Raw genomic sequence first — 57,671 nt, forward strand, 5'->3', positions numbered from 1 at the left:
AAACTTCAGCAGCTTTCTGCCTATAGCTGGCTGCGTGAAATTGTTGAGCATCATATGCTCAAAGTGGATTATCAGACACCAGCATTTTTAGCATAAACAGACGTCAATAGCTCGCGGGTGAATAGTTACATCACCGGCATCTTTGTCTGTGGCCCCATTGGTTAAAGACGGGCGAAATGAAAAGCCGTAAAGATAGGTGTCAGTTTCAAATACCAAGTAGCCTTGATTTTCCAACTCTTGCTTGCTGCCCAGCTTGTTATCGTAATTGGGAGGCAAAAATACGTATTTGCCGCCTTTGCCTTTGTCGGCTCCTTTATAACCAACATCAGTGATTGGCACTTCCCACTGGTTTACTACTGAGCCAAAGTAGTTCACTTTGTCGGTAGCCGCTGGTACTTCAATCACAATAGGGCCGTTTTTAGACGTTGTGGTTGCCCATGCGTAAGCTGTCGTGTCATTTGCCGTTAAAAAACCTTTTTCAGATCCGAAAGGTTCGTTTACGTAAACTACATCATGAAAGTCGCCTCCTAGATCGCGGCGAGTGGCTTTTAGGAAGTCAATTTGCGTTACGGCAGGCATAAAGTGAATAGCAGTCTGCGCAGCTCTTTGCACCATCATTTGGTATTCGATATTTTCTATCTGGGAGGCGCGGGCTAAAATATCATCGGTATCATCAAATGTCTGTGTGTAGGCAGGCAAAGTAGAAAGTGCTAATAAAGATGCGAGTAATAGTCTTTTCATGGTAAAAATCTCTTCGTTAATAGCGAAACAATATTGAGTGAATATTCTGTGATTAAGGTTAGTATACGAGGTCAACTAAATCTCATCTAATGACTTATTCTCATTATTAATTATTCACTTTGCGGGTAAAGCAAAGCGATACAAAACGCACTTATTGTTGTATCAGAGAGTGAAGGGAAACATTGGAAAGCGATGCTAAACTCTGCGAAACCAGAAGATAACAAGGGTAAGATAAGCAACCTGTGTCTGTATTGACTGGCGTAGGTACTGGCAAAAAATCAATGATGTGTATTGACGGCTAGAATGCTTAATTTGTTTATTGTCACTAAAATGATCTAAGTGAGTTGTTGGTTTTAGCTCAAAAATGCTAGAGTCTCATACACTTGAGTCCCTGTAGCTCAGTTGGATAGAGCAAGCGCCTCCTAAGCGCTAGGTCGGACGTTCGAATCGTCTCAGGGACGCCATTTTTTCAAGAAGGTAATACCAGGCTCCAGACTAAGCTTGAAATACCGGTGTTGGGCTTGGGTTAATTGAGCAGCGTGAGACGGCTTAATGAATCATTGCGGCATAAAAAAACCAAGCTGTTAGCTTGGTTTTTTTATTTTAACCAGGTACTGAGGCTATGCTTTGATCCCTGAGCCTATGATACTGGCGCCTTTGGCTTTGCCTTTGGCATCATAAGTCAATGAGTTTGCTGCTTTTGCTTGATTAAGCACAGCGGTAAGGTGGCGTGACGTACGCAAACTCATTTCAATGATTTCACCATTGATGTTGTTTTTCTCTTGGCACTGGGCGAACAATTGTCTAATTTCTGCCACTGTATTCGCTATTTCCGGATCTTGAGGCTGACTCAATGATGCCACATCTGGGTGAGCTTGCATGTTAGCGTCTGCGTCTGCTATTTGCTGTAACACAGATTGTTTCTCAGCCAAAACCTGATTAAGGGTGTCAGGGTGACGCCCAATTAACGCATCATGCTCTGATTGTAATAACTCAGAGAAATGTTTAACCGTCTCTAACTGTTGTAATAACAGTTGTAACAGTGAGCCTGTTTGACTTGTATTCATGTCACCTCAAACGGGTAAAGCTTAAATGGCCTTACCAAATTCGCCTTCAAATGCACTCATTTTTTGAGCCAGTTTATCTGCATCTATGGCATATTCGCCATTTAAAATCGCTTTTTTAAGTGTTTCAACGCGTTCTTTGTTGAATGTGCCTTCGGCACTGACTTGTTTCTGCATACCTTTAAGCGCCTGTGCTTGTGGGGTCAGTGAGACAGAGTCTTTCGCCGCCGTTGCTTTGGCGGGTGCTTGTTCAGCACCTTTTACCACGGCTTCCTGCTGCTTTTGCTTTTGCTCGACATGAAGGTTGGTGCGATTACCAACATTGTTCATATTTATAGCCATAGGTTTAACCTTTTTTACTTAAGCTCTGGGATCTTAATCATCATATCGGCAGAGAATTAAATAACTTTAGACGTTTTTATAAATTAACTTCCATTTCACCCACCGCCGTCACTTTTCCGGTGACCATACGTTGAGTTTGGATATTCTTTGCTCGAATAGTATCACCGATAGCCGCGCTACTTGTAGCAATTCCAGAAGTTTTTATCTCTAAGCCGCCCACTTTAGCTTTGATAACCACGCGATCACCTTTGCAGATATAGCATAAATCACGTTTTTTTATGACTCTGCCTTTGGGTATTCTACGCTTTGTTTTCGACCCGTATAGCTGGCTTGGATCAATAAATGGGCTGCCGCGTAGCTGATGGCTTTCTTTATACGCTATGCTTAGATTTTGCGAGGTGAGTAAGGCACCTTTATTAAGTTGTTGTCTGGCAACCACCACAGGCTGCGTGACGGCTACCTTTACCTGCACGTAAGTGTGCCAGCCTTTAATGCCTTGGCAGGTTACTTTGACAACGGAGTTTTTTTTAATTTTTCCATTGACGATTTCAGATTTGAGTGGCTGTTGGCAGGTTTCAAAGTTCAGCCTGGGGTCTAATTTGGCTGCCTTGATTGACACTTTTCCAAGATCTGGCGCAGTGATATGTTCGTCGATGGTATTTTCGGCGAGGGTTTGGATCTGCTTATGCACAATGTTTTCTGCAAAAATGGGCATTGCTGCAATACTTAAAAATAAAAATGCGATTGGCTTAAACATCTGCGTCCTTGTGCCGATAATCAGGGTAACGGTTTGGTGTTACTTCAAAAATCATTATATTAGATCGTTTTTTTGACATTAGACATGTCAATTGAGTGGTAGACTTTATACCAAATAATTGACTCATAATAATGAGTTTAAGCAAATAAAGTGCCATTGGAACAATATTAACGGAGACAGTTATGGCAGGATTACTAGACTCAGTAAACCAGCGTACCCAACTAGTAGGCCAAAACAGATTAGAATTATTACTTTTTAAACTGGTAGGTCGCCAGCGTTATGGCATTAACGTATTTAAAGTCAAGGAAGTACTACAGTGTCCGCCATTGACATCCCTGCCTAAGTTACACCCTGTCATAAGAGGGGTCGCGCATATTCGAGGTAAAACGGTGTCAGTGATTGACCTCAGCCTCGCGACTGGTGGTCGACCAATAGAAGACGTGACCAAGTGCTTTATCATCATTTCTGAGTATAACCGCTCGGTGCAAGGTTTCTTGGTTAACTCTGTTGAGCGCATCATTAACATGAACTGGGAAGCCATCATGCCGCCGCCACAAGGTGCCGGCAAGTTTAGTTATTTGACTGCGGTGACAGAGGTAGACAATGAACTGGTTGAGATTTTAGACGTAGAAAAAATCCTCGATGAAATATCACCGGTTAACACTGAAGTCAGTGAAGATGTGAAAAGTGTTGATACCAGTTCTAAAGTAGTTGGTCGCAAAGTATTGGTGGCTGATGACTCTAGCGTGGCGCGTAATCAGGTTAAAAAAGCGGTGACATCGCTCGGTGTGGAGTGTTTACTTGCAAAAGATGGTCGTGAAGCTCTTGAAATACTTAATGAAATGGCAAAAGATGGCCCGATAACTGAGCAGATTGCATTGGTCATTTCTGACATTGAAATGCCAGAAATGGACGGCTATACCTTAACGGCAGAGATACGCGGTACAGCTGAGCTTAAGGATCTGCATATTATATTACATACTTCGTTGAGTGGTGTATTTAACCAAGCTATGGTTAATAAAGTAGGCGCCAATAATTTTATCGCTAAATTCAACCCAGATGAGCTGGCTACGGCTGTTCAAGACGCGGTGAATTAATAGAAGGGAACTAATTTGACTGCAAAAATGTTGTCGGATGAAGTATATAAGCAATTTGCAGACTTCCTTGAAGTGCAATGTGGCATAGTACTTGGGCCAAACAAGCAATACCTGGTTAAAAGCCGTTTATCACCTTTGTTAACCGAATTTAAAGGTGAAAGTTTAGCTGAGTTAATCAAACGCTCGATGGGCATGCGCGAGCGGGATTTGCGTGCCGCGGTGATTGATGCGATGACCACCAATGAGACGCTATGGTTTAGGGATACTTACCCGTTCCAGTTACTGATTGATAAGCTGTATCCTGATGTATTAGCGGGCGGTAAAAAGCAGATAAAGCTTTGGTCTGCAGCTTGTTCTTCAGGTCAAGAACCATACTCCATTGCTATGTCCACCCTTGAGCATCAAACGCGTAAACCGGGTGTGATGCCACAAGGTGTGCAAATTACGGGTACGGACATATCAACGGCGATGCTGGATCATTGTAAACAGGGTGTTTATGACTCATTGGCTTTGGCCCGAGGTTTGTCTCCCGAGCGTAAGCGTCAATTTTTTGAAACCCTGAATGATGGCTCAGGGAGAATGAAAATTAACGATAAAGTCAAAAAAATGACCAGCTTTCGCTCTTTTAACTTATTAGACAGTTATACCTTGTTGGGTAAATTCGACATTATTTTCTGTCGCAATGTGCTTATCTACTTTTCACCTGAAGTGAAATCAAAGATTCTCAATCAATTTGCTAATTGCTTAAACCCTGGTGGTTATCTAATGCTAGGTGCCTCAGAGTCTTTAACTGGTTTAACCGATCGCTTTGACATGATCCGTTGTAACCCTGGCATTGTTTATAAGTTAAAGGCTCCGGTCGCGAAACGTTAATCGATATTTGTCATTGAAAAAGCGGCAATTTGCCGCTTTTTTTATGGCATTTTTTTGCCTGCCGTCAATTCTTCGTTGTTATTTGTCATAAGTGTTTGCGTTAGCTCTGTCCTTGGTGTTGATTAAGCTTCTGTTTTTATTGGTCTTTTAATTATTTTTTAATTCACTTTCCATTTTGGCACACAGATTGCTTTTATCTTAGATAGAACTTTGAGGAGGCATTATGGCCATAACATTTGAAAAAGCACTGGGTGTTCACCAGCACACCTTAGGAGTGCGAGCGAAGCGCTCGGAGATGCTAGCAAGTAACATCGCCAATGCTGATACCCCGCACTACAAAGCACGGGATATAAATTTTTCAGATGCGTTAGCAGCGGCCAAGTCGGGTAAAAGTTTCTCATTAGAGAAAACAAACCAGAAGCACTTCTCAATGCAAACAGACTTACAGCCAGGTGTGAAATACCGCAATGCCAATCAGCCAGATACCGGGGATGGTAACACGGTAGATGTGCAGGTAGAGCGGAATTTGTTTATGCAAAATTCGATGGAATACCAAGCCAGCATGACCTTTTTAAACAGTAAGATTGCAGGCTTGCGCAAAGCTATCAAAGGGCAATAACTATGAGCTTATTTAACGTATTAGATGTATCCGCTTCTGGCATGAGTGCCCAAAGTGTTCGTTTAAACACCACTGCAAGTAACCTGGCAAATGCGAACAGCGTTAGCAGCAGTGCTGATACCACTTATCGAGCCAGAAACCCAGTGTTTAGCGCTGAGTTAAATAAAGCACAAAGCCAGCAGCAGTCAGACGTCAAAGTAAAAGTGCTGGGCGTTGTCGAAAGTGAAGCGCCTTTGACCCGAGAATATATGCCTAACCATCCTATGGCGGACGACAGCGGCTTTATATTCCGCTCCAACGTTAACGTAGTAGAGGAAATGGCTAACATGATGAGCGCGTCTCGCTCTTATCAAACCAATGTGCAAATCGCAGATGCAGCTAAGCAAATGCTGAGTAAAACGTTGCAAATTGGCCGTAATTAATAGGAGTTCGCCATGACAACTGTATCTAATGTCAGCGCTAATGGGTTGTACTGGGAAGAAAAGGATGTTGCTGAAAAAGCGGAAGAGCTCAATAAAAAGGAGCTTGGTCAAGAAGACTTCTTTGCTTTGCTGTCACAGCAGCTGGCATATCAAGATCCTTTTAAACCCGTAGATAACGCGCAGATGGTTGCGCAAATGGCTTCATTTACCACCGCAGAAGGTATCGCGGAAATGAGTCAGCAGTTTGAAAATATGAACTCAATCATGAGCTCGACGCAAGCGCTACAAGCTTCAAGCTTAGTGGGGCGCAATGTGTTAATCCCTTCTGAGCAAGCTTACCTAGCTGAAGGTAAAGCGGTCGAAGGGGTTGTAGTATCGGGCTCAGATATGCAAAACACCACCATTCGAATTGAAGACGACAAAGGCAACTTAGTAAAAGTACTCGATTTGGGTAACCAACCTGCCGGTAACGTTAAGTTTAGTTGGGATGGCACAGATGAAAGCGGCAATGTCATGCCGCCTGGCAACTATAACATTAAAGCCAATGCTACCGTCGATGGTCAAAGTACCGACCTAGCCACCGCTAACTACGCTCATGTTGAAAGTGTGAGCTTAGCGGGTGGTAGCAACGGTGTGGTATTGAACTTGCAAGGTGTAGGCAGCGTGCGCTTAAGTGACGTATTAGAAGTCGCTCAAGAGTCCCCGAATGTGACACCACCTTTACCGGGTGAGCCTGATGAAGGTGAACCAGAAGAAGGTAACCCAGGCGAGGGCGGTGAAAGTGTAGAAGAATTAGCAGCAAGACTGAAAGTGCAACTCGGGCTTTAGATAAAAGCCGAGTAACCTAAATGAATTTATAAAGGAGAGTAGTATGTCTTTTAATATTGCTTTGAGTGGCATTAACGCTGCGCAAAAAGACCTTGATGTTACCGCAAATAACATAGCTAACGTCAACACGTTTGGTTTTAAGGAATCTCGTGCTGAGTTTGCTGACGTTTACGCGACGTCGATTTTCTCAAACGCAAAAACGGCAAACGGTAACGGTGTGAAAACCGCGCAAGTAGCGCAGCAATTCCACCAAGGTAGTTTGCAGTTCACCCAAAATGCGTTAGATCTTGCGATTACCGGCGAAGGCTTCTTCGTTACCGCTGAAGATACCACTACGCTCACCCGCAGCTATACCCGAGCGGGAGCGTTCAACCTTAACCAAGATAATTACGTGGTTAACGCGAGCGGTCAATACTTGCAAGCGTACCCAGTGGATGAAAACGGTGTGCCGTCTTCAGTGAGTATGGCAGCAACGCGCCCACTGCAAATCAGCACCAGTGTAGGTACGCCAACTCAAACGTCGGAAGTAGACATGACGATGAACCTTCCTGCGGGCGGCTCTGAGCATGATATTGGGGATTTTGATCCTACTAACCCTGATACTTACACTTCATCGACTTCGGTAACAATATATGACTCGCTTGGTGAGCCTCATGTGGCGCAAACTTATTACGTTAAAGCGCCGGCTCCTGCAGTTAACGAGTGGGACGTTTTAACCTATGTAGATGGTCAACCGACTAACATTAATGGTGGTACCGCCAATACACCAAACGCGGGTAACCCAAATACCACAATCCCTAACTCTGCGAAAATGACATTTGGTACTGATGGCTTATTGGCGCCGGTAACACCGCCAGCGACTAACCCATCGCCGTCGCCCGTTGAGACAATTACTTTAGGGGCTGCGGGTGTTATCACTAATGGCGCCGATCCAAACCAAACGGTGCGTTTTAACTTTAATGACCCTACGCAATTTGGCGCGCCATTTGAAGTGTCTGCGCTGTCTCAGAATGGTTCGACTGTCGGTAAATTGACAGGTATTGATATCGCCGCTGATGGCCTAGTAAAAGCCACGTTCAGTAACGGCTCTACGGTTTACATGGGTAAAGTTGCGATTGCCAAGTTTAATAATACGCAAGGTTTGGCACAAATTGGTGATACTTCTTGGCAAGCCACGCAGACATCGGGTGAGGCTATTGCTGGTGAAGGTAACTCGGGCACTTTTGGTAAGATAAACTCCTCATCCATAGAGCAATCGAACGTTAACTTGTCTGCAGAGCTGGTGGACTTAATCAGTGCGCAGCGTAATTTCCAGGCTAACTCACGGGCGCTTGAAGTAAACAGTACCTTGCAACAAACGATATTGCAGATACGATAGTAGTAAAATAGGCCGCTTAGCGGCCTTTTTTAATTCATTAAAATCATACCCTTACTACCTTTCTAAATTTTTCTTTTTTCAATTCTATATCTTGGCATCTTGATTGCATTGTTCAGAGTATGACTTCTCAGTCAGATAATTGACAAAGGTGTAGGATGGACAACTTACTGTATATCGCCATGTCAGGGGCGAAAGAAAACTTAAATGGGATTGCGGTGCGAAGTAATAACCTCGCTAATGCTAATACCATGGGTTTTAAAGCTGACCTTGAGCAAGCGCGTTCTATGCAAGCGTTTGGCCCGGGGTTACCTACGCGGGTGTTTTCAATGACAGAAAATGCTTCGCAAAACTTTGACGAAGGCTCAATTCATACCACGGGCAACAACCTTGACCTGGCGATTGAAGGCGATGGTTGGCTAGCGGTTCAAAACGCCGATGGTGAAGAGGTGTTTACCCGTAACGGCAAACTTAAAATTGACGTCAACGGTCAACTCAGTGATATGCAGGGCAATGCTGTTCTGGGCATAAATGGCACGCCTATTATCTTTCCATTACCGATTGAGAAACTCGAAATAAGCCGTGACGGTATGATTGAAATTCGTCCAGAAGGTGCGCCACCTGATGCAATGGAAGAATTGGCCATGATCAAAATGGTTAACCCAGAGGTACAAGACTTGGCCCGCGGTCAAGATGGATTCTTTCGCCGCGCTGATGGTCAGCCTGAAGCTGCCGCCATTGATGTGCAACTCGTACAAGGTGCCTTAGAAAGCTCCAACGTAAATGCTGCCAATGAAATGACACACATGATGTCTTTACAGCGTCAATTTGAAATGCAAATCAAAATGATGAAGACAGCAGAAGAAATAGACAAAGCTTCAGATAGCTTGTTGCGCATAGTTTAATTTAAGGAGACGCTTATGCATCCCGCTTTATGGATCAGTAAAACCGGTTTGGACGCGCAACAAGTTAACGTTGCGACCATTTCAAATAACTTAGCTAATGCCAGTACTGTCGGCTTTAAGAAAAGCCGCGCGGTATTTGAAGATTTATTGTACCAAACCATAAATCAACCGGGTGGTCGCTCTTCTCAAGATACCAAGTTACCAAATGGTTTAATGGTTGGGGCGGGTGCCAAAGTGGTAGCCACGCAAAAGAACTTTGACCAAGGCAATATTTTAACCACGGACAACTCTTTGGATATCATGATTGATGGCCGTGGCTTTTTCGAGATATTAATGCCAGATGGCACAACATCATACAGTCGCACCGGGCAATTTAGTTTGAACGATGAAGGCACCATAGTGACATCTGGTGCTGGTTACCCATTGCAACCTGAAATTCAAGTACCAGAAGACGCACAATCTTTAACCATTTCTCAAGATGGTGAGGTCTCGGTGCAACTGCCTGGAGAAGCTGAGCCTCAAGTATTAGGCCAGCTAAACCTATCGGATTTTGTTAACCCATCGGGTCTAGAGCCTATTGGCCAAAACTTATACCTCGAGACGGGAGCCAGTGGCGCGCCGTTGCAAGGGGTACCAGGAGCTGATGGTATTGGTACTTTGGTTCAAGGCGCGTTAGAAACCTCTAACGTTAACGTGACCGAAGAACTGGTTAACCTGATTGAGAGCCAACGAGTTTATGAAATGAACTCCAAAGTCATTAAGTCAGTAGACGAAATGCTGTCATTTGTTAGCCAGCAGTTGTAATTGGTTGAATGAAGCAACAAGGATAATGATTATGAAACGTTTTATGCTAGCAGGCTTGGTGATGTCTATCTCAGCATGTTCAACATTACCAAATGATCCTATCGAAGATGATCCAAGGTTTGCTCCGGTGATCCCTGAAGAGGTAGAAGCGGAAGTGGTGCAAACGGGCTCTTTATTTCAAGATAAATATGCCAACAACCTTTACTCGGACATTAAGGCTCACCGTATTGGCGACATCATTACTGTGTACCTCGAAGAGTCAACCTCTGCCAAGAAGAAAGCCAAAACAGGTTTGGATAAGAGTAACGACTTTGAACTTGACCAAATTACGGTTCCAAGTGGCGTAGCCACCATCGGCGGTAATCCTATTCAGTTAGGTTATAACCAAGAGAGTTCATTCAGTGGCAATGGCTCAGCCGATCAAAGTAACAGCTTACAAGGCAGTATCTCCGTCAACGTAGTGAAAGTGCTAAGCAATGGTAACTTAGTGGTGCGGGGTGAGAAATGGCTCATGTTAAATAATGGTGACGAGTTCGTGCGCTTAAGTGGCGTGGTTCGCTCTGAAGATGTCAGTAGCGATAACACGGTTTCTTCTATGCGCGTCGCTAACGCTCGGATCCAGTACGGTGGTACCGGTGATTTTGCTAATACTCAGCGCCAAGGCTGGCTCAGTAAATTCTTTAATGGCCCTTACTGGCCGCTATAAGTAAAAGGACATCATGATGAAATACTTCACTCAAGCTATCGTGATAGGGGCTTTACTGGTTAGCGCCGCTGCGCAAGCTATTCGAATCAAAGACGTGGCGTCGGTAGAAGGTGTACGCTCAAACCAAATTATCGGCTATGGCCTGGTGGTAGGTTTACCAGGCACAGGCGAGAAAAGCAGCGCCTTTTCTGAACAATCTTTTGCCACCATGCTGCGAAACTTTGGCATTAATGTACCACAAGGGGTGAAGCTAAAAATTAAGAACGTCGCCCCTGTTGCGATTACTGCAGAAATTCCCGCGTTCAGTAAGCCAGGTCAGAAAATTGACGTTACTGTGGCAGCCATAGGCGAAGCCAAGAGCTTGCGCGGTGGAGAACTGTTGCAAACCTTTATGAAAGGGGTGGATGGTAATGTCTATGCCTTGGCCCAAGGCAGCTTAGTTGTGGGTGGTTTAGGCGCTGAAGGAGCCGACGGCTCAAAGGTTGTCATCAATACGCCTACCGTCGGGCGCATCGCTAATGGTGCAATTATCGAGCGCGCCATTGCTTCGCCTTTTGGCAACAATGACTACTTAACGTTCAACCTAAACAGACCCGATTTTACTTCCGCCAAACGCATGGCCGACACCATCAACGAGTTAGTTGGCCCAAATACTGCAAGACCGTTAGATGCAACGTCGGTACGAGTACACGCACCGCGAGATATTTCGCAACGAGTTTCATACCTTTCGACGTTGGAGAACTTGGAGTTTGAGCCCGCGTCTGAAAGTGGCAAGGTTATTGTTAACTCGCGTACCGGCACCATAGTGGTGGGCAAAGAAGTGCGTTTGTTGCCTACGGCTATTACCCATGGCGGAATTACGGTGACGATTGCAGAGCAACAAGAAGTCTCGCAACCTAATGCGTTTGCTGGTGGCGAAACGGTGGTGACCGATAATAGCACCATCAATGTAACCCAAGAAGACAGCAGAATGTTTAAGTTTGATCCTGGCGTGAGCCTTGATCAATTGGTCAGAGCGGTCAATGAAGTAGGCCTTGCACCTGGCGACTTAATGGCGATTTTAGAAGCCTTAAAGCAAGCCGGTGCACTACAAGGTGAACTGATCATTATTTAGTGGTGATGTTATGAACAAGCTAAGTGAAGCGCCGATTGCAGGCAATGGCTTTTACGATATACAAGGGTTAAATAACTTGCGTGAAGCGGCGCAAAAAGATGAGAAAGGGGCGTTAGGTGAAGTGGCGAAACAGTTTGAAGCCATGTTCACCGGCATGCTGATAAAAAGCATGCGTCAAGCTAACGAAGCTTTTGAAACTGATAGCCCGTTTAACAATAACAAAACCAAGTTTTATCGTGATATGCAAGACCAACAAATGGCACTAGAGCTTAGTTCGACCGGTTCAATGGGATTAGCGGAAGTATTAACGCGTCAGCTTGATCCCAGTTACGGCCATATCAAGCGAGACTCAGATAATCCGCTGATCATGCCTGTGGGTCGAAGCGGACAAAGTGCAGATTTACAGCACGTTGCCAGTTTGTTGGCTAGTCGCCAGCAACAGCTTAATGGAGCCAACGTTAGCGTAGAAAGTAAACCAGAAACGCAAGCAGACACCCCGGCCGCCGTTCCAGGCACGAGCGAAGCGTTGATGGCTGAGTTATCGCAAGCAGATTTAGCGAAAATGAAAGCCAGCAGAGAAGCTGATTTTAGCAACCCCACAGGATTTGTGCAGACGCTGATGCCATTTGCGAAAGAAGCAGCGAAGGAGTTGGGCGTGAATCCGAGTGTATTAGTGGCTCAAGCAGCCCTTGAAACAGGTTGGGGTAAAAAAGTGATTAATCGTATGGGTGAGTCTAGTTTTAACTTGTTTAATATCAAGGCTGACCGCCGCTGGGAAGGGCAACACGCAAGCATTGATACCCTTGAATATTATGATGGTGTAGCGGTAAAAGAGCGCGCGCGCTTCCGGGTTTATAATAACTTTGAGCAAAGCTTTAATGATTACGTGAACTTTTTGCAAACCAATCCTAGGTACAAAAAGGCGCTGCAATCGACCGACGATGCTGGAACTTACATGCGAGAATTACAACGCGCAGGCTATGCTACAGATCCAAGCTATGCGAACAAAGTGATGAGCGTACTCAAACGCGTAGAAGCCAGCCAAGGGAGCGACATTTAATTGTCGCGGCAACAGAGGCAAGCTACAGGTTGCCTCTGGATCCTACCTTTTTTCATTTCAGAATTTAAAAACTCAATAAATACAAGACGGTAAATTTTAAATAGCCGCGTCAATTAATAGTTGGCATATAAGATGCATTAATTTGAATCAGGAAGACCTCTAAGCGAAATTTTCAAGCGAAGACAGAGGTTTAATAGTATCGGGTTGAGGTTGATATGGCCGACTTATTACAAATAGGTACATCAGGCATTAATGCGTTTCAGCGCATGCTAGCTACAACGGGTAATAATATTTCTAATATTAATACCCCTGGGTACACGCGCCAGCGTAATTTAGCGGTGTCTGATCAGTTTAATGCAGGGGTTGCAGGCGTTTTAGATCGCCGCGTATTAGATACTTTTGCGCAAGGCGAAATGCGCCGAGATACCAGCATCAACTCCTATGCCCAAGCATTAAGCTTCGAGCTACAACGTACCGATGCCATCCTTAGTGATAAGGCCAGCAACTTAGGTACCGCGTTTGACAGTGCCTTCCAATCGGTTCATACCGCCAATGATGACCCTACGTCTTTAGATACTCGTCAGTTAATGCTAGGTGAGATGAACTCCCTCATCAGCACTTACAATATGCTGAGTAAAAACCTGGCTGAGCAAGAAAAAATCGTTAATAACGAAATCGCCACGGAAGTATCAGAAACCAACGCGCTCATCAAGAACGTGGCTGAGCTCAATAAAGAAGTGATGAAAGCCAATAACTTACCAGGTGGTGCCTCTGGTGCCTTGCTTGATAAGCGTGATGAAGCGATTCGTTTGCTGGCTGAGAAAGTCGATATCAATGTGATTGACGGCGAAAGCGGCGGCAAACAAGTGATGTTACGTAACGGCGATCCTCTGGTGACTGGGGTGGAATATTCTCAGCTTAGCGTCACTAAAGGTAACCCGGACAGCGAAAAAAATGATCTTCAACTGACCATAGCTGACGTGACGGTCAAAATTAATGGTAATACCACGGGCGGCAAGCTCGGCGCGCTTTATGACTTTCGTGATGACAACATCAATGAAGTGCGTAATACCATGGGGCAATTGGCTATTGGCATTACCGATGCATTTAATACTCAAAACCGTTTAGGTATGAACCTCGATGGCAACTTAGGTGGTGATATCTTTCAATTGCCGACGGCCACTGCCAGCGTTTATGAAAATAACTCCAACCCTGCATTAGGTGTGACGAGTAGTTTTATTCCTGGTTTGGGCAGCTCAGTCACGGCTGCCGATTATGAAATCATCATGACGGGCCCTAACACATTTGACATTTTTGCTATTGAAAATAGTCAACGTACACAAATTCCTCCGGCCGATATTACCGGTACTTTTCCAAATATTGAGATAGAGTCCCACGGCATTAGCATGACTTTTGACACGGGTATGGCCAGTGGCGATAAGTTTTTATTGCAACCAACACGCAACGCTGCGGATTTGGTTGATGTCAGCATGCTCAGACCAGAAGAGTTAGCCTTAGCGTCTCCCATTCGCGTAGACGCTGATTCAGCCAATACCAGTGGCAGTAACATTACGCTTGAAAGCGTTACTGATACCACGACTTATGCCTTTACTCCGCCGTCTGGCCTGAGCGCGGCTGCGCCGCAAGAAGTCCGCATCAATACATCTGGTGGTAACACGGTTTATGAAATCTATGATGGCGGCGGTACCTTATTGGGTAGCGTGACTAGTCCACCAGGAACAGGTGAAGACTTATTAGCGAATGCGGTGCCTGCGATTGTAGACCCTGGTTATGAAATCAGTATTTCTGGTAACCCAAATCACGGCGAAACTTTTTCGATTGGGTTTAACGATAACGGCTTTGCTGATAACAGCAATGGTTTGGCCATGGCTGACCTACAGAACCAAAGTTTAATGCGGAAAAATGTGGTGGCGTCAGGGGACAACCTGATGACGTTTCATGAAGCATTTTCTCGGATGCAGTCTTCGGTTGGTGAAAAAACCGGTAATGCCATTGTGAGCGCCCAAGCCGCCCAAGCCAAGCTGGACTCAAGTACCAACTGGCATGAAAGCGTATCTGGCGTCAACTTAGACGAAGAAGCGTCAAATTTGCTTAAGTTCCAACAGTCATACAGTGCGGCAGCGCAAATTGTCAACGTGGCTCGTCAAACCTTCGACACCTTATTGGGCTCAGTGAGGTAATTAATTATGCGTATATCCACTAATCAGATCTTTATTTCCAGTACTGCCAATATGTCAAGCAGTACCAGTGCCATTGTGAAAACCCAAAACCAATTAACCAGTGGCCAGAAATACCAGCTTGCGTCGGAAGATCCGACCGGTTTCGCGAAAACTAACCGTCTTACCGAAGTAATAGAAGCGAACCAGCAGTACCTTAAAAACTCAACCTTGGTAACAGGCGCGCTCAGCGTCGAAGAGTCGACACTAGATAAAATACAAGTTGCCATCGATCGTGTCAGAACTTTGGCTGTATCAGTAAACAATGGCTCTTTGTCCCATCAAGAAAGATTATCCGTAGCCACGGAAGTAGAGGGGATCCAACAAGAGATCTTTGATTTGATGAACAGTAAGAACGCCAGTGGAGATTATATCTTCTCTGGCAGTAAGTCATCAGTGCAATCTTTTGTTAAAGATCCGGTTACCGGCCGTTATGAATTCCAAGGTGATGGCAACACCAACGGTATTCAGATTTCAACCAGCGTGTTTGTGCAACAAGGGGACTCAGGTTTAACGTTATTTGAACAGATCCCTGCACGACTAACGGCAACTGGCAACGTGATTGCCGGCCCAGCAGTTAATTTAAACGTCAGTATTACCAGTCAAGAGCAGTTTGATGCTTACCATAAAGCGAATTATGACTTTGCCAACCCTGGCAACAGCCAACTACGCGTAGTGACGACGGCCGGTACACCTGACACCTTTGAAATTCAAGATTCTGCCGGTTTGCCGCTAGTACCACCGGTAACTGGCAATTTTGTGCCGGGTGAGCCGATTAACTTTGCCGGTATGGAAATTACCTTAGACGGTGGTCCCGGCAATACGGCAACCATTGACCTAGATCCGCCAAAAAATGAAAACGTGTTAAACCATTTAGAAGATTTTAAAACAGCGCTTCGCGATCCGAACATCACTCAAGAGCAGTTACAACCTGTGCTTAAGGATGTATCTATCGGCTTAAAAAACACCGCCGATTCTGCCTTAAGTACCATGGGTGAAATCGGTGCGCGCATCAATACCATTCGTCGAGTGGAATCCTCAAACAGTTCTTTTGATGTTTTAAATCAAGAGGCTAGAGCTCGTTTGTCAGAAACAGATTACGCCGAAGCGTCGGCAAAACTGGCACAACAGGAGATGGCTATGCAAGTTGCTTACTCCACCTTTAGTAAAGTCACCAACCTTTCTTTATTTGATTATGTTGGTTAATGAAAACTTTGGCACGCATGTTGCTTTATTAATTATGTACATCAATACGGAGATATAAAAATGGCACTTTATGTAAATACCAACGTTGCCTCCCTGAACTCGCAACGTAACTTAACCCAAGCGACCAACGAGCTAAGTACGTCTTTTACTCGTTTATCATCTGGTTTACGCGTAAACAGTGCGGCGGACGACGCTGCGGGTTTACAAATTGGTACACGTTTACAAACACAGGTAAACGGTTTGAACCAGGGTGCGCGTAATGCCAACGATGGCATTTCATTGGCGCAAACGGCTGAAGGTGCGCTTGATGAAACCACTAACATGCTACAACGTATGCGTGTGCTTTCACTGCAATCGGCTAACGGTTCAAACACTACCGCTGACCGTGTTGCTTTGGATAAAGAATACACAGAACTAAAAGTAGAAATTGACCGTGTCGCCACGGATACCACTTTTGGTGGGGTAAACCTATTAGATGGTACTTATTCTGCTGCCTTCCAAGTAGGTGCTGATGCTAACCAAACGATTCAAATTGAAATTGCAGTTTCAATGGGTTCAACCGGCTTGGGCTTAAGTACAACGATTACCACTGCATCAGGCGCACAAGCGGCCATTGATGAGTTAGATACTGCTTTGGCAACCGTGAATGACGTGCGGGCGGATTTAGGTGCGAAGCAAAACCGTTTCTCATCTACCATTCGTAACTTGACCAATATTTCAGAGAACGTATCTGCGTCTAAATCGCGTATTATGGATGCCGACTTTGCTGAAGAGTCTGCCAATATGGCGCGTAACACCGTAATGCAACAGGCTGCAAGTACCATGCTTTCACAAGCAAACCAGCAACCTCAGATTGCACTATCACTACTTAATGGGTGAGGAGCGATCCTCAGCCCCATTTTGGGGCTTTTCCCTTTTTTTGTTTTATCCTACCTGCTATTTGTTCTGGCTTTGACCCTCATTCTAGGTCGCTTTCTAAAAAATATGGGAAAAAATATTTTTTTATCTTTATGATTTTATTGACATAAAAAAATAAATCCGTTTTTTTTTGAAAAAAACTTAAAAATCTACTCAAGCAAATTTCTCTTGCGCCGATACAGTTTATGAGCACGGAAACACAGTGCAAACAAACACAAAAGGGGCTGTGGCATCTAATTCAAAATGCTGACCCTGGATATCATAGCTTTTAAAGGAGAAATACCATGGCTTTATACGTAAATACTAACGTTCAGTCTCTAAACTCACAACGTAACCTAACAAACGCAACTGACGGTCTATCAAAATCGTTTCAACGTTTATCTTCTGGTCTTCGTGTAAACAGTGCAGCAGATGATGCGGCGGGCCTACAGATTGGTTCACGTTTACAAGCTCAGGTTAACGGTTTGAACCAGGGCGCACGTAACGCCAACGATGGTATCTCTCTTGCGCAAACAGCTGAAGGTGCGTTAGACGAAACCACCAACATGTTACAACGTATGCGTGTACTAGCACTGCAATCAGCGAACGGCTCTAACACCACCGCTGACCGTACGGCACTAGATAAAGAGTACACTGAACTTAAAACAGAGATCGACCGTGTTGCTACCGATACTACCTTTGGTGGCGTAACACTACTTGATGGCTCTTACACCGCTTCTTTCCAAGTGGGTGCGGATGCGAACCAGGTTATTGATATCTCGATTGCAACCTCTATGGGCTCAACAGGCTTAGGTGTAACAGGTACCATTACTACTGCCTCAGATGCGCAAACTGCTATTGCAGACGTTGACGCAGCATTGGCAACATTGAACGATACTCGGGCAGACTTAGGTGCGAAACAAAACCGTTTCTCGTCTACAATCCGTAACTTGACTAACATTTCTGAAAACGTATCAGCGTCTAAATCTCGTATCATGGATGCCGATTTCGCAGAAGAGTCAGCGGCAATGGCACGTAATACGGTAATGCAACAGGCAGCAAGCTCAATGTTAGCTCAGGCTAACCAACAACCACAAATTGCGCTATCGTTAATAGGCTAATTTAGCATAAGCTTAGCGTAAACAAGCGCCTACCTATGTTAGGCGCTTCGCTATTTTCGGAGGTCGGTAATGAAAGCTAGTGAAATAACATCCAGCAATTTTATGCCAGACACTTTTCAACAAACGATTACCACTGTTGAAGCCAATAAATCTCAACCTGTGTCTCAAGCTGACAAGGTGGAATTGAGTGCGGCGGCGTTGGCTGATAGCATGAATGTTAGCCCGGACGCGTTAAAAGCGATACAACGAGCGCAGCGCAGTGATACACAAGAAAAGTCGAAAGAGCAGAGCTTAGAAGACGCAGTCAGTTTGGTTCAAGAGTATTTAGACAAAAATCAGCGTGGAGTGAACTTTTCGCTGGATGACTCAACCGAAAAGACCGTGATTAAAGTCATGGATACCAAAAACCAAGAATTGGTTAAACAGTTTCCAAGTGAAGAGCTGCTAAGGATTGCAAATAAGATCAAGGAATTAGAACAAGAATTATCAAATAAAGTTGGCATATTTCTTGATAGTGAAGTGTGACAATTAACATTGTGGAGGTAGCGTATGTCTACGCCTATCGCTGGGGTTGGCTCCGGCCTTGATTTAGAAAGCATCATTTCGACCTTCGTAAAGGCTGAACGTACGACTCGTGAGTCATCAATCAATAATCGTGAGTTAGATTACACCGCTGAGTTATCGGGTGTAGGCACGATGAAAGCGGCGCTTTCAAAATTTCAGAACGTGTTATCACAATTATCTGACCCTGACACCTTCTACCAAAACAAGTCATCTTACAGCTACAAAGGCATAACAGGGGATGAGAGTAATATCTTATCTGCTTCTACTGCGGGAGTCGTAACGGGTGGTACTTTTGAAATTGAAGTATCTCAACTTGCACAAGGTTCGCGTTTAGATTCGGCTGCAGGAGCGTTTACTTCTGCAACGGATACTGTCGGCGCTGGTAAGCTCACGTTTGGCGCTGGTTCGAATACATTTGAAGTAGATGTTGAAGCAACAGATACCCTTGAAGATATCCAAGAGAAGATTAACAACGCTTCAGGTAATTTTGGCGTTAAAGCGAATATCATCAACTCAGACAGTGGCCCAGTATTGACTTATACCTCAGAGGTTACTGGCTCTGCCAATACGCTGACAGTCAGTTCTGATAATGCGAGTCTCGACGCTATTTCTGGCAATATGTCTACGGCAAAATCGGCACAAGACGCTATTATTTCTATAGATGGTCAAAGTGTTTCATCCAGTACTAATAAGTTCTCTAATGCCATTAATGGTATTCAATTGGATGTCAATAGTTTGACAGAAGCCGGTGAGCCACTCACGTTAACGGTGGGCGTAGATACCGATGGCGTCAAAGATTTGATCAACCAATTTGTTGATGGTTATAACGAATTATCCTCAACGTTAAACTCATTATCGAACCCGGTAAACGGTGCGTTAGCATTTGACTCCAGTGTGCGAAACTATGAAAACCAGCTTCGTTCTATTGTTGGTTCAGATGTATCAGGCACATCAGGCGCTATTTCAATGCTTTATGACATGGGCATCACCATGAATGCTGACGGTGAATTAGAGGTCAGCAACATAAGCAAAAATGGCCAGCCCAGCGGTGAAGACAGGTTAAATGCTGCGATCAGCAATAATCTTGATGATCTTGGCAAGATATTTGCAGGTACAGATGGGATTGCTAAGCAGTTAAATGATTTTACTGATACATATTTAGCCTCTGATGGTGTGGTGACTGAACGAGAAGCTTCGTTAAGAGAATCGTTGAAGAAGGTTGAGACAGACAGAGAGTCGTTAGATCGCTACATGGAAAACTATGAAGCGACGTTAAGGGAAAAGTATACCGCCTTAGACGTAACGATAGCTCAATATAATGCCACTTCTTCTTACATCGCAAGCGTGCTAAAACCAGTAGAGAAGAGTGACTAATTTGGAGTAAGTGATGCGAGCGAATTTAAGAAAATATCAAACCGTTAGTAATGAGTCGTCGTTGGTTGCTGCTGACCCTCATCGCGTTATTTTGATGTTGATGCAAGGATTGATTGATACGCTTGCGGTTGCCAAAGGTTGTTTTGAGCGTAAAGATTTCGAAGGCAAAGCCAAAGCATTTAACAAAGCCATTGGTATTATAGGTGGCCTGCAAGACGGCATTGATAGGAAGGTTAACCCTGAGATAGGTGATAACTTTTATGAGTTATACGATTACATGTTGCGCCGCTTGGGGGAAGCCTCTAAGGAAGAAACCATTGCCAGTATTGATGAGGTGGTTAACCTAATAACACCCATTAAAGAAGCGTGGGAAACCATTTCTCAAGAAGACAAAATGAAAGCGCAAGCAATGCGCGCACAAATGCAAGCAAACCCATCATAATGCATACTATTCAATCGCAGATTGACGCACTTAGCCAAACGGTCCGCCAGCGCTCAGCCGCTGGTGAGATTGATGGTCTGGATGAGCTATTAGCTCAGCGCTTAGAATTGATAAAAACACTTTGGAATCAATCTCAAGGAACTATTCATGAAGCGCAAGTACAACAATATCTCAGTCAGCTTGTCAGTCAGGATGATGTTGAAATAGCTCAACTAGAGACAGAAAAGAAACGAATTCGTAAACTCCAACAGGATTACAAGAAAGGTCATAAAGCGGTAGGCCAGTACGCCAACATTAAAAAATTCAGGTGACTAAATGAGCCAAAAGAAGCCCATCTCTGCAGAGCAACGCTCTGCGGTTGAACATGTAATTGCACAACTTCCATACCAACATATTGATTACCAATCAATTTTTGCTCAGAACATTAAAGCCTTCCAAGACTACATTCCCGATATTGCTGATTCCTTTATTCATTATAAACCAGAAACATTCGAGTTGGTGGCAACTCAAGGCAGTGTCGATTTGGTTGACAAAAACACTGAAAAACTGGTTTTTGGTGGTGATGCATTTCGCAGTAGCTTGTTAGATTTTGAACTTTATAAGCTGAGTCCAGATGTGAGTGACATGCGCTTTAATAAGCAAGATAATCGCGTCGGCTTCCTACATTATGAGTTTTTAAACAAATTTGTTGAGCTACAAGATGCGCAAGAAGAAGCTGGGGTTACGTCGACGTTTTTTCCTGATTCGTTAGGGCTAATGATCTGCTTTGGTTTAGGAACGGGTTTCTACCTTGAAAACTTGGTGGCTAATCATCAAGTTAATCGTTTGTATATCTATGAGCCTAATCATGACTTCTTCTTTGCTTCGTTACACCTTATAGATTGGAAGGGCATTTTAGAAACGCTAGACCAACAGGGTAGCTCTCTACACCTTTGTTTAGGTGGCAATGAAACAACATTCTTCTCTGATCTTACCTCAGAGATGTGGACCAAAGGCGGCTACGATATCGCACGCAGTTTCTTGTATCAGCATTATGTAACAGAAGAAATTACCAAGGCATGTGATATTTTTAAGCAACGATCGTACGAGCTCGCATATGGCTTTGGCTTTTTTGATGACTCACTTATGGCAACGGCTCACCATTTTCATAACCTGCAGTCAGTGCCTGCGATTGAAATCAAAGAGCACCTTCCAGCGAACCAAGATATCCCCGTGTTTATCTGCGGCAATGGTCCTTCACTAGATAAAAACATGGGCCTAATAAAGGCAAACCAAGACAATGCCATCATCATCAGCTGCGGCACTACAATTGATAGCCTTCTTAGAAATGGTATTTGGCCCGATTTTCATGTTGAGCAAGAAAGAACTCGCCCCGTGCGAGATAGGCTGCTTTCGGTTGATGAGGAGTTGCTACACCGACTCCCTTTATTGTCTATGAATACGGTCAGTCCAGATGTGTTTTCATTGTTTGAGCGAAAGTTAATGGGGTTAAAGGTTAACGAGCCCCCGACAACGCTATCTCGCGAGATTGGCGGAATCGGTAAAAAAATGAAGGGCATGGTCTATTGTAACCCTACCGTGGCGAATAGTGCTTTGACCATTGCAGAGTCGTTGGGTTTTCAAAATTTTTATTTAATTGGCACGGATTTAGGATTTCCTCAAGGGCAACATCACAGTGTCGACAGTATTTATTACAAAGATGGTGAAGACAAAAACCTGTACGATCACCAGGGGCAAGATAATATTGAAATGCCCGGGAATTTCGGCGGCACCGTAAGAACGAGTTACACCTTTGGTTTTTCTGTGCGCTCACTGGCTGCTTTTATTCGAGATACGCCACACATCAATTGCTTTAACCTTAGTGATGGGGCGCAAATAGCTGGAGCAACACCGCTAGAGCCTCATTTGTTAGCTTTATCTAGTGAAAAGCTCAATAAGAAAAAAATTGTTGATGAAACATTTGATTACTATCAACTCGACGTCTCGAACTTTGCCAAAGAATTTGAACATAAAGTGACTCAGTTAGAGTTTGAGCATTATATAGATGCCATCATTGAAATGACCAAGGTGCCACTACAAAACCGCCAAGACGCCATTACTAATCTTTATGCCCAGTATGTTTTTGCCGAAAGTGGTGGCGAACAAAAAAGCACTTTTTTACGGGAAATGGTTCGTGGCAGCTTACTTTATACCCATACCGTCTTGAGTCGATTATTACAAAGTCGGGAAGATGTAGAAGCTGCGCTGCAAGTACATCAACAAGGTTTAGCAATATTGAGGGATTATTTATCAGGCATGAAAGTGAAGTTTAATGCTGAGTTACTTGATCCTGATAAATCCACCATGGCAAAAGAATGGATAGATAAAACCGTGTTTACTGGAGAGCTAAAATGACGCAGAAATCAAACGCTGTCGTTGTGGGGGCGGGTGTCGTTGGACTTACCGCTGCGTTTCTGCTGCAGCAGAAAGGCTTTGAAGTGACTTTACTTGATTCTGCAGATCAACCCGGCGGGTTAATGCGAAGCAAATACAGCCCTTTTGGCGATTTTGATTATGGCACGCACGTAGGTGTTGCAACGGGTGAGGCTTTACTGGACGACTTTCTCTATCAACATGAACAGCTTGATCTCGTGAAGTTCAATATTGGTAAATCAGGTAATTTTTACAATCATCAGCTGAGCGAAATCAGTCCATTTCTTAATCTGAATCACTTGGACAAAGACGATTATCAAGGTTTGGCTCTTTCATTATTGCAGCCTCAAATTGGGGCGCATATTCATAACTTAGAAGATAAGTTTATCAGTCTGTATGGCGAAGCCGTTTTTCATCGAGTGATTGAGCCTGTGGTAAACAAGTACTTTGGCTTACCGGCAAAAAAAATCAGTGCGAGTGCTTATGCTTTTTTTGACATGAATAGGCTGGTTAGCTTTGATGCGGAAACCACTCAAAGACTTAAGCAAGTGCCAGAATATGACAATTGTCTTGGTTTCCATGGGGCGACCTCAGGTGCTGATAAGTATTATCCCTCCTCTGGAGGGATTGGCGCTTGGTACCAAGCCTTATTGGATAAAACTATAGCCTGCGGTGTGAAATATTTAGGCAACTGTCAGGTTAGTGCCGTCAATACGTTGAAGTCTAAAATTGTAGGCGTGCAAACGAACTTAGGTGATTTTACTTGCCAGCAGTTTATTTGGGCGGTTCCGAGCCCACTATTAGGTCATCTTCTTCACTCTAAACCGAGAGTCGCGAAACCTGTTTATCGCGCAACGGCAATCTATGATTTTACGTTCGATCAACCGCTAAAATCAGACTGCTACTATATCAACGTACATCAACCAGACAAATTGAGTGGCCGTATTACTTTGTACCAAAACCTTGACGTTAAAGCGCAACGGGAAGGGCACTTCCAAGTAACAGTTGAGGTATTACAAGAGGCTGGCTTTGATTTTGAATCACGCATTGATGACATCAAGCTCGAACTAGAGTCGATCGGGTTAATTGATGCCAAGCATCAATGCTTATATGAGAGTGTTCAACCATTGAACCAAGGTTTTCCTATTATCAGCACAGAAACAGAGCAGTCAGTGGTGAGCTTAAATAAGGCGTTATTGCATACATTTGACAACCTCGCCTTGTTAGGACGAGGAAATTGCCAAGGATTTTTTATGAGCAGTTTGTTACTGCAAGCGTTTGAGCAATGCAATGAAATGGAGCCAGTATGACGACGTATTTTGACGCTTATGGAGAGAGAGCTGCAACACTCGAAAACCACACCCAAATTGCTGGTCGCTACGCTATCCAGCATCAAGCAGAAAAACACATCGTGCAGGACCTTATCAACAAGCTGTCAATCAGCAGTAAGGATACATTGCTCGAAGTAGGTTGTGGCACGGGAAATCTACTCATACCACTTAGCTTTTTCACTAAAAAGTGTGTGGGAATCGATCATCCTGGCTGTATCAAAAAACTCTCTGAAAGAACAAAATCTGACAACCTTGAACTTTTAGCGGGAGACTTTCTTAGTCTCAAACTCCCCCGAGAACATAAATTTGACGTGATAGTGATTTATAGTGTTTTACATTGTTTACGTAATAGCTCGGATGTGATGGCGTTTATCGATAAAGCGGTCGCACTATTGGCTCCTGGTGGTCGCCTGATCCTGGGTGACTTACCGAATAATGATTTGAAGCAACGATTTGTGAATAGTCAAGAAGGGCAACGTTTTAGCGTTGAATGGCGCGAAGCCATTGCTGATATGCCTGAAGAGCCGGCTTTTGAACCTGTCTCTGAGGCTGTCAGTTTTGATGACGAAAGTGTACTTTCATTACTGCTTCAGATAAGACAAAAAGGACTAGAGGCGCACCTACTACCTCAGCCATCTCATCTGCCTTTTGGGCATACCCGTGAAGATATAGTCGTAAGGAAATATTGCTAGTGGTAGGGCTATGGCGTAAACAGCCAGGCTTAATTGCTGGCCAACAAACCTTAGATACCGAGTTAGTATTTCCTAGTGGCCGACAGGCGTTGATTAAAGCACTGATGAATTTAGGTTTATCAAGACCTTCTAGGGTGGCGATCCCAGAGTTTAGTTCTGCATGTGTGATAGCTTCTGTTGGCAGAGTAGCGACCCCCATTCCTATGACAGAGGTACTCAGCCATCAACTTAAGGTTGACGCAATTCTTGCTTATGAGCAGTGGGGCTGGCCGTTTTCTGAACAGGTATTACAACAACTGGATGGGTTGAAAACGCCTATTATTTTTGATGCCGTAGACTCTGCAGACGCATTACAACGTTTAGTACCTTTAAGTAAAGGGCTGCCTGTCGTCGTCAGTCTGTCTAAATGCCTTGGCTTTGCAATAGGTGGAGTGTTACACCAGTTCGGTCATTGGCAGAGGCGCCATGACAGCGAGATAACATTAGCGCAGCCAAGTCTTAATTCAGTCATCGAATTAGATATTTATAAAAGCTACGGTAACGATATTCATTGCATTCAACCGCTTTTAGGTGGTGACGTGCTAGCTTCGTTAGAGCAAGAGAGTGAATTGAGAAGGGCTAATCTAGCCAACGTAGCGCGAGATGGCTTAACGGTAAACTGGCCAACGTGGATGCTAGATATAATATCTGCCAAACAGGGGGCCCCTGGCATTGCTCCTCTGATGAGGGGTAAAAGTCATGAAGCGAAACTGGAAGCTGTAAAAAACTGCGAAAAGTTAGGTATTAGTGCTCAAATCTATAACTTTAATTGGTCCGGTAATCCACTTAGACCTGCTTACGAACCTTGTTTAGCTTTCCCGTTGCACAGCGAGTTGCCATGGTCTGAGTCTGTCTCGGCATTATTGAAGCAATGGTGCGCTTCGGACAACGATTAAACACGGAATGTGATCACTAAAGGAATCAACTCATGTTCGATAATATCGGCTAAAAACAACGTGTCTCTTCGCTGCTGGGCGAGCAGCATTGGTTCAATTAAAGGGGTTATTTGGTTGAGCTGCTGCGGTGACAGCTTGGTGCAATATTCACTCAGCATATCAAGACTATTTGTGAATGACTGATTGGCTTGCGCCTCATGGCCAATGCGGAAGAAATGCGCCACTGAAATTAATTGTGAGGTAAGAGGTTTATTTGTCATGGTCATTTCTCAATAGTTTAGCACCTTGAATTCTCGCGCCGGAACTACTTGCGCTATGGAAGTTAACTTGCGGGTTTTTATCAATATATTGCTCTAGGTATCTCAGGTAGCCCCGCAGGTTTGGCAGCGTAGTGATTTTTTCTCCGGCCCAATTGAAAACCCAATGTGTGCCGGGCGAGCCAGGTTGAGGTACCACGAAATTTGAAGGCCAAAATGCATGTGTTTTTCCTGTTGGGTAGCCAAAATCCGCGCCCAACAAAATAATCTCAGAGATATTGAGTTTTACCGCTAGATCAACTGCAGGGTGAATGACACTGCCACCCGAAAACAAACGGGTTTTGGGGTATTGATGGCAAATATCATCATACAAGGGGCCATCTGAGTAAGCACAGTAACGAGGGCCTTGCCAATTATTTAGCAATTCTGGAGACATTCTTGGGAAGTAAACCAGTGCAGTATCTTGATACTTTTCTAGCTTAATTCCTTCGAAGCAGATATCGGGTTTGGGGTCGATAGAAATGACTATATCTGGCACAACGCCTAAATAATCTAAAAACTTTAAACTGGCGTCTAAGCAAATAATAATCCCATTGGCTGAAGACTCTGCGGTACCGAGTAATCGTTCTTGTTCTTGCAATGATGGGCCTGTCGCTATGATATATGCGCGGCTCTTGTTTTCAATGTATTGAGGAAGTAATGCTTCTATAGATAGATCTTTCACTATGAAAGGCTTATTCACCTCAATATCGGACTGAACTTGTTGGCTTTGATCGTGATGACTGGATACGAATGTGTGATCTAATAACAGTTGAAGCTTATCTCTCAATATCACCGCGCTGTCATCAACTAAGGTTAATTCCGCTGGAGAGACAAGGAAATACTCAGGAATAGCAGTATTATTAGTCGCGAGGGAAAGCTGGACTCTTTCATCTTTGAGCCAGTTGACATCAAACATGTGTTTGAGAGCGACCCTAAAAACGGCTAAGTTCATGATCACAATATTAAGCTGTTTTAATTTCGGTCTGGACAGTAACTCATTAGCAAGGTCTCCCATCGCAGGGCCAAAAATGGTAATGCTTTTACACTCTAGAGGTAGCTGCTGCGCTTGCAGTTTGGCTTCAGATTGTCGGTCATAACAACTAGTGAGTTGAATATCTTCGAATACCAAACTCGTTTGTGGCTGCTCAATGAGTGTGTAAGGCAAGCTGTTGGCATGGATTAACCTGGAAGCAACATTTGACCACCTCAGGTTAATTAACCTAATAGGGTCTTCAATCATCATTTTTCTTCCCCTTTACTGATCGTTAACGTTAACGTTTGATTTAGTTCGATAGATGAAGCGAAGCTTGCTTTAAATTTACCAATACTTTGTGCTTTTACATCCGGTTTTTCATTACTGCCAGGGTAACACCTTGCACCTAGATAATATTGAGTGATCCCCATACTTTGCATTTTCTTCATGGCGAGAATTTGTGCACCATGTGCGATAGGGTATTGAAACAGCTCTCGCTCATATGCCGCGATAGCATATGCACCGGTATGAGCACTGTAAGTAAACTGCGCGCAGCCAATTAACTGTTTGTCTGAATAAATAAAGATGACAAATGACTCACCATTATTGGTAAAGCGTTGTTGGGCTTCCCAAGTGGTATTATCTCGGGTTACTCTGCCTGCCACATGACGATGAAAGTCTTGAAACTGTTTTAGTTGCTTATCCGATAGTTGGTCGTGAATTTCAAAGTGCCACAATTTGAGCGCCTTTTTTATATCACTCTTACAGCCCTTACTTCTCTTTTTGAGGTATTCATCGATGTTTTGGCTCAGGTCAGTAAAGCATTCGTGACTCACCTTTATGTTAGCACCCGCTTGTAGCCATAGCTTTGACCACTCCTGATTCAGTGACCAACCATCTATACCTTGACATACAAGCTCCTTCAATTTAAAGCGTTCAGCAACTGACACAAGGAAATGCAAACACGATTTTAAGATATTAGTTGTGGTTTTTTTACTGGCACCAGTGGCGATAATCGGTGCAGAAATTGGGCTGGAATTGGTTGTGACTACAGTCGCTTCGCCACTTTGGGCCAGGTTTAATCGCCAAATTGCTGTTGGTTGTTGATCCTGATAAATAATGAAATTAAGTAGGTAAGCTTGGGGAAAATTATTGAGGTTAACACTGTGGTGATACAAACCAATAAACCATTGATACTCTGGTTGTTTGATGGGCGTGTGAACACTGAATGCTTGCCAATCTTGCTGCTCACAAATGGCAACAGATAACGCTGGAAACGAAGTCAGTGTTTGAGCAAATAACGAGAGGATAGTTGACTCTATGGCTGAGTTTGCTTTATTCACCATGATTATTCACTAAACTCCAATTAAGAGGCGTGCCTACTTTTATGTCTTGAGACGCCGTTTTACTCAACAACCCTTTGTAATGATTAGCTGGTAGGCCTAAGCCAGGCCTGATTCTTCTGACGTTGTGTGTCGTAAAGGCCTCGCCTTTGGCGATGTTTTTGACGGCATAAATAGAGCGCCTAAACTGCAAGTTTTGTTGCTCCGCTGGTTTAGTTTCATAGTTAACTTGGCCAATTGCTTGGAATACGAGTTTCGCTTGTGTGCAAAGTTGCTCTAATTCATCAGGCTCCAATGAAAATGCAGCATCTGGGCCTCCATCTGAGCGACGGAAAGTAAAGTGTTTTTCGATGACTGCGGCGCCTAATGCCGTGGCCGCCATTGCGGCTTGGTTCCCTAGAGTATGGTCAGAGAGTCCTGTCACACAGTTGAACCGTTGCTGTAAGTCAACAAGTGTTGCAACATTAGCTTGTTCTATTGGCGTGGGGTAGCCGCTGATACAATGTAACAGGCAATATTGCTTAAACTTTAATTTTTGCATCAAAGCGTGTATTTTTTCAATTTCCTCTAAACTCGCTAGACCGGTCGAAATGATTAAAGGTTTGCCCGTTTTCGCGGCATATTCGATAAGAGAAAAGTCTAAGGCTTCAAATGAAGCAATTTTATAAGCCGGAGCATCGAGAGTTTCCAAAAAGTCGATAGCTGACTCATCAAATGGTGAGCTAAAAAGCGTTATCCCTACCTTTTTTGCTTTCTCAAATAAGGCTTGATGCCACTCCCAAGGGGTATGAGCTTGTTGATAGAGCTCATACAGAGAATAACCATGCCACAGGCCACCACTGATTTTGAACTCAGGCCTCTCACATTCAATGGTCATGGTATCAGCAGTGTAAGTTTGAATTTTGACGGCATTGGCGCCATGCTTTTTGGCCAACTCTATCAACCTGAATGCATTGTTTATATCGCCATTATGGTTGGCTGATATTTCGGCAATGATATACGGTTGACTGCCGTTCATTATCTGGTGTTTATTTATGATCAAGCTCGGCTGCACAAAAAGTCCTTAAGCATGGTGGATGCAACAAATAAGAAAAACTTGTTTAGGATATAACCAAGTTCTGCCAATACTCGCAAACGACGAGAAGAAACTGTGAAACTCCTATGTTTTTCGCTTCCTAACAGTTGATTTAACTGTTTAATTACTCTTAGATTATACTTTATACCGAGTGAAATCTAGGCGCTGATGCGCCAATTAAGCAGCTGTGTAAGTGGGAGCTTGTTTGCCTCACGCAACGGCTAGCTTTGATTACATTATGTCTTATGTATGCTTGTTAAGGTTTTTTGTGACTAATTGATAACCTCATTGCTTACTCGCTTAAGCTTCATAAAGCACTTTTTAAACTCTGGTGTGAAACTTGCTTTAGTTCATAACCGCTCGAATGAGTGACCTGGAGTGTCATTTTTTTGTCAACTGACTATATCTGTAAGGTTTTAATGTGGAAGTATTAACGCGACTGTGTGAAGAAATCATCAAGCTCAATCCGACGCAAAAGTCATTTTTGAAACATAGCCAAGAAAACTTAAGCCCTCAAGAATGGAAGATGTTTTGCGCTTATGTCGAGTTTTGCTTATCTCGAAATATCAGTTTGCCATATCTAGCATCATGTTATGACTTAATCGTGAAAGATACTTTTACCGAGCAAATTTTCTTCAAGCGTCATGGCAAATATCGATTTCAAAAGTATGCGCAAGTTGCCGAGTCTGTTTATCACAACCCTGAATACATGGAAAAATACATGTATGGTTTAGCACTGAGTACATTTTTATGGCCCAACCATCTATCAATGCACCGATTTTTTCTGGAATGCATCCCTGCAAATACAAAAGGTCATTATCTTGAAGTGGGTCCTGGTCATGGCTTTTATTTCACCCAAGCTGCTCAAGTCAGCAGTTATCAATCCTTTACGGGGGTTGATATTAGCGCAACGAGTGTGGCAATGACGCAAGCTATTTTAGCGAGTGGCTGTTTAGGAAAGATAAGTAATACAGAAATTCTGCATAACGATTTCTTACAATGGCAACCAGAAAGAAAATACGAATGCGTGGTTATGGCGGAGGTTTTAGAGCATGTGGAACAACCTGAGCAATTCCTTGAAAAGATATATCAAGTGACCAACATCAGTGGTAAGAGTTTTATTACTACCTGTATCAACGCTCCTGCGATTGATCATATTTATTTGTATGAAGACCTTATGCAATTACAACAACAAGTGAAGCAAGTTGGGTTTAACATAGAGCGAGAATTAGTTGTGCCTTATTCAGGGCTGAGTTTAGAGCAAAGTATGAAGCAAAAGTTACCGGTGAATGTCGCTATGTTGTTGGCAAAATAATGAACAAATTTGGTTTGAGTTTTCATCATTTAGGGTTAGCCACAAAACACGAGAAAATGGCTATTTTATTTCTCGAGGGGAGTGGATATCAGGTGTCAGAGTCTATTTTTGACCCTTTGCAAAATGTGAATTTAATCATGGCGTCGCACAGTGAACAACCCAGTGTTGAAATTGTTTATGCGGGTGAAAAAACCGGCCCACTCACTGATATTTTGCAAACCCAAGAAAGTTTAATTTATCACACCTGTTTTGAGACTCTTGATTATCAAGCATCTTTGGCTCAGATGAAACAAGCGGGACTAAGGGTGTTGATGGTATCTGAACCGAAGCCTGCGGTTTTGTTCGATGGTCAATTAGTTTCATTCCATATGGTTAGGGGGGTTGGGCTGGTGGAGCTACTGCATCATGTTTAAGCCAATATTACCTTTACCTGACATGCAGGCAGCGCTTAAACAATTAACACCGACGCGAGAGTTAAACGTTACCATTTTAAGAAATATTACCGTGGAAGCAGTTCAGGTGCCACTGAGCTATTTTGCGGCATCTCTTGATTACAAGCTTAACCTCAAGTTTGGTGGGTTAGACCAAATATATCAAGACCTTGCTTCCAACGAGGTGTTATTTTCTGGGCCAACTGATTTGCTTTGGGTGTTTAACCATTGGTTAGCGCTTGCTGACAAGCTCGTAAACAGTTTCACTTCTCTTACTGAAGAGGAAAAAGCGCGTGAAGCGGAGTTTATCTTGTCTCAAGTTGCCCTCGTCTTTGATTTGATCAGTAACATATCCTCAATAAAAATGGCCTTTTGGAATGATTTTGAAATACCAAATGCGATGGCATTTGGCATTTTTGATGAAGATATGTGCTCTGGTCAACAAGCTTACCTCCGTGCATTAAATCAGCGCATTCAAAAGTTAGCGCAAGCGCACCCTAAGGTTCATATTTTACAGTCTGATAAAGTGTTAAAAGCGATTGGAGAGCAACAATTTTTTGATTGGCGTTATTGGTATAGAGCCCGAGCCCCTATGAGCAGACAAGCTTTAAGCCAGTTTTCGCAATATCTTATGAATAAGTATCAAGCCGCTCAAAATCAGAGTAAAAAGTGTTTGGTACTTGATTGTGATAATACCCTGTGGGGCGGCGTAGTGGGAGAGGATGGGGTATCGGGTCTTCGGCTCGGTTTACAATACCCTGGAAATGAATATCGCGCCTTTCAATGTATGATAAAGTCACTGTCGGATAGAGGTGTCATCATTGCTCTTTGCTCTAAAAATAATCAAGAGGATGTTTGGCAGGTATTTGAAGAGCATCCTGATATGGTTCTGAGAAAAGAGCACATAGCAGCGGCCAGGATTAATTGGCAGGACAAAGCCAGCAACTTGCGTGAAATCGCCAACGAGTTAAATATTGGACTTGATTCGATGGTGTTTGTGGATGACAGTGAATTTGAAGTCGGCTTAGTACAGCAACAGTTACCACAAGTAACTGCTTTTCGATTAGACCCTACAAAAGCTTCGTTATTTGCATCTGAACTAGCATGTTTTTCTGGCTTTGATCGTGCAAATCTAACATCAGAAGATCTCAGCCGTACTCAAATGTATCAGGCGCAGAAGCAACGCCAAGAGCTACAAGAAAAAGTCAGTCCCGAACGGTACTTATCAAGCCTAAACATGCAGCTTAGATTTCACTCTGCGACTGAGAATGACGCTGTGCGTTTGGCGCAGCAAACACAAAAAACCAATCAATTTAATTTAACCTGTAAACGCTATAGTGAACCGGAGTTACTGGAGTTTATACGGCACGAGGATAGTTGGGTTTTCTGCCTCTCGGTATCTGACCGTTTTGGGGATATGGGGATTGTGGGATGCGCTATTTTATTGATAAAAGAACAGCGGGTTGAAATTGATAGCTTACTGCTTTCTTGTCGTGCATTGGGTCGCAACATAGAATGTGCTTTTCTGCAGTTATTGATTAATGAGTGCGTTACGGCCAAACTCTCGGAGATGGTAGCGCGTTACGTTCCCAGTGCAAAAAATCAACAAGTCGCTCTGTTCTATCCAAGTCAGGGTTTTTCTGCCGATCCCGACGTAAAGAACATGTATGTTAAATCTCGCTTGGATTATCTTCCTATCGAAGATTTTTTTACACTCCACAAGGAAACTTAATGGAACAACAATTAATGAGCTTGATCGCTCAAACATTAAACATTGATGAGCACCTAGTGCAGCCAGATTCTTCCTCAGAAACGCTGGAGCAATGGGACTCACTTGCACATATGAATATTATTTTTGCGGTCGAGGACACTTTTGGTATTACTTTCGATGATGAACAGCTTAGTCAATCAATGAGCATTAAGCAGCTTGTTGCTATCATAAAATTACAACAGTAGAGCTTTGTTGTGCGACGTTTTCATTACCAACAAAGTGACATTGTAAACTCGCTACTTGAGGTGGGCGTTGAGCCTGGTGATGTGGTGTTTAGTCATATGAGTTTATTGGAGCTAGGGCTGTTAAAAGAGCTAGGACAAGGCCAAGATATGGTCGCTTGTTTTGTCGATGCGATTCAACAAGTTATTGGTTCTCGTGGAAGCTTTATTACACCCACTTTCAGTTACAGCTTTTGCAACCAGCAAGCATTCTCAAGACAACATACTCCCTCAAGCGTTGGTGCTTTTAGTGAGCAATTTCGCCAACAGCCGAATGTGATACGAAGCTTAGACCCGTTGTTCTCTGTTGCTGGTTTTGGGCCACATATCCCGTTATTGTTTGCCAATTTACCGCATTCTAGCTTTGGTCAAGACTGCTTGTATGAGCGTTTATTGTCCTTGCCAACGAAGGTGTGTAATTTTGGCGTAGACTTATTTTATTTTACGCCAATCCATTATCTAGAAAGAAAATTACAGGTACCTTATCGATTTGACAAGATGTTCCACGGGAAATTAGAACAACAAGATGTTGCATGGCAATATTATGTGCGAGCTTTGTGCAAAAATAGTGAGCCTAACTGTCGCAGATTAGCGGATTTGGCGTTGCAAAAAAAAATCGCAAAACAACACCCTCTTGGTTTGGGTGCAGTCAGTTGTGTGCCACTTACGCCTTACTTTGAATTAGCGACAGAAAAAGTAAAACAAGATGCTTGGTACCTCGCTCAAGGTCCGCAACTCAGTAACAACGAACTTACTCCTTTGATGAGCTGAATAATTTTGAAAGAAATAAAATACCCCACTGGGCGAGCGATGCATCAATTAGCTACCGAGCTTTTTCCCATCTGCCGCAGCTTAACAGGGCAAGGTGTCAGGACTACCCTAAACCTATTAACTCAGCATGTGATTGGGCTTCAGGTTCATGAAGTCGCTAGTGGTACCCCTGCCTTTGATTGGGTGATTCCTCCGGAGTGGAATATTCATGATGCCTATGTAATTGATCCCAGTGGTCAAAAAATCATAGATTTTAAAAAGCATAACCTCCATGTGATGGGATACTCTGAGCCGGTTGATTGTACTTTGGAGTATTCTCAATTAGTTTCGCATTTATACTCTTTACCCGAACAACCCTCCGCGATCCCCTACATTACTTCTTATTACCAACGTCGTTGGGGCTTTTGTATTACCCACGAACAACTGCAGGCATTACCGCTTGGACAATATAAAGTAAAAATTGACAGCAGTTTAACTGATGGCCATATGACTTATGGTGAGCTTTTTATTGCGGGAGAAACGGAGGATGAGATTTTATTGTCTACTTATATTTGTCATCCATCCATGGCAAACAATGAATTATCAGGTCCTGTAGTGGCAACGTTTTTAGCTAAGTGGTTACAACAATGCCCAACTCGCCGTTATTCATATCGCATCGTTTTTTTACCTGAGACGATAGGTTCGATTTATTATCTTTCCAAGCACTTAGAGCAGTTACAGAAAAACGTCAAGGCTGGCTTTGTGCTCACTTGCTTAGGTGATGAACGAACCTATTCATATTTACCTTCTAGGCTCGGTTCTACTTTGGCTGACCGGGTGGCTACACATGTTCTCAAGCATCTCGTTTCAGCATTTGATAGTTACCGCTTTTTAGACCGAGGGAGTGATGAGCGGCAATATTGTGCGCCTGGGGTCGACCTCCCAGTTTGCTCTGTCATGCGCAGTAAATACGCAGAATACCCTGAGTATCACACTTCGCTTGATGACCTATCTTTGGTTACTCCAGCAGGATTAGAAGGGGGTTATGATGTTTTACAAGCTTGTCTCAAGCTATTGGAACACAATGCTTTTTACAAAGTAACCGTTAAATGCGAGCCTCAAATGGGCAAACGAGGCCTGTACCCAACCATTAGCACTAAAGATTCAACGGCTCAGGTGGCCAATATGATGAATTTTTTGGCCTACGCTGATGGTACTAAAGACTTGATTGAAATCGCTGATATTATTGAGGTTTATGCTGGCGACCTATACGATATCGCAATTGTTTTGGAACGAGAAGGATTACTGAAGCAATCTTTTGTGCCACATTAAGTCACGCTAACGCTTGATAAAAGTATGAACGTTTTCCTGTTTGCATAAAGCCCGAGTTTAGAAAGGCTTTTACTGAGGCTATATTTTCAGGGGCTATTTCCGCTCGCATATTGACGGGGTATGCCTTTTGTAGTTGCCTGAGCGCTGCTTGGGCGACTTTTAAACCGTGGAATGGTTGCGAAATTAAAATAGACACCTCCCAATCCATTTCCAGTTTACTTAACCTTATCATGCCGCAACTTAGTTGGTTAAACATAATAATCAGGTTGATGTGCTCAGGCTCTGCGAGCTCTTGTTGTAATAATTGTTGTTCAAACCAATGGCTGTGTTCTTGTATGCTTGGCACCGATGGCGTGCGAGCATATTGGCGAATATTAGGTTGCAACTGCCAATGGTAGATAGTGACTTTATCAGTGGGCTCAAACGGTCTTAATGATAATTCCGAAGCCCTTGATCTCAACATAGTTTTAATCACACGCTGACAGCCATTTGCATCTATCGTGTTGAAACCCGATTGGCTCAGAAACTGGGCATGTTTTTGCTGACTAATCTGCATTATTTGCTGTGCTATTTTATGCTTATCATCAAACAGCTTTAATGCTTTGGTTAATCCCATTTTATTCATAGCGCGAGCAATAAACTTTTGGTTATCAGCGGTAATAATATTGAGGGTGGGCAGCCCCATAGCTGCGCGTTCCCATGCACTGCTGCCACTTGCTCCTATGGCTAAGTCCGCGCTTAGCATCAGCTTAGCCATATCAGAGACATCGGTAAGCAGTTTAATTTGTCGTCGTTGTTGCTTCTCTTGGTAATCGCTTACCCACCTTTTTATGCTGCTTAGGTGCTTGGCTTTACTGGAGAGCACGACGGAAACATTTGGGTAATATTCTTGTGAAAGGTATTTCAAACTGGATAACAGGATTTGGCTGATATTCAAATGGTCTGTTGCGCCAACTGAAATAAGTAAGTGATTTGCTTCAAAGCTCTTTCTTTTCGCTTCTGCCTGAGACCGTAATTGTAAAAACTCTGGTCGCAACAGCGTATAGCTTTCACCAACCAGTAGCTGGCAGTTAGCAGGCACTTTATCGATATAATTCTGTTTCGTACGCCCTAAGCTTTGGTCTAGCAAGATACTCGCGGTTTGATGAAACCGAGCGAGATCGTCAATGACCAAAAGATTATCGACTTTAGGAAGTAGTAATACCCACTCATCACCCAGTTGGTAATTATCTAAAATCAACCAATCTAAAGCCGAATTAAATTGCTTCTTAGATAATATCTCGGCGCTGAGTTCTGCGTCCTTGTTGAGGCTAGGTGCATCAATCAAACAAAGTTTCACGTCGCCTAAAAAAAGGTGTTGAGGAAAGGCATCCGCAGATTGGCAAATAAAATAACATTGCGCGCCAAGCGTTTGTAACTGGTTAGCTAACGTTAAGCACCTCATCACATGACCATAGCCAATGTCAGCGTTTGCGTCTGTACGAAAGAAAAACTGCATTAACGTACCTTAAATACGGGCTCAATGGCTTGGCCTGTTAGTTTCGAGGCGAGGGTCCCTTGCTCTAACCCTTCACAAACCATAGGCACAATTTCAGCATATGCACTGACTAAGCGAGCAATATCAGCTTCTTGATGGGCTAAGCTTAAATTGTGTGTTCCGAGCGTTAAAATGCCGCGCAGGCACATTTCTTGTAAAAAAATACTTTTAATCAGTAAGCCTTGTTCTTGAGCAATGGACAAAATGGTCCAACTTGGGTGCCCATGTAGGGTAAAGGTATCTTGCTTCTCAAAAGTGGGTTTAAGCTGTTTTAACAGCTGTTGGCCTAGTGAGGACAGGTATTGTGGTACCTGTTGTTGCTGCATTTTTTGTATGGTCGCTTTCGCTGCTGCTAACGACACCGCTTCGCCACCAAACGTCCCCGAGAAAAAGATATCTTCCATTACTGTCATTATCTCTTTTTTACCTACAATAGCGGAAACTGGGTAACCATTGGCCATGCCTTTACCAAAAGTAGCAAGATCTGGGGTAACCCCAAACGTTTGCTGCGCGCCTCCTAACGAAAACCGAAACCCGGTGATGATTTCATCAAAAATCAGCAAGCATTGATACTTTTCACATAAGGCTTTTACACCTTGGAGGTAGCCCGCTTTTGGTTGAGAGAGATTCATTGGCTCCATAATCACCGCGGCAAAGTTATGTTGTTGCAGCAAATTTTCTAGGGCCGTCAGGTCATTGTATGGAAAGCTATGAGTGAGTTCTTGAGTACTTTTTGGCACTCCTAGGTGGCGGCTCGTGCTGCCAATATACCAATCTTGCCAGCCATGATAACCGCATACCGCGATATGGTCCTTTTCAGTGTATGCCCGAGCTAATCGCACCGCAGCTGCCGTGACATCACTGCCGTTTTTTCCAAATCGAACCATTTCGGCGCAAGGTATTAATTGGATAAGTTGTTCAGCAACCTCAGCCTCTAATCTATGTGGCAAAGAGAATGACACACCTTGGCGGATTTGTTTAATGACGGCTTTATCGACATCAGGATCTTGATAACCAAGACTGACACACAGCAGACCGTTGATAAAATCTAAGTACTGATTGTTATCTATGTCCCAGACATGAGCGCCTTCTCCGCGCTCTAAGAACAAAGGGCTTGCGCCATAAGGTAGGCTCAAACGGCTTTTACTAAATGTTTGAGATGCCAGTGGAATGCGTTGACTGGCGTACTTGTAATGGGCAATGCTTGCTTGGTATCTCGGATCTAGGTACGTCATAGGATATCTTTATGGGCCGGGTTAAAAGCTTGGTTGATTTTAGTGAGCTCTGGATACTGCTGTAAAAAACGTATGATTGAAAAATAGTCCAGAGAGCCAATGCCTTGGGTTTGCATGGTATTTATAAGCGTCGAGACCATGTCAAAGTCTGCCATATTGTCAACGGTCAGTCGGAAGTGAGAGGTGTCCTCAGGCGCATTGACGTTGTGAATGGCAAATCCCGGTGTTTGGTATAAATACGGAGTCACATGCTCTTTTTGCTGCGCTGTAGAGGCTTTTTGATAAGCTTGAGTGAGCGCACTTATTGTCATGATTTCTACGTCAAAGCCGTCAGCAAAAGTGGCGGGGTGACAGTTAGAACTATAATCGGCTTTGTGTTTAAGGTGCAGCTCAATGACTTGATCAACGATGCTTGGGTCAGTTAAAGGACAATCGCCGGTCAAGCGCACCACGTGCTGGGCTCGAAATTCCTTTGCGCAGAGATAAAAGCGTTGTAACACGTTCTCTAAGCTGCCCCGAAAAACCTCTATATTGTGTGTTTTACAAAAATCGACGATGGGTTGATCTGATGATTCAGTACTGGTAGCGACCACCCACTTATTCACTTGTTTGCTCTGTTTAACTCTTGATAATTGAAAGCCAAGCATCGGTTGACCATGCAATGGCTTTAGTACTTTTCCCGGTAGTCTTGATGAAGACATTCTTGCTTGAATGATAGCTAAAATCATAATGTTTTTTTGAGAGCTGACCAGCGCGCAGGGTTGATGAGTTGTTCATCCTTTTGCGCCAGAGTAGCAAGTTGAAGCTGCAACTTGGCACCTAGGTGGTAAGCCTGTATCCCTTGTTTGAGCTGTTCGACACTTTGAAAGCCAAGCACAAAACGTTCCACATTGGTCGCTTGATGACAGATACTCATGGCTAATGTCATCGGGGAGACCTGGTGGTGCATCGTGAGATCTGCGAGCTGCTGTTGAATATGGCGCCATTGATTAAACGCTTTTGGCCAAGTAGCTTGACAAAGTAACCCTTGTAGCAGCAGTGAACGAGCATGAACGGTGACTTGGTTAGCTTGAAGCGCTTGTGTGATTTCCGGTGAAAGAAACCTTTGGTCTAAGATATTCAAAGGCAGCTGTACTAATCCAATGGAATAGTTTGCGAGTAAGTTAAGCAGCTCTTTTGGGTGATAGACAGATGCCCCCCATTCAGCGATCACTCCGTCTTTTTGATACTGCTGAAGCCTCTGGCTTAATGGCCGGCCAACAGGTGTGAATAAAATATCCGTGCGATGAAATAAAAGCCCTTGTAGGCGCTTCACTTTGAGTTTTGAAAGACTCGCAGAGACCGCTCGTTCTAGTTCGTTGACCGAGTTTATAGCAGGCAATTTGGTAACAATTTGAAAGTGATGACCACTATCATTTTGACCTAGAACGGTTTCGCTTGCGCCATATAAGGCCGCTGTATCTAAGGTATCAACACCTGCTAGGTGGGCATGATGTAAGATATTGCTTGCCTCTGCTTCGCTCACTTTCCCTGCTGTGTTGGTCACACCATAATTTAACCCAAACTGCACGCAGCCCAGAGCCAGTTTCATAGCTGAGCCAACAATGCCGCTATCACTTTATCTTGTTCGGCATGGGTTAATTGTGGGTGAAGAGGGAGAGTGAGTGCGGTTTGGTAATATTGTTCTGCAGCAGGGAAGTCACCCATTTTAAAACCTAACTCTTGATAATAAGGCTGAAGGTGAACGGGAATATAATGCACATGGACACCCACACCCTTTTCTCTAAGCTGACATACCAAGTGCTTTTTTTTATCTTTCGTGAGCGATGAGATGGAAACTATGTATAAATGAAAAGCACTGTATTGATTTGCTCGCTGAGCGAGCGGTGTAATCTCTGGGTGGCAATCAAAAATACTATCGTAACGCTGCGCTAAGGCGTGACGTTGAGCAACAAAACGATCCACTTCTTGCATTTGTCTTAAGCCAAGCGCCGCGTGAATGTCTGTCATTCGATAGTTAAAGCCCAAATCAATCTGCTGATATGCCCAGGGGCCATCTAACTCCTCGCTCATTTTATGACTTTCTTTTGTTATCCCGTGTGAACGTAACAGCTTGATTTTGTGATCCAGTGATGCTTGGTTTGTAACCGCCATACCGCCTTCACCACTGGTAATAATCTTCACTGGATGAAAACTAAAAATACAGATGTCACTAAATTGACAGTTACCTATCTTGGCCCCTTTATACTCAGCACCAATCGCATGAGAAGCGTCTTCAATGATGTTGAAGTGATATTTTAAGCTGAGCTGATAGATGGCTTCCATGTCACAGCTTTGCCCTGCAAAGTGCACCGGAATGACCACTTTTGGCAGTGTATTAGCCCTTTTGGCTGCAATAAGCTTCTTTTCAAGCGCTTCTACACACATGTTTCCCGTATGTTCATCTATGTCTACAAAATCGACATCAGCACCGCAATATAAAGCGCAATTGCTGGACGCGACAAAGGTATTGGGACTGGTCCAGACTATATCGCCTATGGTAACGTCAAGGGCTAAGCAAGCCAGGTGTAAAGCCGAAGTAGCGCTGTTTACTGCGCTAGCGAACTTAACGTCACAGTAGTGGGCGATGGCTGCTTCAAATTTAGGTACGGCTGGTCCTTGAGTCAAAAACTCGGAAGTTAGTACCTCATTAACCGCGTCAATATCAGCTTGAGAGATGGCTTGTTTGCCATAAGCGATAAACTTGCTCACTAATCGTTATACTCCAGTATTTCCTCTTTACTAAGAAAGTGGTTGTTGCCCTCAGAGTTATATTCAAAGCCTGAAACTACCAATTTGCCTGTTTCACCAAGTGCGCTTTTGCTGAAGTCATTACAGCGAGCGCTAAAATTTATGGTCGGGGCAATCACGAAGTGATCTTCAAACTCATAGGTATGATAAGAGTCATCGGCCGGGCACATGACTTCATGCAGTTTTTCACCTGGCCTGATGCCAACAATCTCATGAGGTAAATCAGGCGCCATGGCTTTTGCCAGGTCTGTGATTTTAACCGAAGGAATTTTAGGCACGTAAATCTCACCGCCTAGCATTCGAGTAAAGCTGGTCAAGACTAATTCAACGCCTTCTTTTAACGTTATCCAAAAGCGTGTCATATCTGGGTGCGTAATGGGGAGTTTGGTGGCACCGTCGTCAATCAACTGTTGAAAGAAGGGGACGACAGATCCTCTCGAGCACACCACGTTACCGTAACGCACCACTGAGAATGTGGTTTTATGGCCACCAGCCATATTATTAGCCGCTACAAACAATTTGTCTGAAGCTAATTTGGTGGCACCGTAAAGGTTGATGGGATTAGCTGCCTTGTCGGTAGAAAGGGCAATCACTTTTTCTACGTTGTTATCTAGGGCCGCGTTGATGACATTTTCTGCGCCATTAATGTTGGTTTTTATACACTCCATTGGATTGTATTCTGCTGCTGGCACTTGCTTTAATGCGGCTGCATGAATCACGTAATCCACGCCGCTCATGGCTCTTTGCAACCTATTTTCATCTCGCACATCACCGATGAAGTAACGCATGCAAGGGGCATTAAAAGTTTGCTGCATTTCAAACTGTTTCAGTTCATCTCTCGAAAATACGATGATTTTGTTAGGGGTAAAACGTTCTAAGATGGTGGCAATAAAGCGTTTGCCAAATGAACCTGTACCACCCGTGATAAGAATGTTTTTATTGTTGAACATAGAGTTAGCGCCATTTTGATTGCTTAGCTTAATTAAAGCCATTCTGCATTATTTATGCCAGCACCGTAAGTTGATGTATTTAAAATTTTAGCTAAAAACAAGGTTTTGTTGACGATAAACGTCAAAAAACATCATTTACGTCAAATTTATGACTAATTCTTTCGTGGGATCTTGTAGTCAGTATGAGATCGTCTAAAATCATTAACGTCAATAAACCGTCTGTAAGTCAAATAAACAACGCTTTCTTTTGCAGGAGCATACATGGCAGCACCTTTATCTGTATTGATCATTGATAGCAATAGAGAAAACCTTTCAATGCTCAGCACTATTTTGTCGTTTATCGGTGAAGAGTGCGAGTTTCTTGATGATCTGACTGCAGCTGCTATACCTACACGCCACAAAGGCGTGATATTTGGTGAAATAGCCCCATCATTGGCGCAAGATTTTGCGATAAAAAACCCTAAGTTGCCCTTTATCGGTGCTTGCGAAAGCTTAGACATCAGTTCGGTGAATTATTTAGGCCAGTTATCACAACCTTTCAGTTATGATGATCTCACGCGCTTACTACACCATTGTCAGTCCTACCTGGGCAAAATAGGCCAATTAAAAGATCAAAGCCAACACTCTTATCTTTTGAAAATGCTAGTGGGCAAAGGCGATGCTATCTCTGAAGTGCGCCACATGATAGAGCAGGTTGCCGGTACTGCAGCAAGCGTTTTGATTTTGGGGGAGTCGGGGACGGGTAAAGAAGTGGTAGCCCGCGCAGTGCATGACATCTCGGAGCGTAAGAAAGGCCCATTTGTACCTGTTAACTGCGGCGCTATTCCACCAGATTTACTCGAAAGTGAACTTTTTGGTCATGAAAAAGGGGCGTTTACTGGCGCGTTTGCGGCCCGTAAAGGACGCTTTGAATTAGCTGAAGGAGGCACTTTATTCCTTGATGAAATTGGCGATATGCCAATGCCCATGCAGGTTAAGTTACTGCGGGTATTGCAAGAGCGCACTTTTGAGCGAGTCGGTGGCAGTAAATCGATTCAAGCTGATGTACGCGTGATTGCAGCTACCCATCAACGGCTCGAAGCTATGATTGCAGAAGGAAAGTTCCGAGAAGATTTATTTTACCGATTAAATGTTTTTCCGATTGAAACGCCGGCTTTGCGTCAAAGGCAAGATGATATTCCCTTGCTATTGCAAGAGTTATTGTCGCGTCATGAAGTGATGCACAATGCCTCAGTACGCTTTACTCAGCGCAGTATTGAATCATTAATGCTGCATGCTTGGCCCGGTAATGTTCGCGAACTGTCTAATTTGGTTGAGCGTTTACTGATTTTACATCCTAATAAAATTGTTGATGTGAATGAGTTACCAGCCAAATATCGTCACCTTGAAACTGAAGATGTGGAAATGGAGCTGCCTAGTGCGATTGCTGAACGAGAAGCATTGCTTGGTATATTCAATGACGACTTTGTGTTTGATGATGAGCAGGCTATTGAGGATGATAGCACCAATGCGTTAACGGATGCTCCTATGATGGCTAATGCATTGCCTGAAGATGGCGTCAACCTCAAAGACATGTTGGCGGAATTTGAAGTCGACATGATCCGCCAAGCGTTGGATCAACAAGCGGGCGTCGTCGCCAGAGCAGCTGAGCAACTGGGCATGAGGCGTACAACCTTGGTAGAAAAAATGAAAAAATACGGTCTATCGTCAAAAGAATAACAGTGCTAAACAGTATCACTTTAGCCAATAAAAGCCTGCTTTATGCAGGTTTTTTTATATCTAAAACATTCGCTTAGAAAGTATTTTAATTGTTGGCACAGATATCGCATTTATTTCGGTAGAAGTTAATTATGCCGGGGTTTTGACACGTATGAGCCAACTATTACAACAAGAAAGCTACGCAGGTGAATTAGATGCATTGCGTGCGCAGCATCGCTCGTATTCTCATGTCTTTGATATGCTGCCATCAGGCATCATTTTATTAGACAACAATGGCGTGGTGACCCAAGCCAACCCTGTTGCCATTGAACTATTGGGTGAGCCTCTATTGGGAGAGCTTTGGTTTAATGTTATTCGCCGAGCGTTTGCGCCACAAGCCGATGACGGCCATGAAGTTTCATTAGTGAACGGCAAGCGTATTCAATTGTCTATCTCACCGCTCGAAGGCTTTTCTGGCCAGCTCATATCATTGACCGACTTAACCCAAACTCGTGAACTACAAGACAAAATTAGCCACATGAAGCGGCTTTCTGCATTAGGCAACATGATAGCGTCTTTAGCTCATCAAGTACGCACGCCTTTGTCTGCGGCTATGTTGTACGCGGCCAATCTAGGTAACCGCTCATTACCTGAGTCATCTCGCGGCAGTTTCCAGCAAAAGCTCATGGGCCGACTACAAGATTTAGAAACTCAGGTAACGGATATGTTGCTGTTTGCCCGCAGCGGTGAAAAGCAGGTGGTGGCGGAAGTGTCATTGCAGAGTTTATTGCAAGAGGTTAAGCAAGGCTGTGACGCTATGATGTTTAAAGCGCAGTCAGAATTATCTATTTCGTTACCCGATCCTGACTTATTGCTGCTGGCAAATAAAAATGCGCTGGCCAGTGCCATAGGCAACTTAATTGATAACGCGCTGCAAGCCACAGGTAAAGGCGCCAAAATTCAATTATCAGCACAATACCTAAAAGGGGATCAGGTCTCAATTTCGGTATTGGATAATGGCCCCGGTATTGACGAAGAAAATATACAGAAAATTACACAGCCGTTTTTTACCACCAAATCTCAAGGTACAGGGCTCGGTCTTGCGGTAGTGCAATCAGTGGCAAAGTCTCATGAGGGAAGGTTAGAAGTTACCTCAGCCGTAGGGCAAGGAAGCTGTTTTTCAATGATTTTACCATTACATTCAGTCGCCGCATCGCCGGCACAAGCCGTTGGAGGTTAACATGTCACAAGCACAAATTCTTGTGGTTGAAGATGATGCAGGTTTAAGAGAAGCATTAATCGATACCTTAATGATTGCAGGTTATCAGTGTATTGAAGCTGACAGTGGCGAAGCGGCATTGGTAGCGCTAGGTCGGCAAAGTTATGATTTGGTGATCAGCGACATTCAAATGGGCGGCATGAATGGTATTACCTTATTGCAAAACATTAAGGTGAAATACCCTGATACGCCAGTATTATTAATGACGGCTTATGCCACCATTGACGATGCAGTCACTGCGATGCGTGATGGTGCCATTGATTATTTGGCTAAGCCATTTGCGCCTGAGGTGTTACTGAATCAGGTTAGCCGGTATGCGCCTGCGCAAAAGTGTGAAAAGCGCACGCCAGTATTTGGCGACGACAGTACAAAAGCATTACTTAACTTGGCGGCTAAAGTGGCCAAGAGTGATGCCTCAGTCATGGTGTCTGGCCCAAGCGGTGCGGGGAAAGAAATTATGGCGCGTTATATTCATGATATGTCGCCTCGCGCTGAGCAAAGCTTTGTGGCCATTAACTGCGCTGCAATTCCAGATAACATGTTAGAAGCGACCTTATTTGGTTATGAAAAAGGCGCATTTACCGGCGCCGTTCAGGCGTGCCCAGGAAAATTCGAACAGGCGCAGGGAGGTACCATCTTGTTAGATGAAATAACTGAGATGGATTTAAGCTTACAAGCCAAGTTACTGCGCGTTTTGCAAGAGAAAGAGGTCGAACGTTTAGGTGGTAGAAAGACGGTACAGCTAGATGTAAGGGTACTCGCCACCAGTAACCGAGATTTAAAGCAGGCGGTACAAGATGGTATTTTCCGAGAGGATTTATATTACCGCTTAAACGTATTTCCAATTAAATGGTTACCTTTGCATCGTCGTCGAGGTGATATTATTCCTTTGGCAAAGCATTTAATCGCGCGCCACCATAGTCAGGGTCCGATTCCTGAATTAACTCAAGCCGCAACAGACAGGCTTTACGCTTATAGCTGGCCAGGCAATGTACGAGAGTTAGACAACGTGGTACAACGGGCGCTGATTTTAGCGGGAAATCAAGATATCGAACTCGATCATCTCATTTTAGAAGATGAGTTAGCTGCGGCAGGGCAACTAAGTCATGATGATACAAATTTGACGATTAAATTACCCAATGCTTCTGGCTTGGGCGACAGTGACAGTTTTGCTGATGAAAACCTAGGTGAAGAACTAAAGCACCAAGAGCACCAAATCATTATTGAGACGTTAAAAGCCTGCGCGGGTAAACGCAAAGACGTGGCCGAGAAATTGGGTATTAGCCCCCGTACACTGCGATATAAAATGGCTAAAATGAAAGAGATGGGTGTTGAAATTCCTGTTTGAAAGGTATTTTAAATCAATTGCTTAATGATTAATAAAGGATGCGAAAGCATCCTTTTTTTATTTTGGCCTAATAGTTGCATTTACCTAGTGTAGAGACAGATTGACACCCAGCAGTCAGATATTTGACAGCGATAACATAACTAGGAATTTTTCATGAACATTAACGGCTCATCATTATACAGTGAAATGCAGGCTTTATCGGTACAAGCCAAAGGCCTAGAAAATCAATCTCAAATTCAAGCCACCAGTCATAGTGACTTTGGTGATATGCTTAAACAAGCTATCGACAACGTAAATGGCTTGCAGCAAAATGCAAATGAACTGAGAACACGCTTTGATATGGGCGATCGTTCTGTCAGTTTAGGTGACGTAATGATTGCGGCCAGTAAATCTGGCGTAGCATTCGATGCTACGGTTCAAGTGCGTAACAAAGTTGTGGAAGCGTACAAAGAAATCATGAGCATGCCGGTTTAATTGAGGAGCTAATTAAGTGGCAGAAGCAAATTCAAACACAGATTTAATGGCCGGCACTGACGCCGCTGCATTGGATCAAAGTGCACAATTAGAGCAAGGCGAACAAAAAAGTTCACCTCTTGCGGTATTAGGCAATGTTGATGTGCTGCGCCAAGTCACCATTATTTTGGGGCTGGCCATTGTCTTGGCAATTGTGGTGATTTTGTGGATGTGGGGCAAAGCGCCTGACTATCGCCCATTAGGTAACTTTAAAACTGAGCAGCTAATCACCACGCTGGATTTTCTTGACGCTGAGAAAATCCCTTATCAGCTAGAAGGTAACACCGTATTAGTCGAAGCCGACAATTTCCATAGCATTAAGCTTCGCCTGACTCGCGGAGGTTTGTCGCCAGTGGATGAAAAAGGCGATGAAATATTAATGCAAGACATGGGCTTTGGTGTTAGCCAACGGGTTGAACGAGAACGCCTAAAACTTAGCCGTGAGCGCCAGCTTGCCCTTGCCATTCAAGAAATGAAGAATGTGCAAAAAGCCCAAGTTTTACTGGCTATTCCAAAAGAAAATGTATTTACTCGCCGAGAGCAAAAAGCCAGTGCGACCGTTGTGCTAACTGTGTCTCGTGCGAACAGTTTAAGCCAAGAAGAAGTCGACTCAGTCGTGGATATGGTCGCCTCTGCGGTGCACTCTTTGAGTCCGTCTCGCGTGACGGTGACCGACCAACGTGGCCGTTTACTGAACTCTGGCAGCCAAGACCCGATGGCCGCTCGTAACCGCAAAGAATATGAATTAGAGCGCAAACGCGAGGATGAATACAAAGAGAAAATCGACTCTATTTTGATTCCCGTGGTGGGCTTAGATAATTACACCGCAGAAGTCGATGTTACCATGGACTTTAGTACCCTTGAGCAAACTCAAAAACGTTATAACCAAGACTTACCGGCATTGCGTAGCGAGATGACGGTGGAAAACTCAACCACGGGTGGTTCAGACGCTGCCGTGCCTGGTGCGTTAACCAATCAACCCCCGCTTGAAGCGGATATTCCTGAAGTGGCTGAAACGGGTGAAGGCGGTAGCGTGATCCCAGGCTCTAACCACAAAGAGGCCACTCGTAACTATGAGCTAGACACCACCATCAGTCACTCGAGACAGCAAGTGGGTATGGTGCAACGTTTAACCGTGTCGGTTGCGGTGGATTATAACAACGCTGCTGGAGCTGATGGCAATGTTTCTCGCACGCCTCGCAGTCAAGAGCAATTAGCGAGTATTCGCCGATTATTGCAAGGGAGTTTAGGATTTGACGTGAACCGTGGCGACGTCTTAGAGGTGGTTACGGTTCCCTTTAACCGCCCTGAGCTTGAAGCTGTTGAGCCACCGCCATTTTGGGAGTCTGATCAGTTCTATCAAATGCTGCGCTTTGGCGGATCTATGGTGGTTATCTTGATCGTGGTCTTTGCGATTATCAGACCGATGCTGAAGAAACTGCTTTACCCAGAAACCACTGAGACCGAAGAGTTTGATATGGGCGGTGCAGTGGGCTCACTGGAAGGAGATGATGATCTCAAACTTATCGCCGCAGATGGTTCAGAAGAGCTAGACTTTGGAATAAGAGATGGTCAATTCAAACTGCCAGATTTACACAAAGATGAAGACCTTATGAAAGCGGTACGCGCCCTGGTGGCCAACGAGCCGGACTTGTCCGCCCAAGTAATTAAAGATTGGTTGAACGCAGATGCCTGATAACGAAAACTCAGAAGAGAAAAAATTTGATATTGCCACCCTTAACGGGGTGGAGAAGTCGGCAATTTTAATGCTGAGTTTAACCGAAGAAGATGCCGCGCAGATTTTTCGTCATTTAGAGCCTAAACAAGTTCAGCGTTTAGGCATGGCAATGGCATCTTTGGGGGATTTTTCACAAGAGAAAGTGGCTGCGGTCCATCGCCAGTTTGTGGATGATATTCAAAAATTCACCAACATAGGTATTGGCAGTGAAGATTTCGTGCGCAGCGCATTGACCCAAGCCTTAGGGGAAGATAAAGCCGGTAACTTGGTTGAACAAATCGTTATGGGCAGTGGCGCGAGAGGTTTAGATTCATTGAAATGGATGGATGCAAGACAAGTGGCAAGCATTATTCAAAATGAGCACCCTCAAATCCAAACGATAGTTTTATCTTACCTAGAGCCTGAGCAGTCGTCTGAAATCATGAGTCAGTTCCCTGAGAAAGTGCGACTGGATTTGATGATGCGTATTGCTAACCTTGAAGAGGTTCAACCTGCAGCATTGCAAGAGTTGAACGAAATCATGGAGAAACAGTTTGCTGGCCAAGCGGGTGCACAAGCGGCCAAGATGGGCGGCTTAAAAGCAGCTGCCAATATCATGAACTACTTGGATACCAGCATCGAGGGACCATTAATGGACTCTATTCGTGAGTCTGATGAGGAAATGAGTCAACAAATTCAAGATCTTATGTTTGTTTTTGATAACTTAATAGACGTTGATGACCGCGGTATTCAAGCCTTACTGCGCGAAGTTCAGCAAGATGTATTACAGCGCGCATTGAAAGGTGCGGAAGATGCATTGAAAGAGAAAATCATGCGCAATATGTCAAAACGTGCTGCTGAGATGCTGCAAGATGACTTGGAAGCGATGGGACCTGTTCGTGTCAGCGAAGTAGAGTCGGCGCAAAAAGAAATCCTTTCTGTGGCAAGACGTTTGGCTGATGCCGGTGAAATTATGTTAGGCGGCGGTGGCGGCGACGAGTTCTTATAATCATGGCAGATGAACAAAACCCAGATCAAAGACCTGAATTGTGGCAGATTCCAAAAATGGAAGTAGCTCTTGAAACAGAAGAAACCAATGCTTTAAACATGAAAACCGACTGGTTCAAGCAAATTGAAGAGCCGGTTGAAGAAGAGCAGGTGCCTGCACCTCCGACCTTAGAAGAAATCGAAGCTATTCGAACAGATGCTTTTGATGAAGGCTTTAAAGAAGGTCAAGCTGCCGGCTTTGCCAAAGGTGAAGAAGAAGGGCGTTTAGAGGGCCTTGGCAAAGGTCACGAAGAAGGTTTAATGCAAGGCTTACAGCAAGGGCTTGAGTTAGGCGCTGAGCAAATCGCTACTCAATCAGGCCAGTGGCAAGTTCTCACTGAACAGTTGCATTTTCCCAAATTGCAATTAGACAAACAAATTGAGTTAGAGCTAGTGCAACTTGCCATGGCTTTGGCGCAGCAAATTGTAAAAGTAGAAGTACAAACCAACCCCCAAGTGATTTTGGCTGCATTGAAACAGGCGATAGACGCTCTACCGTTTGCCGCGCAGAAGACCACCTTATTGCTGCACCCGGATGATCTAGTGCTGGTAAAAGCGGTGTTTGGCGATGAAGAATGTGATAAACGTGGCTGGTCGCTACAAGCGGAACCGAGCTTTAATCGCGGTGATTGCCAAGTGAAAACAGACATATCGAGCGTGGATTACCCTCTTGAAATGCGTGTGAATCAAGTGCTTAAGCAGTTTTTGGCGCATAACTCAGAACAACTCAACGATAGACCGGTTGAACCTGAGCAACAAGTGGCAGCTACACCTGATGTTAGCGGCGATGCTCAGCCAAGCGATGCCGAGACACCCACAGAGCCTCAAAGTGAGGCTGTCAGCGCTGAGCCGCAGCCAGCAATATCGCCAGAGTCTTCGTCAGTGACTCAGCCTCCGCCAGAGCCAAGTTAATGCTAGACCTCAAAGCTCGATTGCAAAGTTATCAAGCTCAAGACCTGACGACTAATGCAGTGGCTGCAGGCAAGTTAACTCGGGTGGTTGGGCTTACTTTAGAAGCGATTGGTTGTACCGCGCCAGTTGGCAGCTTATGCCAAGTTGAAACCATGGATGGCTTAATTGAAGCTGAAGTGGTTGGCTTTGCCAATGATAAGCTTTACCTGATGCCCAGCGAACAATTATCCGGCGTATTGCCAGGGGCTAAGGTGTTGCCCATGAGTCAGCACCAGGGTATCCCAGTAGGCATGGAATTACTCGGCCGGGTGATTGACGGTGTTGGCAATCCGCTTGACGGCTTAGGTGACATTTTAACTAAAGACAAAGCGCAATTTGCTGCTACCCGCCTGAATCCTTTAGCACGTAAACCCATAAAGCAGCCAATGGACGTTGGTGTACGCTCGATTAATGCCATGATAACGGTAGGTCAAGGGCAGCGAATGGGACTGTTTGCAGGCTCAGGTGTCGGTAAGAGCGTATTGCTGGGTATGATGACCCGGGGCAGTAGCGCAGACGTGGTTGTGGTTGGCCTAATTGGCGAACGTGGCCGTGAGGTCAAAGAGTTCATTGATGAAATTTTAGGGCAAGAGGGACGTGCTCGTTCTGTGGTGATTGCAGCGCCTGCTGACGCTTCACCCTTGATGCGGTTAAAGGGCTGTGAAACCGCGTTGACAGTAGCCGAGTACTTTCGTGATCAAGGTTTAAATGTTTTGTTATTAATGGACTCCTTGACCCGATTCGCGCAAGCGCAGCGTGAAATAGCTTTGGCCATTGGTGAGCCGCCTGCCACAAAAGGCTACCCACCTTCAGTATTCGCCAAATTACCGGCGCTGGTGGAGCGAGCCGGTAACGGCAGTGAAAACCAGGGCTCGATTACGGCTTTTTTTACCGTGTTAACCGAAGGGGATGATTTGCAAGACCCCATCGCAGATGCATCGCGGGCAATATTGGATGGTCACATCGTATTATCAAGAGACTTAGCGGACAGCGGCCACTTTCCTGCCATTGATGTTGGTAAGTCAATTAGCCGGGTAATGCCTAGCGTGACAAGTGATGAACACCAAATGCTTGCGCGCGCAATTAAGCAAGCTTATTCGTTGTACCAAGAAAATAAAGATTTGATTACTATCGGTGCGTATGCCAGAGGCAGCGACCCTCGTATCGACCAAGCCATCAACATTAAACCTAGGTTGGATCACTTCTTGCAACAATCGATGAAAGAATCGGTAAGCTATGAAAATAGCTTGAGTCAACTTGCTGGATTAGCCCAAGAGTTTGTCAACGGCGGCCAGCCTAGATAACCTTCGGAGCCTCTATGGCGGATAAAGCTTTACACTTGGTATTGGATCAACATAAAAAGCATGAACAAACCGCCTCAATAGAATTTGCTCAAGCGCAACAGCAGCTAGCAGAGTTTCGTAAGCAGTTTGCTAATCTTCAAAATTATCGTAATCAATACCTCCAACAAATGCACGACAAAGGTGCGTCAGGCTTATATGCCGATAGCTTTGGCCACTATCAAAAGTTTGTCGCCAAACTTGAAGCTGCCATGGTTCAACAGCAACAAGCGTTGCCGCAAGTGATGCACCAAGTTGACGTCAAAAAGCGTAATTGGATCGCGATGCAAAACAAACGTAAAGCAGTCGAGTCGTTAATCGAAAAGCGCGAGCAAGCAGCGCAAATCAAAGCCAATAAACAAGAACAGAAAATGCTTGACGAATTTGCCAATTTCCAATTTTATAAAAAGCAGCAAGATAGTTATTAATCCTAACTAGACAATATTGGCGCAGTTATTGCTTTTATTAAGTCTAGCAGTGGCAATTTGTGAGATTTTCGTCATGCCACTGAATTTATCTTTGTTTTCGCGGCTAAAAAGGCAAGTTCCTGCCGCTTCAACCATATGGAAGTAACGTATGATGCAAGCAACTTCAGTGCAAACAGCGAATGCCGCGACTCAATCGGGTGGCGCAAAAGAGGGCGGCTCGCTTAATAGCTTACTTAATGAAGATAAAGCGGCCCAACAGCCGAGTCAATTTGCGTCGACATACCAAGAAGCTAAACAAACTGCCGCAGACAAAAAAGCGGTGCTGGATAACAGTCAAAAAACCGACGGAGCAACGGTTGCTGAGCTCGATGCTAACAACGACAGCCAACTTGTTGAGAAAGTGGAAGATACATATAGCGGAGCCGACTCAAAGCAAAGCGCAGAAGGCAAGCCCCAGGATGAAGATACCGATAATGATAATGACCCAGAGCAAGTCGCACAGGGTAATGTTGAACCGTCAAAAAGTGAGACAGATGGTAAGCAAGGTTTTGCGGTGCTGGCGCAAATACAACAATCTGAACAACAGCTGAAAACGCTCGCTCCCTCTATTAATGACATCAATGCTACGGCGATGTCTACACCGCAAGGTAATATTGATGGAACCGATAGCTCGCACCGTTCCCAAGCCGGTAAAGATGCTCCCCTAACAGGCAGTGCAAGTGCTAAGTTAGATACCACGCAGCTATTACAAGGCTCCAGTGCTCAAAGCACAGGCGAAGATTTAGCAGAGCAAGCAGCTAAGGTTAACGCCACAATGTCTGGCGAAGAAAAACTGCAGTTACAGCAAATTGCATTTAAAGTACAACAAGGACAACCGCTTACTGCAGGTGAACAAAAGCTGCTATCAAAGTTGCAAGCCTCTGCTGCGTTAGCGATGGACTCAGAAATGGCTTCTGCTGATAAAGGCGCTGCGCTTAATGATGCGGATTTAGGGGAGGTTGCAAAAGCGGTGCGTCAGGCTTTGGACCCAAAACCCGGCATTAACAGCCTCGAACAAGATAAAAAAATCACGCTAGATGCAAACCAGAATCAAGCTAGTAAGCTGACAAACTCTGTCAAAGCTGGAGCAGAGCAAGTCGACCAAAAATTCACGCTCGATACACCAGCTGCTAACCAGAGTGAAACCAGCAAACTTACAAGCGTTGTCAAAGCAGAGTCTGAGCAAGCCAGTAAAATAACAGGGTCAGAAGCCAAAGACAGCACGAAGCAACAGGCAGAGGCTAAAACCGTCAACGCCAATTTTACGGCCAGTGATTTGCCAAACACTGACACAGAGGCTGACATTCAGAAGAAAACAGACATAAAAACGGAGCAGGCTAGCATCAATGATGCTAAACAGACCGTAACAAGTGAGGATAAAGGCGATAAAGACAAGTTGGGCGGTAAAGCTTTACATTTAGAACCCGCTGACAGTAAAAGTCGCCAAGAACGGTTTGATGCAGTCAGTGATGATAACAAGCCCCAGCTTGAAACCGATAAACCTGTGAATGCAACGGCTAATGCACAAGTGGGCCAGCAGCCTGGGAGTGTAGTGACCAGCCCAATTTCAAGCCAACACATCAATAATACACAAGCCCTTGATGCCAAGATGGTTGCCAAGCAAACCGTGATGGGACAACAGGTTAGCGAAAATCAATTTGAAGCCAGTCAAAAATTTGAACTGGCCGCAAGAGAAGCGCCGTCCATGTTGAAAGAACGCATTAACATGATGATGAACAACGGGATTGGTAAAGCCGAAATTCGACTGGATCCGGCTGAATTAGGCAGCATGCACATCAAGGTGTCGATGCAAAATGATCAACTCAGCGTCAGTATTCAAACAACGCAAGCCAATAGCCGGGAGTTACTGGATCAACATATGCCTAAACTGAAGGAAATGTTAGCGGAGCAAGGCATCCAGCTCGGAGACAGTCAAGTTGGGCAGCAACAACACTCTGCGCAACAATCTTCGGATCAGCATGGCTCAGGGCAAGGTGCTGATGGAAGTAGTCAAAATGCCCTTGAGACTGAACAGGATAATTGGGAGTCAGATTTACCGGCCTCTGGTTTGAATTTTGTGCAGACGGACAAAGGAATCGATTTTTATGCTTAACATCTCTATTTGCACAGAATTAGTTATGCAATAATTGAAGCAATACCTGAATGAATGTTGAGTAAAAAATGGCGGATGAAGCAACGGAAGATCTTGCGTTAAATGAAAAAAAGCCGGGCAAAGGCAAGCTGATAATTATTATTGTCGCTGTACTTGTATTGCTTGCTGGCGGCGGCGGAGCTGCTCACTTTTTAATGGGAGGTGAAGACACCGATGAAACTTCGGCGCCGGCTTCAGAGGGAGATAGCAGTGCTAGCACTGGCAAAACCTCTAATTTACAAGCTATATATGTAGGTATGCCAAGGCCCTTTGTATTTAACGTAACGGCCATGACAGGGGAGCGAGAGCGCTTAGTGCAAATTAAAGTGCAATTGATGGTTCGTGGCACGAACAATGAAAATACTGCCAAGCAGCATATTCCTTTAATTGAAGGTACCTTATTAAGTGTGTTTAGTGCCGCTACGGCGCAAGAGTTGCGCAGTGAAGAAGGCAAAAAAGAATTACGTAAAAAATCGCTGCAAGAAGTTCAAAAAGCCATGAACGAAGTCGCTTCAGCGCCAACGGTTGAGTCCGTTCTATTTACCGGATTTGTTTTACAATAAATATAAAGCTCTTATCTAGGCGTAATGAATGACAGATCTTTTATCACAAGACGAGATTGATGCGCTTCTTCACGGCGTTGATGATGTCGAAGAAGAAGAGGTGGGTGATTTAGAGTCCACCAGCGCGGTCAATTTTGACTTCTCTTCTCAAGACCGAATTGTTCGTGGACGAATGCCAACCTTGGAGTTGGTTAACGAACGCTTTGCCCGTCACCTTAGAATAAGCCTATTTAATATGATGCGTCGCACGGCGGAAGTATCAATTAATGGCGTGCAAATGATCAAGTTTGGCGAATACGTCCATACCTTGTTTGTACCCACAAGCTTAAATATGGTGCGTTTTCGTCCGCTAAAAGGCACGGGCCTGATTACCATGGAAGCGCGCTTGGTGTTTATCTTGGTGGAAAACTTTTTTGGTGGCGATGGTCGATATCACGCCAAAATTGAAGGTCGAGAATTTACCCCCACTGAGCGGCGCATCATTCAAATGCTGTTAAAAATTGTATTTGAAGATTATCACGAAGCTTGGGCCCCCGTGATGGATGCGGAGTTTGAATACCTTGACTCGGAAGTGAACCCGGCAATGGCTAACATTGTGAGTCCTACTGAAGTGATTGTGGTGAACTCTTTTCATATTGAACTCGATGGCGGCGGTGGCGACTTTCATATTGCTATGCCTTATTCGATGTTAGAGCCTATTCGAGAGCTACTCGATGCCGGTGTTCAGAGTGATAAAGAAGACACCGACTTCCGGTGGAGCAAAGCCCTGCAAGATGAAATCATGGACGTACCTGTTGAATTGAGCACCAAGCTACTTGAAACCGAATTATCACTGCGCCAAATCATGGAGCTAAAACCGGGGGATGTGATCCCAGTAGAAATGCCAGATACCATGACCGTCTTTATTGAAGACCTACCAACCTACCGCGGCAAAATGGGCCAGACCAATGAACATGTTGCGGTGAAAATTACTGAAAAACTAAAACGTCCAGAGTCTGTAAAATCAGAGTTAGAGTTAGTCACTCGCAATGGGCGCCCCGTCAACTCTGAAGTTGATGACATAGAGGATTAAACAGCATGAGTAATGACCAAGATATGGCGGATGAATGGGCAGCAGCCCTCGCTGAAGCGGAAGGTACCGTTGAAGAGGAAGTGCAGCCTGCGGTACTTGAAGAATTTACCGACGAAGCACCGGAAATCAGTGCCGAAGAAAAACGCCGACTTGATGCGATCATGGACATCCCCGTGACCATTTCAATGGAAGTGGGCCGCAGTCAAATTAGCATACGTAATCTATTACAATTAAACCAAGGCTCTGTGGTTGAATTAGACCGTGTCGCCGGTGAACCTTTAGACGTGCTAGTTAACGGAACCCTGATCGCCCATGGCGAGGTAGTTGTGGTGAATGACAAATTTGGTATTCGTTTAACGGATGTTATCAGTCAAACTGAACGGATTAAAAAGTTAAAATAATGAAGTGGATTCTCTTCTTGCTGGCAATGATTGCCAGCCCTGTAATGGCGACCGTTGAAAAAGGCGTGGATGCCAATTTCGGCTCTGTTTTTGCCTCTTTAGCGGTGGTGATTGTGGTGATTTTTATCGCCGCGACCTTGTTTAAAAAAACGCATCTTATTAAACACTTTACGGGTCAAGATATAAAAATGGTGGCGCACCTAAGCGTTGGCAGAAATGAAAAAATCTTTGTGGTGCAAGTAGGAGAGCAACAGTATTTACTGGGCGCAAGTGCGTCGCAAATTAATCTACTTGATAAACTCGACAAGCCCTTGGAAGTTAAACAAGGTGCTCCGGCAAATTTTGCCCAGTCTTTCTCAGGGATGATGAAAAAGTAATGAAGCCTTCACGCATTGTTTTGTATATCGGTTTACTGGCAGCATTGATTTTTAGCCCGGCATGGGCTGCCAATGGCATGTTACCAGCGGTTACGGTAACAACCAATGCAGACGGTGGCCAAGAATACAGTTTAACCTTGCAAGTACTCGCGTTAATGACCGCGCTCAGCTTCCTACCTGCAATGGTCATTATGATGACGTCGTTCACGCGTATCGTGATTGTTATGAGCATTTTGCGCCAAGCGCTTGGCTTGCAACAAACACCATCGAATCAAGTGATCATAGGCATCACTTTATTTATGACCTTTTTTATTATGGCGCCGGTGTTTGATCGTATCAATCAACAAGCCATCACCCCTTACCTTGAGGAGCAAATGACTTTTCCTCAAGCCATTGAAGCAGGCAAAAAACCCTTGATGGCGTTTATGTTGGCACAAACTAGGGTCACGGATTTACAAACATTCGTCGAGATGGCTGATATCCAAGTCGCAACACCAGAAGAAGTGCCCATTCAGGTTCTGATTCCCGCGTTTGTTACCAGCGAGCTGAAAACCGCGTTTCAGATTGGTTTTATGATTTTTGTGCCGTTTCTTATCATTGACTTAGTCGTGGCCAGTATTTTGATGGCCATGGGTATGATGATGCTTTCACCCATGATTGTTTCATTGCCCTTTAAGCTCATGCTATTTGTGTTAGTCGACGGCTGGAACTTAGTCATAGGTAGTTTAGCAAGCAGCTTCGGCCTATAGGAGGCTAACATGTCCCCAGAGGTATTTGTTGATGTCTTTAGAGAAGCCCTGTGGGTG

59 protein-coding genes and 1 tRNA gene (1 of these 60 running past the window's edge) are annotated in these 57,671 nt (G+C 44.3%); 46 read left to right on the forward strand and 14 right to left on the reverse strand.

Translation table 11 applies throughout. The annotated features are described in order from the left end of the window. Positions 1-87: 87 nt before the first annotated feature. Entirely contained in the window at positions 88-741 is a 654-nt protein-coding gene (locus D1Z90_RS06315; protein ID WP_119909911.1) for a DUF1254 domain-containing protein, read from the reverse strand. 387 nt (positions 742-1,128) lie between these two features. On the opposite strand from D1Z90_RS06315, the gene D1Z90_RS06320 reads away from it, so the two are divergent. Continuing rightward, positions 1,129-1,205 (forward strand) — tRNA-Arg (locus D1Z90_RS06320). A 156-nt stretch (positions 1,206-1,361) separates the two neighbouring features. Here D1Z90_RS06320 and D1Z90_RS06325 read toward each other — a convergent pair. The 3 genes from D1Z90_RS06325 to flgA form a co-directional block, all read right to left on the reverse strand. Further along, positions 1,362-1,808: a flagella synthesis protein FlgN gene (locus D1Z90_RS06325; RefSeq protein WP_119909912.1), complete on the reverse strand. Its 447-nt coding sequence runs from the start codon at positions 1,806-1,808 to the stop codon at positions 1,362-1,364. Between the two features lie 21 nt (positions 1,809-1,829). Next, complete coding sequence (flgM, locus tag D1Z90_RS06330; protein WP_119909913.1) at positions 1,830-2,147, reverse strand: flagellar biosynthesis anti-sigma factor FlgM; 318 nt, start codon at positions 2,145-2,147, stop codon at positions 1,830-1,832. Positions 2,148-2,223: 76 nt separating this feature from the next. Next, positions 2,224-2,904: a flagellar basal body P-ring formation chaperone FlgA gene (gene flgA / locus D1Z90_RS06335; RefSeq protein ID WP_119909914.1), complete on the reverse strand. Its 681-nt coding sequence runs from the start codon at positions 2,902-2,904 to the stop codon at positions 2,224-2,226. A gap of 182 nt (positions 2,905-3,086) precedes the next feature. Between flgA and D1Z90_RS06340 the strand changes: the two genes are divergently transcribed. The 23 genes from D1Z90_RS06340 to D1Z90_RS06450 all read left to right on the forward strand — a co-directional run bounded on the left by D1Z90_RS06340 (position 3,087) and on the right by D1Z90_RS06450 (position 25,918). After that, positions 3,087-4,001, forward strand: coding sequence for a chemotaxis protein (locus D1Z90_RS06340; protein ID WP_119909915.1), 915 nt, complete (start codon positions 3,087-3,089; stop codon positions 3,999-4,001). Between the two features lie 15 nt (positions 4,002-4,016). Beyond that, the gene (locus D1Z90_RS06345; RefSeq protein ID WP_438941738.1) at positions 4,017-4,874 is read left to right on the forward strand and encodes a CheR family methyltransferase; all 858 of its coding nucleotides are present in this window, start codon (positions 4,017-4,019) and stop codon (positions 4,872-4,874) included. A 223-nt stretch (positions 4,875-5,097) separates the two neighbouring features. Then, positions 5,098-5,493 (forward strand): flagellar basal body rod protein FlgB, encoded by a 396-nt coding sequence (flgB, locus tag D1Z90_RS06350; RefSeq protein ID WP_119909916.1) that lies wholly within the window; start codon positions 5,098-5,100, stop codon positions 5,491-5,493. A gap of 2 nt (positions 5,494-5,495) precedes the next feature. After that, positions 5,496-5,915 carry a flagellar basal body rod protein FlgC gene (gene flgC, locus D1Z90_RS06355; RefSeq protein ID WP_119909917.1) on the forward strand — a complete coding sequence of 140 codons (420 nt, stop codon included), beginning with the start codon at positions 5,496-5,498 and terminating at the stop codon, positions 5,913-5,915. Between the two features lie 12 nt (positions 5,916-5,927). Continuing rightward, entirely contained in the window at positions 5,928-6,743 is an 816-nt protein-coding gene (gene flgD, locus D1Z90_RS06360) for a flagellar hook assembly protein FlgD (protein ID WP_119909918.1), read from the forward strand. A gap of 43 nt (positions 6,744-6,786) precedes the next feature. Next, positions 6,787-8,121, forward strand: coding sequence for a flagellar hook protein FlgE (flgE, locus tag D1Z90_RS06365; protein ID WP_119909919.1), 1,335 nt, complete (start codon positions 6,787-6,789; stop codon positions 8,119-8,121). Positions 8,122-8,276: 155 nt separating this feature from the next. Continuing rightward, a complete protein-coding gene (flgF, locus tag D1Z90_RS06370) occupies positions 8,277-9,023 on the forward strand; it encodes a flagellar basal-body rod protein FlgF (protein WP_119909920.1) in 747 nt (248 codons plus the stop codon). Positions 9,024-9,038: 15 nt separating this feature from the next. After that, positions 9,039-9,827, forward strand: a complete 789-nt coding sequence (flgG, locus tag D1Z90_RS06375; RefSeq protein ID WP_119909921.1) for a flagellar basal-body rod protein FlgG — start codon at positions 9,039-9,041, stop codon at positions 9,825-9,827. 31 nt (positions 9,828-9,858) lie between these two features. Continuing rightward, positions 9,859-10,533: a flagellar basal body L-ring protein FlgH gene (flgH, locus tag D1Z90_RS06380; protein ID WP_119909922.1), complete on the forward strand. Its 675-nt coding sequence runs from the start codon at positions 9,859-9,861 to the stop codon at positions 10,531-10,533. Positions 10,534-10,549: 16 nt separating this feature from the next. After that, on the forward strand, positions 10,550-11,647 hold the full coding sequence (locus D1Z90_RS06385; protein ID WP_119909923.1) for a flagellar basal body P-ring protein FlgI: 1,098 nt from the start codon (positions 10,550-10,552) through the stop codon (positions 11,645-11,647). A 10-nt stretch (positions 11,648-11,657) separates the two neighbouring features. Further along, on the forward strand, positions 11,658-12,707 hold the full coding sequence (flgJ, locus tag D1Z90_RS06390; RefSeq protein WP_119909924.1) for a flagellar assembly peptidoglycan hydrolase FlgJ: 1,050 nt from the start codon (positions 11,658-11,660) through the stop codon (positions 12,705-12,707). Positions 12,708-12,922: 215 nt separating this feature from the next. Beyond that, positions 12,923-14,908 (forward strand): flagellar hook-associated protein FlgK, encoded by a 1,986-nt coding sequence (gene flgK / locus D1Z90_RS06395; RefSeq protein WP_119909925.1) that lies wholly within the window; start codon positions 12,923-12,925, stop codon positions 14,906-14,908. A 6-nt stretch (positions 14,909-14,914) separates the two neighbouring features. Beyond that, a complete protein-coding gene (gene flgL / locus D1Z90_RS06400) occupies positions 14,915-16,150 on the forward strand; it encodes a flagellar hook-associated protein FlgL (protein ID WP_119909926.1) in 1,236 nt (411 codons plus the stop codon). Positions 16,151-16,210: 60 nt separating this feature from the next. Next, on the forward strand, positions 16,211-17,029 hold the full coding sequence (locus D1Z90_RS06405) for a flagellin N-terminal helical domain-containing protein (RefSeq protein WP_119909927.1): 819 nt from the start codon (positions 16,211-16,213) through the stop codon (positions 17,027-17,029). Positions 17,030-17,352: 323 nt separating this feature from the next. Beyond that, positions 17,353-18,168 (forward strand): flagellin N-terminal helical domain-containing protein, encoded by an 816-nt coding sequence (locus D1Z90_RS06410; protein WP_119909928.1) that lies wholly within the window; start codon positions 17,353-17,355, stop codon positions 18,166-18,168. Positions 18,169-18,237: 69 nt separating this feature from the next. Further along, positions 18,238-18,693: a flagellar protein FlaG gene (locus tag D1Z90_RS06415; RefSeq protein ID WP_119909929.1), complete on the forward strand. Its 456-nt coding sequence runs from the start codon at positions 18,238-18,240 to the stop codon at positions 18,691-18,693. 24 nt (positions 18,694-18,717) lie between these two features. Further along, entirely contained in the window at positions 18,718-20,106 is a 1,389-nt protein-coding gene (gene fliD, locus D1Z90_RS06420; RefSeq protein ID WP_119909930.1) for a flagellar filament capping protein FliD, read from the forward strand. Positions 20,107-20,119: 13 nt separating this feature from the next. Next, a complete protein-coding gene (fliS, locus tag D1Z90_RS06425) occupies positions 20,120-20,548 on the forward strand; it encodes a flagellar export chaperone FliS (protein ID WP_119909931.1) in 429 nt (142 codons plus the stop codon). Then, on the forward strand, positions 20,548-20,859 hold the full coding sequence (gene fliT / locus D1Z90_RS06430; RefSeq protein WP_119909932.1) for a flagellar protein FliT: 312 nt from the start codon (positions 20,548-20,550) through the stop codon (positions 20,857-20,859). Before fliS ends, fliT begins: the two co-directional genes overlap by 1 nt. Before the next feature lie 4 nt (positions 20,860-20,863). After that, positions 20,864-22,942: a motility associated factor glycosyltransferase family protein gene (locus tag D1Z90_RS06435; RefSeq protein WP_119909933.1), complete on the forward strand. Its 2,079-nt coding sequence runs from the start codon at positions 20,864-20,866 to the stop codon at positions 22,940-22,942. Beyond that, a complete protein-coding gene (locus tag D1Z90_RS06440; protein WP_119909934.1) occupies positions 22,939-24,270 on the forward strand; it encodes an FAD-dependent oxidoreductase in 1,332 nt (443 codons plus the stop codon). Before D1Z90_RS06435 ends, D1Z90_RS06440 begins: the two co-directional genes overlap by 4 nt. Beyond that, positions 24,267-24,983 (forward strand): class I SAM-dependent methyltransferase, encoded by a 717-nt coding sequence (locus D1Z90_RS06445; protein ID WP_119909935.1) that lies wholly within the window; start codon positions 24,267-24,269, stop codon positions 24,981-24,983. Before D1Z90_RS06440 ends, D1Z90_RS06445 begins: the two co-directional genes overlap by 4 nt. Further along, positions 24,983-25,918, forward strand: coding sequence for a hypothetical protein (locus D1Z90_RS06450; protein WP_119909936.1), 936 nt, complete (start codon positions 24,983-24,985; stop codon positions 25,916-25,918). The genes D1Z90_RS06445 and D1Z90_RS06450 overlap by 1 nt, the downstream gene beginning before the upstream one ends. Here D1Z90_RS06450 and D1Z90_RS06455 read toward each other — a convergent pair. Genes D1Z90_RS06455 through pseI form a run of 4 tightly spaced genes read right to left on the reverse strand, consistent with a single transcriptional unit; the run spans position 25,915 to position 29,551 of the window. Next, positions 25,915-26,178 (reverse strand): hypothetical protein, encoded by a 264-nt coding sequence (locus tag D1Z90_RS06455; RefSeq protein WP_147378737.1) that lies wholly within the window; start codon positions 26,176-26,178, stop codon positions 25,915-25,917. The two genes, D1Z90_RS06450 and D1Z90_RS06455, sit on opposite strands and share 4 nt — an antisense overlap. Continuing rightward, positions 26,168-27,460: a motility associated factor glycosyltransferase family protein gene (locus D1Z90_RS06460; protein WP_119909938.1), complete on the reverse strand. Its 1,293-nt coding sequence runs from the start codon at positions 27,458-27,460 to the stop codon at positions 26,168-26,170. The genes D1Z90_RS06455 and D1Z90_RS06460 overlap by 11 nt, the downstream gene beginning before the upstream one ends. Next, positions 27,457-28,536 carry a GNAT family N-acetyltransferase gene (locus D1Z90_RS06465; RefSeq protein WP_119909939.1) on the reverse strand — a complete coding sequence of 360 codons (1,080 nt, stop codon included), beginning with the start codon at positions 28,534-28,536 and terminating at the stop codon, positions 27,457-27,459. The genes D1Z90_RS06460 and D1Z90_RS06465 overlap by 4 nt, the downstream gene beginning before the upstream one ends. Further along, positions 28,526-29,551, reverse strand: coding sequence for a pseudaminic acid synthase (gene pseI / locus D1Z90_RS06470; protein WP_119910048.1), 1,026 nt, complete (start codon positions 29,549-29,551; stop codon positions 28,526-28,528). The genes D1Z90_RS06465 and pseI overlap by 11 nt, the downstream gene beginning before the upstream one ends. Positions 29,552-30,029: 478 nt before the next feature. Between pseI and D1Z90_RS06475 the strand changes: the two genes are divergently transcribed. Genes D1Z90_RS06475 through D1Z90_RS06500 form a run of 6 tightly spaced genes read left to right on the forward strand, consistent with a single transcriptional unit; the run spans position 30,030 to position 35,428 of the window. Beyond that, positions 30,030-30,923: a class I SAM-dependent methyltransferase gene (locus D1Z90_RS06475; RefSeq protein WP_119909940.1), complete on the forward strand. Its 894-nt coding sequence runs from the start codon at positions 30,030-30,032 to the stop codon at positions 30,921-30,923. Beyond that, positions 30,923-31,336: a VOC family protein gene (locus tag D1Z90_RS06480; RefSeq protein ID WP_119909941.1), complete on the forward strand. Its 414-nt coding sequence runs from the start codon at positions 30,923-30,925 to the stop codon at positions 31,334-31,336. The genes D1Z90_RS06475 and D1Z90_RS06480 overlap by 1 nt, the downstream gene beginning before the upstream one ends. Beyond that, a complete protein-coding gene (locus D1Z90_RS06485; RefSeq protein ID WP_119909942.1) occupies positions 31,329-33,086 on the forward strand; it encodes an HAD-IIIC family phosphatase in 1,758 nt (585 codons plus the stop codon). Before D1Z90_RS06480 ends, D1Z90_RS06485 begins: the two co-directional genes overlap by 8 nt. Then, a complete protein-coding gene (locus D1Z90_RS06490) occupies positions 33,086-33,310 on the forward strand; it encodes an acyl carrier protein (RefSeq protein ID WP_119909943.1) in 225 nt (74 codons plus the stop codon). Before D1Z90_RS06485 ends, D1Z90_RS06490 begins: the two co-directional genes overlap by 1 nt. Positions 33,311-33,319: 9 nt before the next feature. Beyond that, a complete protein-coding gene (locus tag D1Z90_RS06495) occupies positions 33,320-34,117 on the forward strand; it encodes an AAC(3) family N-acetyltransferase (protein ID WP_119909944.1) in 798 nt (265 codons plus the stop codon). A 6-nt stretch (positions 34,118-34,123) separates the two neighbouring features. Beyond that, a complete protein-coding gene (locus D1Z90_RS06500) occupies positions 34,124-35,428 on the forward strand; it encodes a DUF4910 domain-containing protein (RefSeq protein ID WP_198419064.1) in 1,305 nt (434 codons plus the stop codon). Between the two features lies 1 nt (position 35,429). Here D1Z90_RS06500 and pseG read toward each other — a convergent pair whose 3' ends face one another. From pseG to pseB, 6 genes are read right to left on the reverse strand one after another with little or no spacing between them, the layout of a single operon-like run. Then, on the reverse strand, positions 35,430-36,926 hold the full coding sequence (gene pseG, locus D1Z90_RS06505) for a UDP-2,4-diacetamido-2,4,6-trideoxy-beta-L-altropyranose hydrolase (RefSeq protein WP_119909946.1): 1,497 nt from the start codon (positions 36,924-36,926) through the stop codon (positions 35,430-35,432). Further along, positions 36,926-38,200 (reverse strand): aminotransferase class III-fold pyridoxal phosphate-dependent enzyme, encoded by a 1,275-nt coding sequence (locus D1Z90_RS06510; protein WP_119909947.1) that lies wholly within the window; start codon positions 38,198-38,200, stop codon positions 36,926-36,928. The genes pseG and D1Z90_RS06510 overlap by 1 nt, the downstream gene beginning before the upstream one ends. Then, the gene (locus D1Z90_RS06515; RefSeq protein WP_119909948.1) at positions 38,197-38,928 is read right to left on the reverse strand and encodes a cytidylyltransferase domain-containing protein; all 732 of its coding nucleotides are present in this window, start codon (positions 38,926-38,928) and stop codon (positions 38,197-38,199) included. Before D1Z90_RS06515 ends, D1Z90_RS06510 begins: the two co-directional genes overlap by 4 nt. Further along, positions 38,925-39,791, reverse strand: coding sequence for an aldo/keto reductase (locus tag D1Z90_RS06520; protein ID WP_119909949.1), 867 nt, complete (start codon positions 39,789-39,791; stop codon positions 38,925-38,927). The genes D1Z90_RS06515 and D1Z90_RS06520 overlap by 4 nt, the downstream gene beginning before the upstream one ends. After that, complete coding sequence (gene pseC / locus D1Z90_RS06525) at positions 39,788-40,951, reverse strand: UDP-4-amino-4,6-dideoxy-N-acetyl-beta-L-altrosamine transaminase (RefSeq protein ID WP_232525208.1); 1,164 nt, start codon at positions 40,949-40,951, stop codon at positions 39,788-39,790. Before pseC ends, D1Z90_RS06520 begins: the two co-directional genes overlap by 4 nt. Next, positions 40,951-41,940, reverse strand: coding sequence for a UDP-N-acetylglucosamine 4,6-dehydratase (inverting) (gene pseB, locus D1Z90_RS06530; RefSeq protein ID WP_119910050.1), 990 nt, complete (start codon positions 41,938-41,940; stop codon positions 40,951-40,953). Before pseB ends, pseC begins: the two co-directional genes overlap by 1 nt. A 261-nt stretch (positions 41,941-42,201) precedes the next feature. Between pseB and D1Z90_RS06535 the strand changes: the two genes are divergently transcribed. The 16 genes from D1Z90_RS06535 to fliQ all read left to right on the forward strand — a co-directional run. After that, on the forward strand, positions 42,202-43,659 hold the full coding sequence (locus tag D1Z90_RS06535) for a sigma-54 dependent transcriptional regulator (RefSeq protein ID WP_119909950.1): 1,458 nt from the start codon (positions 42,202-42,204) through the stop codon (positions 43,657-43,659). Between the two features lie 151 nt (positions 43,660-43,810). Continuing rightward, positions 43,811-44,878 (forward strand): sensor histidine kinase, encoded by a 1,068-nt coding sequence (locus tag D1Z90_RS06540; protein WP_119909951.1) that lies wholly within the window; start codon positions 43,811-43,813, stop codon positions 44,876-44,878. 1 nt (position 44,879) lies between these two features. Then, positions 44,880-46,265 carry a sigma-54-dependent transcriptional regulator gene (locus D1Z90_RS06545; RefSeq protein WP_119909952.1) on the forward strand — a complete coding sequence of 462 codons (1,386 nt, stop codon included), beginning with the start codon at positions 44,880-44,882 and terminating at the stop codon, positions 46,263-46,265. A 153-nt stretch (positions 46,266-46,418) separates the two neighbouring features. Then, complete coding sequence (fliE, locus tag D1Z90_RS06550; protein WP_119909953.1) at positions 46,419-46,739, forward strand: flagellar hook-basal body complex protein FliE; 321 nt, start codon at positions 46,419-46,421, stop codon at positions 46,737-46,739. A 16-nt stretch (positions 46,740-46,755) separates the two neighbouring features. Further along, positions 46,756-48,474, forward strand: coding sequence for a flagellar basal-body MS-ring/collar protein FliF (fliF, locus tag D1Z90_RS06555; RefSeq protein ID WP_198419065.1), 1,719 nt, complete (start codon positions 46,756-46,758; stop codon positions 48,472-48,474). Next, positions 48,467-49,504, forward strand: a complete 1,038-nt coding sequence (fliG, locus tag D1Z90_RS06560) for a flagellar motor switch protein FliG (RefSeq protein WP_119909954.1) — start codon at positions 48,467-48,469, stop codon at positions 49,502-49,504. The genes fliF and fliG overlap by 8 nt, the downstream gene beginning before the upstream one ends. Before the next feature lie 2 nt (positions 49,505-49,506). Beyond that, on the forward strand, positions 49,507-50,454 hold the full coding sequence (fliH, locus tag D1Z90_RS06565; RefSeq protein ID WP_119909955.1) for a flagellar assembly protein FliH: 948 nt from the start codon (positions 49,507-49,509) through the stop codon (positions 50,452-50,454). Beyond that, on the forward strand, positions 50,454-51,797 hold the full coding sequence (gene fliI / locus D1Z90_RS06570; protein ID WP_119909956.1) for a flagellar protein export ATPase FliI: 1,344 nt from the start codon (positions 50,454-50,456) through the stop codon (positions 51,795-51,797). Before fliH ends, fliI begins: the two co-directional genes overlap by 1 nt. Positions 51,798-51,811: 14 nt before the next feature. Further along, positions 51,812-52,261, forward strand: coding sequence for a flagellar export protein FliJ (gene fliJ / locus D1Z90_RS06575; RefSeq protein WP_119909957.1), 450 nt, complete (start codon positions 51,812-51,814; stop codon positions 52,259-52,261). 148 nt (positions 52,262-52,409) lie between these two features. Then, a complete protein-coding gene (locus D1Z90_RS06580; RefSeq protein ID WP_119909958.1) occupies positions 52,410-54,413 on the forward strand; it encodes a flagellar hook-length control protein FliK in 2,004 nt (667 codons plus the stop codon). A 68-nt stretch (positions 54,414-54,481) separates the two neighbouring features. Continuing rightward, positions 54,482-55,015, forward strand: coding sequence for a flagellar basal body-associated protein FliL (gene fliL, locus D1Z90_RS06585; protein WP_119909959.1), 534 nt, complete (start codon positions 54,482-54,484; stop codon positions 55,013-55,015). A 28-nt stretch (positions 55,016-55,043) separates the two neighbouring features. Then, positions 55,044-56,087 (forward strand): flagellar motor switch protein FliM, encoded by a 1,044-nt coding sequence (gene fliM / locus D1Z90_RS06590; RefSeq protein WP_119909960.1) that lies wholly within the window; start codon positions 55,044-55,046, stop codon positions 56,085-56,087. A gap of 5 nt (positions 56,088-56,092) precedes the next feature. Next, positions 56,093-56,488 carry a flagellar motor switch protein FliN gene (gene fliN / locus D1Z90_RS06595; RefSeq protein WP_119909961.1) on the forward strand — a complete coding sequence of 132 codons (396 nt, stop codon included), beginning with the start codon at positions 56,093-56,095 and terminating at the stop codon, positions 56,486-56,488. Then, positions 56,488-56,865: a flagellar biosynthetic protein FliO gene (gene fliO, locus D1Z90_RS06600; protein WP_119909962.1), complete on the forward strand. Its 378-nt coding sequence runs from the start codon at positions 56,488-56,490 to the stop codon at positions 56,863-56,865. The genes fliN and fliO overlap by 1 nt, the downstream gene beginning before the upstream one ends. Next, entirely contained in the window at positions 56,865-57,614 is a 750-nt protein-coding gene (gene fliP / locus D1Z90_RS06605) for a flagellar type III secretion system pore protein FliP (protein WP_119909963.1), read from the forward strand. Before fliO ends, fliP begins: the two co-directional genes overlap by 1 nt. Before the next feature lie 9 nt (positions 57,615-57,623). Further along, positions 57,624-57,671 carry the 5' end (the start) of a flagellar biosynthesis protein FliQ gene (gene fliQ / locus D1Z90_RS06610; RefSeq protein WP_119909964.1) on the forward strand. It continues 222 nt past the right edge of the window, so 48 of the gene's 270 nt are visible here — the first part of the coding sequence; its start codon is at positions 57,624-57,626; its stop codon lies beyond the right edge, outside the window.

It is taken from the genome of Motilimonas pumila (assembly GCF_003596335.1).
Taxonomy (GTDB): Bacteria; Pseudomonadota; Gammaproteobacteria; order Enterobacterales; family CBDFNC01; genus Motilimonas; species Motilimonas pumila.

Bases quoted from the DNA above. Each gene is read 5' to 3' on its own strand.
- D1Z90_RS06315 (WP_119909911.1), bottom strand. From the start codon at position 741: ATGAAAAGACTATTACTCGCATCTTTATTAGCACTTTCTACTTTGCCT.
- D1Z90_RS06325 (WP_119909912.1), bottom strand. From the start codon at position 1,808: ATGAATACAAGTCAAACAGGCTCACTGTTACAACTGTTATTACAACAG.
- flgM (WP_119909913.1), bottom strand. From the start codon at position 2,147: ATGGCTATAAATATGAACAATGTTGGTAATCGCACCAACCTTCATGTC.
- flgA (WP_119909914.1), bottom strand. From the start codon at position 2,904: ATGTTTAAGCCAATCGCATTTTTATTTTTAAGTATTGCAGCAATGCCC.
- D1Z90_RS06340 (WP_119909915.1), top strand. From the start codon at position 3,087: ATGGCAGGATTACTAGACTCAGTAAACCAGCGTACCCAACTAGTAGGC.
- flgB (WP_119909916.1), top strand. From the start codon at position 5,098: ATGGCCATAACATTTGAAAAAGCACTGGGTGTTCACCAGCACACCTTA.
- flgC (WP_119909917.1), top strand. From the start codon at position 5,496: ATGAGCTTATTTAACGTATTAGATGTATCCGCTTCTGGCATGAGTGCC.
- flgD (WP_119909918.1), top strand. From the start codon at position 5,928: ATGACAACTGTATCTAATGTCAGCGCTAATGGGTTGTACTGGGAAGAA.
- flgE (WP_119909919.1), top strand. From the start codon at position 6,787: ATGTCTTTTAATATTGCTTTGAGTGGCATTAACGCTGCGCAAAAAGAC.
- flgF (WP_119909920.1), top strand. From the start codon at position 8,277: ATGGACAACTTACTGTATATCGCCATGTCAGGGGCGAAAGAAAACTTA.
- flgG (WP_119909921.1), top strand. From the start codon at position 9,039: ATGCATCCCGCTTTATGGATCAGTAAAACCGGTTTGGACGCGCAACAA.
- flgH (WP_119909922.1), top strand. From the start codon at position 9,859: ATGAAACGTTTTATGCTAGCAGGCTTGGTGATGTCTATCTCAGCATGT.
- D1Z90_RS06385 (WP_119909923.1), top strand. From the start codon at position 10,550: ATGAAATACTTCACTCAAGCTATCGTGATAGGGGCTTTACTGGTTAGC.
- flgJ (WP_119909924.1), top strand. From the start codon at position 11,658: ATGAACAAGCTAAGTGAAGCGCCGATTGCAGGCAATGGCTTTTACGAT.
- flgK (WP_119909925.1), top strand. From the start codon at position 12,923: ATGGCCGACTTATTACAAATAGGTACATCAGGCATTAATGCGTTTCAG.
- flgL (WP_119909926.1), top strand. From the start codon at position 14,915: ATGCGTATATCCACTAATCAGATCTTTATTTCCAGTACTGCCAATATG.
- D1Z90_RS06405 (WP_119909927.1), top strand. From the start codon at position 16,211: ATGGCACTTTATGTAAATACCAACGTTGCCTCCCTGAACTCGCAACGT.
- D1Z90_RS06410 (WP_119909928.1), top strand. From the start codon at position 17,353: ATGGCTTTATACGTAAATACTAACGTTCAGTCTCTAAACTCACAACGT.
- D1Z90_RS06415 (WP_119909929.1), top strand. From the start codon at position 18,238: ATGAAAGCTAGTGAAATAACATCCAGCAATTTTATGCCAGACACTTTT.
- fliD (WP_119909930.1), top strand. From the start codon at position 18,718: ATGTCTACGCCTATCGCTGGGGTTGGCTCCGGCCTTGATTTAGAAAGC.
- fliS (WP_119909931.1), top strand. From the start codon at position 20,120: ATGCGAGCGAATTTAAGAAAATATCAAACCGTTAGTAATGAGTCGTCG.
- fliT (WP_119909932.1), top strand. From the start codon at position 20,548: ATGCATACTATTCAATCGCAGATTGACGCACTTAGCCAAACGGTCCGC.
- D1Z90_RS06435 (WP_119909933.1), top strand. From the start codon at position 20,864: ATGAGCCAAAAGAAGCCCATCTCTGCAGAGCAACGCTCTGCGGTTGAA.
- D1Z90_RS06440 (WP_119909934.1), top strand. From the start codon at position 22,939: ATGACGCAGAAATCAAACGCTGTCGTTGTGGGGGCGGGTGTCGTTGGA.
- D1Z90_RS06445 (WP_119909935.1), top strand. From the start codon at position 24,267: ATGACGACGTATTTTGACGCTTATGGAGAGAGAGCTGCAACACTCGAA.
- D1Z90_RS06455 (WP_147378737.1), bottom strand. From the start codon at position 26,178: ATGACAAATAAACCTCTTACCTCACAATTAATTTCAGTGGCGCATTTC.
- D1Z90_RS06460 (WP_119909938.1), bottom strand. From the start codon at position 27,460: ATGATGATTGAAGACCCTATTAGGTTAATTAACCTGAGGTGGTCAAAT.
- D1Z90_RS06465 (WP_119909939.1), bottom strand. From the start codon at position 28,536: ATGGTGAATAAAGCAAACTCAGCCATAGAGTCAACTATCCTCTCGTTA.
- pseI (WP_119910048.1), bottom strand. From the start codon at position 29,551: ATGAACGGCAGTCAACCGTATATCATTGCCGAAATATCAGCCAACCAT.
- D1Z90_RS06480 (WP_119909941.1), top strand. From the start codon at position 30,923: ATGAACAAATTTGGTTTGAGTTTTCATCATTTAGGGTTAGCCACAAAA.
- D1Z90_RS06485 (WP_119909942.1), top strand. From the start codon at position 31,329: ATGTTTAAGCCAATATTACCTTTACCTGACATGCAGGCAGCGCTTAAA.
- D1Z90_RS06490 (WP_119909943.1), top strand. From the start codon at position 33,086: ATGGAACAACAATTAATGAGCTTGATCGCTCAAACATTAAACATTGAT.
- pseG (WP_119909946.1), bottom strand. From the start codon at position 36,926: ATGCAGTTTTTCTTTCGTACAGACGCAAACGCTGACATTGGCTATGGT.
- D1Z90_RS06510 (WP_119909947.1), bottom strand. From the start codon at position 38,200: ATGACGTACCTAGATCCGAGATACCAAGCAAGCATTGCCCATTACAAG.
- D1Z90_RS06515 (WP_119909948.1), bottom strand. From the start codon at position 38,928: ATGATTTTAGCTATCATTCAAGCAAGAATGTCTTCATCAAGACTACCG.
- D1Z90_RS06520 (WP_119909949.1), bottom strand. From the start codon at position 39,791: ATGAAACTGGCTCTGGGCTGCGTGCAGTTTGGGTTAAATTATGGTGTG.
- pseB (WP_119910050.1), bottom strand. From the start codon at position 41,940: ATGTTCAACAATAAAAACATTCTTATCACGGGTGGTACAGGTTCATTT.
- D1Z90_RS06535 (WP_119909950.1), top strand. From the start codon at position 42,202: ATGGCAGCACCTTTATCTGTATTGATCATTGATAGCAATAGAGAAAAC.
- D1Z90_RS06540 (WP_119909951.1), top strand. From the start codon at position 43,811: ATGAGCCAACTATTACAACAAGAAAGCTACGCAGGTGAATTAGATGCA.
- D1Z90_RS06545 (WP_119909952.1), top strand. From the start codon at position 44,880: ATGTCACAAGCACAAATTCTTGTGGTTGAAGATGATGCAGGTTTAAGA.
- fliE (WP_119909953.1), top strand. From the start codon at position 46,419: ATGAACATTAACGGCTCATCATTATACAGTGAAATGCAGGCTTTATCG.
- fliG (WP_119909954.1), top strand. From the start codon at position 48,467: ATGCCTGATAACGAAAACTCAGAAGAGAAAAAATTTGATATTGCCACC.
- fliH (WP_119909955.1), top strand. From the start codon at position 49,507: ATGGCAGATGAACAAAACCCAGATCAAAGACCTGAATTGTGGCAGATT.
- fliI (WP_119909956.1), top strand. From the start codon at position 50,454: ATGCTAGACCTCAAAGCTCGATTGCAAAGTTATCAAGCTCAAGACCTG.
- fliJ (WP_119909957.1), top strand. From the start codon at position 51,812: ATGGCGGATAAAGCTTTACACTTGGTATTGGATCAACATAAAAAGCAT.
- D1Z90_RS06580 (WP_119909958.1), top strand. From the start codon at position 52,410: ATGATGCAAGCAACTTCAGTGCAAACAGCGAATGCCGCGACTCAATCG.
- fliL (WP_119909959.1), top strand. From the start codon at position 54,482: ATGGCGGATGAAGCAACGGAAGATCTTGCGTTAAATGAAAAAAAGCCG.
- fliM (WP_119909960.1), top strand. From the start codon at position 55,044: ATGACAGATCTTTTATCACAAGACGAGATTGATGCGCTTCTTCACGGC.
- fliN (WP_119909961.1), top strand. From the start codon at position 56,093: ATGAGTAATGACCAAGATATGGCGGATGAATGGGCAGCAGCCCTCGCT.
- fliO (WP_119909962.1), top strand. From the start codon at position 56,488: ATGAAGTGGATTCTCTTCTTGCTGGCAATGATTGCCAGCCCTGTAATG.
- fliP (WP_119909963.1), top strand. From the start codon at position 56,865: ATGAAGCCTTCACGCATTGTTTTGTATATCGGTTTACTGGCAGCATTG.